A 57,671-nucleotide genomic window follows, 5' to 3' on the forward strand; every position below is an offset into this window, starting at 1 on the left:
GGCTAGTGTGCCCGGAGACCTCTAACTATGGATGGATCAATTTTACGGGGAGTCGGCACTGCCACAGGTGGTGTTGTCCCGTCTGGGCCAGATCAAGACAGGTGCGTGTGGGACGAACATCGTGCCGGCACGCATGGACTATGTCGATTCGCTACAGCATCTTTAGTTGAGATGGACTTGTCTATTGAATACGTATGCGCGGATGAGCTCTGAGTCTGCTACGCCGCTACGCTTGTGCCCTTGATGGGCGTCTTTTCTGCCGCCCCCATTGGCCCGGGAGGGGCGTATATGTCGCAGACACCATGGTGGCGCGGGGCGGTCATCTATCAGATTTATCCGCGTAGTTTTCTTGATTCCAATGGGGATGGCGTAGGCGATCTGCCGGGCATCATTGCCAAGCTCGACTACATCGCCGGGCTGGGCGTGGATGCGATCTGGATTTCGCCGTTTTTCAAGTCGCCGATGGCCGATTTCGGCTATGACATCGCAGACTATCGCGCGGTGGACCCGTTGTTCGGGTCGTTGGCCGATTTCGATCGCCTGCTCGAAAAGGCACATGGCCTTGGGTTGAAGGTGATGATCGATCAGGTGCTGAGCCATACCTCGATCGCGCATGTGTGGTTTCAGGAGAGCCGACAGGATCGGAGCAACCCGAAGGCTGATTGGTACGTGTGGGCCGATCCGCGCGAGGATGGAACGCCGCCGAACAACTGGCTGTCGTTGTTTGGTGGGGTCGCATGGCAGTGGGAGCCGCGGCGTGAGCAGTACTACCTGCACAACTTTCTGGTGGACCAGCCCGATCTCAATTTCCATAACGCCGAGGTGCAGCAGGCCACGCTCGATAACGTGCGCTTTTGGCTCGATCGCGGCGTGGATGGGTTCCGCCTGGATGCGATCAATTTTTGCTTTCACGACGCGCAACTGCGCGATAACCCGGCCAAGCCGGCAGACAAGCGGGTGGGGCGCGGCTTTAGCGCGGACAATCCGTACGCCTACCAGTACCACTACTTCAACAACACGCAGCCGGAAAATTTGCCGTTTCTAGAGCGGCTGCGCGGGCTGTTGGACAGCTACCCGGGTGCGGTGAGCCTGGGCGAGATTTCGTCGGAAGATTCGCTGGCGACCACCGCCGAATACACCGCCAAGGGCCGCTTGCATATGGGCTACAGCTTCGAGCTGCTGGTGCAGGATTACAGCGCTGCCTACATCCGCGACACCGTGAGCCGGCTCGAAGCCACCATGTTGGAGGGCTGGCCATGCTGGGCCATTTCCAATCACGACGTAGTGCGCGCGGTAACGCGCTGGGGTGGCGCGCATGCGACGCCGGCGTTCGCGCGGATGGTGGTGGCGCTGCTGTGTTCGTTGCGTGGCTCGATTTGCTTGTATCAGGGCGAAGAGCTCGGGCTCAGTGAGGCAGAGGTGGCGTTCGAGGACCTGCAGGATCCGTATGGGATTACCTTCTGGCCGACCTTCAAGGGCCGCGATGGTTGCCGTACGCCGATGCCGTGGACCGACGCGCCATCTGCCGGATTCACCAGCGGCAAGCCGTGGCTTCCGTTGGGCGAGGCGCATCGCGCCCATGCGGTGAGTGTGCAGCAGGACGATCCGTTGTCGGTGTTGAGTGCGGTGCGTGCGTTTCTGGCTTGGCGCAAAACGATGCCGTCGCTGCGGGAGGGAACGATTACGTTCTACGACACGGCGGAGCCTGTGCTGATGTTCCGCCGCGAACATGTCGGCCAGGTAATGCTGTTGGCGTTCAATCTGTCCGCCGATCCTGCCGACCTGGCTTTGCCTGCAGGCGAGTGGGAGCAGGTCGATGTACCTGGTGTCGAGCTTGGGGCGATGGAGGGCGGACACCTAAGGCTGGCCGGGCATGCGGTCGTTGCTGCTGTCGGTCGTGGCTGAGTAAGCGCAGCTGAAACCTCTCGGCTTGGAGCAGCTATCAAAGCTACTGCACAGCCGCCAGGCGGGCGCGGCCGGTGCTCGGAATCGGCATGTACCGACGTACATTCCGGTTCCTCCGCACCGTCTGCACCCACCTGACGACTGCTCGCTACGTTTTGTTAGCCGCTCTTAGGCTTGAGAGGGTTTTGCAAGCGGGGCGACATTCTCTGCGATGCCGCTCTGTTTTTGTTGCACGCCGATCGTCTTGCGCGCTGGTAGGTCGGTCGATAATCGCTGCCGTGGCATTCCATCTCATTGTTGAGTGGCAGGCGTCATCAGGAATGGCTAGGTTTCTGAAGCGGCTTCCGATCCGTCAGCTGGCTTTGCTCGCGCGGTGTTATGGCCGGCGGCGACTCGGTACGGTTCTTCCTTAAAAACACGTTGCTGCCTTTGTGAGCGTGGTGCAAAGCGTATGTGTGCGGCGCGCGGTATGAAGCCGGTCTTATGCCGGGTGACTTTCGGTGTGTGGATTGTGCAGGTGTGTATGCGCTGCAAGTTGGCTTGCACGATTTCATGACGTTGATTTCGTTGCGAAGACTTTCAAAGAAAGACTCGCCGGTTTGATCTCCGCGGGTCTTTTTATGCGGGGCCGAAATAGAAATGTCGTTTCGGCGTGACACGTTTGATTGTCCGATCGTTGCTTGTTTCGTCAAAAGCAATGTCAATCGTGAGCGCTACTTTGCGATCTGCGGCGAAGTGGCTGTCCCATACCCTCACCCCAACCCCTCTCCCGGTGGGAGAGGGGCTTGTATTGCTGCGGCTTGTGATCGCTGCAGCTTGCGCTGTGTCGTTCGTCTTCCAATGCGGCCGGCGGATCTGGGCTGCGATACTCAGCCCAGATCGCGCTGGCGCTTCAGGCGCTTGGTCCCACGCACGTGATGCCAGCCACTCAGAACTTGTAGTTCACACCCAGCACGAAGGTGCGGCCCCATTCGATGTATTCCAGCGGGCGGTCCTTGGTTTCGGCGTAGGTGCGGTACGGCGAGTTGCTGAGGTTGCTGGCCTGCAGTAGCAGGGTCAGGCCGGCCAGACTGCTGGTGTCGGCAAAGTTGTAGCTGATCTGCGCGTCGGTGATGTTTTCGCCGACCACGTAGCGCAGTGTGCGGTTGCCGTTGAAGTTGCCGATCTCGCCGATGAAGTCCGAACGCCGGCGTTGGCTCACGCGTGCCTCGAAGCCCTTGTGCTCGTAATAGGCGGTGAGGTTGTACACGCGCTTGGAGAGGCCGGGCAGGCTGATGGCGCCGTCGCCCACGCTAGAGGCGCTTTCCGGGTCGCGGATCTGCACGTCGCTGTCGTTGAAGGTGGCGCTGGCCTGGATGCCGAAGCCTTCCAGCGGGGCGAACACCAGGTCCAGCGGCAGCGAGGCGGTGAGTTCCAGCCCGCGCAGGGTGCCGCCCTTGCCGTTGAACGGGGCGCTGAAGGTGCCGGTGGTCAGCACCGGTGCAGAGCCGGGCGGTGGCACGTAGCCGGCCACCAGTGCGGAGAAGTCGTAGTTGTCGCGGCTCTGGGTGTAGATGTAGCTCTTGAGGTCCTTGTAGAAGAAGGCGGCCGCTACATAGGCGCGGTCGGCGAAGTACTTCTCGTAGGAGATATCCAGCGCGTTGGCGCGCCACGGGTCGAGCATCGGGTTGCCGCCGCTGGCACCGGGCCGGCCGGTGGAGGTGTCGACGCCGAATTCCAGCGACGCACGCAGTTGGTCCACGCGCGGGCGGGCGACCTGCTTGGCCAATGCGAAGCGCAAGGTCTGCTCATACGGGAACTGGAACGCCAGGTTTAGGCTGGGCAGCCAGTCGCGGTAGGTCTTGCCGTCATCGATGGGCCGCACTTCGCTGCCGACCGGCTGCGAGGCATCCCAGTAATTGGCCTGCGAGGATTGATCGGCGCTCTGCAGCTGCACGCCGATATTGCCGCGCACGCCGACCACGCCCCACTCGGTGTCCAGGTTGGCGCGCAGCCAGGCGGTGGTGATCTTTTCTTCGACCGTCCAGGCCTTGGAGACCAGGAACGATGCGTCATCGCTGGGGTTGAACAGCATGTAGCGCGAGACCGCGGCCGGCACGTTCCAGGCGGGCAGGGCGCCGATGCCGGCAAAACCCAGATTGACCGGGGCGTACTGCAGGTCGGCAGCCACGGTGGCTTCGCCTTGCGCGCCGAGCGTGATGTTGCCTTCGGGCTGGGTCTTCTGCTTTTCGCGGTGCGCGTAGTTCACGCCCACGTCCAGATCGGAGAACCAGCTCAGTGCTTCGGGCATCGGGAAGCTGGCCTGCAGGCGCGCGCCCTTGAGCACGTCTTCCACCCGCGGCACCTTGCCGTAGCCGGAGCCATAGATGGTGTTGGTCAGGAACAGCGCATCGGGGTTGGAATAATTCAGGCCCGGGCTGAGTTGCGAGAAGCCATTGCCGTTCACCGCCACGCCAACGGTGTCCAGCTGCGGCATCGGCGCGAGCTGGAGATTGTTCTCCAGATTCAGTTCGTCGCGGGTGGCCTTGGAGTAGTTGAGATCGGCGACGATCTTGACCGCGCCCGCGGTGATCTCGTTGTTCCAGCCGAATGCGTCGATCTTGTCTTCGCGCTTGTTGTACATGCCGCGCACCAGCGGGTACACGCCGCTGGCGTTACCGCCGAGAAACGTGTTGCGGTCGTTGACACGCACTTCGGTGATGTTCAGGCCCGGCGTGTAACCGCCGTTGTAGTTGCTGAGGTTGAGCTCGAACTGATTGGCGGTATCGATCTGCTCGGCTTCGGTGTGGAAGGCATCCAGGGTGCTGGTCCAGGCGTTGGACGGGCGGTACTGCAGGGTCGCCATCACGCCATCGCGCTTCTGGTTGCCGGTGCGGCGCAACGCCTTGATGCCGTCGGAGAAATACACGCCGTCTGCGACGCCCGGGCGCTGCCGCTGGGCATTGACTTGCTGCCAAGGCTCGTACAGGCCGACCTGGTTTTCCTGGATCGGCATGTCGGTATGCGCGTAGCCGATGGTCAGGCCGATGGTGCGGTCGGCGAACTGGTCGATGTAGCTGACGTTGAAGCGGTTGCCGTACGGGTCCACGTTGGCGGCCTTGCCCATCGAATTGCGCTGGTAACGGCCACCGATGGCGATCACGCGCTCGTTGTAGCTGAGCGGGCGGGCGGTCTGCATGTCCACGGTACCCGACAGGCCCTGGCCAACCAGACCGGCGTCAGGCGTCTTGTACACGGTGACGCCGCTGACCAGTTCGGACGGGTATTGGTCGAACTCCACGCTGCGGTTGTCGCCGGTGCTGACCACTTCCCGGCCGTTGAGCAGGGTGGTGGAGAAATCCGGCGACAGGCCACGCACGCTGATCACCTGAGCGCGGCCGGCGACGCGCTGCGCGGCCAGGCCAGGCAGGCGCGCCAGTGATTCGGCAATGCTCACATCGGGCAGGCGGCCGATGTCTTCGGCCGAGATGGCTTCCACGATCGAGGTGGAATCACGCTTGACCGAAATGGCGCCTTCGATCGCGCGGCGCAGGCCGGTGACCTGCACCTTGTCCAATTCGGTCACTGCACCGGCGTTCTGCTCGGTGCTGGCGGGTGCGTCTGACGGGGCTGCCGTTTGTGCGGCGGCCAACGTCGGTGCCATGGCAACTGCCATGGCGATACTCAGCGCGGTGCGCTTGTGGTTCAACATTTTCCCCTCCCAGGTACATGTTGTTCTTCGGTGTTTTGATCCGGCAATTGCCTGGATGTGCTGCATCGCGCGCCAGGACGGCGATCACGCACTACGCGACTGCAACGTATGGTAGACACCGCGCTTGCACGCAAACGCGGCCTGCATACGTATTCAACGGCGATTATGCTGATGAAATCGATTCCACTGATGCGTCATCGAGTGACGAGTGCTTGCGCTGCGCTGCAGCGAAGGCTGCAGGTTGCAAACGCCGGCCAGCAAGGCACTTGGTGCAACCGATGGCAGCACTGCGCAGGCAAGGCACGCCCGCGCAGCAGCTGCATCAGCGTGCTGACTCCATCGGCAGGAAGCGAATCGCCTGGCCACCACCGGGTGCCAGCCGCAGTTCCAGCGTGTCGATGCTGCTGACTTGGCGTTCCTCGCGGATAAAGGCGAACGGGCTGTGCACGTAGTCGGCGTCATCGCCATCGCGGTAGATCTGCGCGCGATAGCGCACGCCCGGTTCCAGAAACCCCAGTGGCACCTGCAACAGGCGGCCATGTTCGTCGGTGATGCTGCCCAGGAACCAGTCGCGGCTATGCCGGTCCTTGCGCGCAATGGTGACGTAGTCGCCCACCTCGCCATTCAACGCGCGGGTCTGGTCCCAGTCCACGGCCACATCCTCAATGAAACGGAACGCATCGCGGTGCTGCAGATAATGCTCGGGCAGATCGGCCGCCATCTGGATCGGGCTGTAGAGCGTCACGTACAAAGCCAGCTGGCGTGCCAGCGTGCTGGGAATCGCCTGGCCATTGCGGCCTTTGAGGCTGACGATGCCGGGCGTGTAATCCATGGGCCCGGCGAGCAGGCGAGTGAACACCAGGTTCACTTCGTGTTCGGGTGGATTGGGTGGCTGGCCCCAGGCGTTGTATTCCATGCCACGCGCGCCTTCGCGCGAGATCCAGTTGGGATAGGTGCGGCGCAGGCCGGTGTCCTTGATCGGTTCGTGCGCATTGACTGCAAGGTGGCGCTCGGCCGCCTCCTGCACCACGTGCAGGTGATGGCGCGCCATCCACTGACCGTCGTGCCATTCGCGCAATGGCGTGCCACCGGCCGGATTGCGCCGCTCCACCTGGCCGTCGTCGCAGACATAGCCGGTCTTGACCGAATCCACGCCGAAACGGGCGTACAGATCCATCGCTTCGGCAATCTGATCTTCGTAATGGTCCACCGCACACCCCGTTTCATGATGGCCGATCAGATGCACGCCCTTGCCGGCGGCGTAGTGGCTCAACGCTGGCAGGTCGAAATCTGGCGTTGCTCTGGTGAAATCGAAGCTGCCGCCATTGCCAAACCACTCGCCGTCCCAGCCGGGATTCCAGCCTTCCACCAGCACACCGCGAAAGCCGTGTGCGGCGGCGAAGTCGATGTAGCGTTTGGTGGTGGCGGTAGTGGCCGCATGTTTCGGGCCGGTGGCCCAGGTCTGCTGGTTGAGATGCATCGACCACCACACGCCGACATATTTGGACGGTTTGACCCAGCTGACATCGCCCAGGGCGTTTGGTTCGTTGAGGTTGAGAATGAGGTTTGATTCGACCAGGCCGGTGGCCTGATCGGCAATCTGCAGTGTGCGCCATGGGGTATCGAAGGGCAGGGTGCGGCGCACCTTCCAGCCCTCGGCGGCGGGCGAGAGGTGGGCACGCAGCCGCTGCCCTTCGGTGCGGCGCAACCACATGCCGGCGTAGTCCACCAACGCGGCTTCGTGCAGCGCCACGTGCAGCCCGTTACGGCTGCGCAGCGTGAGCGGCGTATGCGCCAGCGCCACTTCGTTCAGTGGCGTGCGCTGATACAGGTATTCGTAGTGGATGGGCTCGCCGGCGGGAGTCCACCACGCCTCGGAAGGCTGCGCAATGGCGAACTCGGTGACTTCTTCGTCGATGATGGCTTCGCGCAGTCCGGCTTGCGCCGGGAAGTGATAGCGCAGGCCGAGCCCGTCGTCGTACACACGCACGATCACATCGAAGCGCCGTTGCGCGCCCTCGCGCTCGCCAAGGCTCACACGCAATTCGTTGTAGTGATTGCGCACCAGCCGGGTCTCGCCCCAGGGTTGTTCCCAGGTGTCATCGTGGCTGCTGCGCGCCTGCGACAGCACCTGCAGGCCGCGATCCAGGCGCCCATCGCGCAGCTGAAATCCCAGCCGCGAGCGCTCTACCACTGCTTCGCCCAGCCGCTGCACACGGTAGTATGGCGTGCCGCCATCCACTTCCACGGTCACCTGCAAAATCTTGCCGGGCGAGGCGACGTCGATCGCATCCTCGGCCTGGGCAGTGGCAGCGGCGCCGCCTAGTGTGGCGATCACCAACAGGCGCGCGATCCACGCGGCACCCAATGTCGAGCGTGCTCGACACGAAGACAGCGGCATATCCCCTCCCAAGGTCACCGTTGCACAAGCGCCGACTATGCCGCGCCGTTGCGTGCAGGCGTTGTGCTGCATGCGGCGTGTGGCCATGAATACGTATGCAGGGGTGCGGAACCGTGGAGTGCGGCACTACCATGTTGCCCACGGTACCTGGGAGGGGCCGCGGCCGTGGCAGGCACTGCCACGCATCACAACGCGTGCAACGAGGGAGGGAGGCCGACGGCGCAAGCTGTCTCGCCGCTTCGATGCTGAAGATGATCTGCATGGCAGCGACGCTGGGCGTCGCCGCAAGTTCGCCGGTAGCGGCCGATGAACTGGAGTTTCAAGGACGCCGGGCGCAAGCACAGGCTTTGGACGATGGTGGCTTTTTGTTGCGCTGGCCGCAGGGCGAACGCCGCATTCCTGCACAACCGATGCGCACCGGCACCGCCAGCCCGGTGTTCGATGGGTTGTTCGCGCTGGCGCAACAGGAACTGGCCGACGACCGCGTGGAGGCGATCCGCGATCCCGCTTTCAATCACGGCAAGCCGGTGGCCTGCGCGTGCTTTGAAACCGGCGAGCGCTGGCCGTATGTGTGGACGCGCGATGTGAGCTTTGCCGCCGATCTCGCGCTGGCGCGGCTGGAACCGGAGCGCACCCGCACCTCGCTGCGATTCAAGCTGTCGCAGGCGCGCGATGGACGCACGCCGGGCCTGTTTGTTGCGCAGGACACCGGCTCCGGTGGCAGTTGGCCGATCAGCAGCGACCGCGTGGTGTGGTTTCTGGCCGCACGCGGCTTGCTCGATGATCGCGCGTTTGCCGACGAAGTCTGGGCCGCGTTGCAAGCCACCGTGGCACAGGACCGCGATGCGGTCTTCGATGCCGATCTGGGTCTGTATCGCGGCGAAACCTCGTTCCTGGACTGGCGCGAGCAGACCTATCCTGCATGGACGCGCGAGGATGTGCGCTTCATCGCCGAATCCTTCGCGCTGTCCACCAACGTGCTGCATTACCAGGCCCTGCGCCTGGCCGAGCAGCTGGCGCGGCAGCGTGGCGATGCGCGCGCCAGCGAATATGAGCGCTGGGCCGCGCAACTACGGCAGGCCATCGATACACGTTTCTGGGACGCAACACAGCAGCAGTACGTCAGCTATCTTGGCAGTGCGGCGCACCCGGTGCGCTACGCCAAGGTGGACATGCTGGGGCTGTCGCTGGGCGTGCTGGCCGATGTATTTCCCCCCGAGCGCGCGCGTGAGGCGATGCGCCGCTATCCGGCCGTGGCCGGTGGCACGCCCGTGGTGTGGCCGCAGGAACGCATGCAGCCGATCTATCACAACCGTGCGGTGTGGCCGTTTGTCAGTGCCTATGCGCTGCGCGCCGCACGCACGCTCGACAACGCGCCGCGGATTGCACTCGAACTGGAATCGCTGATGCGCGGAAGCGCGTTGGCCGGTTCCAATATGGAAAACTACGAGATGCAGTCGCTCGCCGTGCATGTGGAGGAGGGACCACGCAGCGGCCCGGTGGTCAATTCGCCACGGCAGCTGTGGTCGGTGGCCGGGTACCTGTCGGCGGTGCTGGAAGGTGTATTCGGCGTTGCCGCCGATGGCAGTGTGACGCCCAAGCTGCCGCGTTCGCTGGTGCCGCTATTGTTCGGCGACCGCACCCAGATCGTGCTTGAACAGGGGGCGCGGCGCTACGTGTTGGTACGCCCCGAAGGCCGCGATGCTGACAGCGATCTGCTGGTAGCCGGGCGCATCGAACATCAAGGGCAGACCACGCGTGTGCAACTGGTTGGCCGTGCCGCGGAGATGCAGGCACCACCGCGACCCGCCCAGGTATTCGCGCCGGAAATGCCGCCTGCGCCGCATGTTCAACCGCATGGCGATGGCCTGCGCGTTGCCATTCCCACTGGCACCACGCTGTATCTGGATGGCCGCGCGGTAGAGGCCAGCACACGGTTTGACCTGAGCGACGACGGCCTGCTGCACGACCTCAGCCTGACCCGTCGCGCTGACGGTCTGGAGTCACTGCATAGCCCCACGGTCACCGTTGGCCCGATGCAGGCGCTGCCCGGCGCTGCGGCGTGGACGTGGCAACCCGCACGTGCCGGGCGTCACCGCATCGCACTGCGGTATCGCAATGACAACGGCCCGATCAATACCGGCGTCACCGCGGCGGTGAAACGGCTGCGGCTGGAGTGCCCGGGCCATCCGCCGCAGACCCGCACCATCGTGATGCCGCACAGCGTGGGTGAGCAGGTGTCCGCGCACGTGGTGTTCGATATGCCGGCACTGCAGCGCTGTACGCTGCGTCTGGAGGAAGGCTTCAACATGAGCGCACTTGCGCATTTTGCCGCGTACAACGGCGGGCGCGGCGGTGAGGATGGTGTGCGGAATCAAGCCACGGTGAGCGCCTTGTTGGTCGGGCCGGTCGCCGCGGTGGGGGCGGTGCCATGAAGGCCAAGCCAACGCTGAGTTTCTGGCAGATCTGGAACATGTGTTTTGGATTCCTCGGCATCCAGTTCGGCTTTGCGCTGCAAAACGCCAATGCCAGCCGCATCTTCCAGACGCTGGGCGCGCAGGTCGACGATGTGCCCGGGCTGTGGATTGCCGCGCCGCTGACCGGGCTGATCGTGCAGCCCATCATTGGCTATCTCTCCGACCGCACCTGGACCGGCTGGGGCCGCCGCCGGCCGTACTTCATGATCGGTGCGGTGTTCACCACGCTGGCGTTGCTGGTGATGCCCAACGCGCCGGTGCTGTGGATCGCAGCCGGCACGCTGTGGGTGCTGGATGCGTCCATCAACATCTCGATGGAGCCATTCCGCGCCTTGGTCGGTGACCAACTGCCGGCCGAGCAACGCCCTAGCGGCTACGCGATGCAGAGCTTTTTCATTGGCGTCGGCGCGATCGTGGCGAGCTTTCTGCCCTGGCTGCTGACGCGCTGGGGCGTGGACAACACTGCACCTGCCGGCGAGCTGCCCGACAGCGTGCGCTACGCGTTCTATCTAGGTGCGGCGGTGTTGTTCCTGTCGATCGGCTGGACGGTGCTGCGCACGCGCGAATACAGCCCAGGTGAGCTGGCGGCATTTGAACCGGCGCCGGCACCGGGCGCCGCGCAACTGGCCGCCACCGATCAACCCAGGCTGCAGGCCAGCATGCTGTGGTGTCTGGGCGGGTTGCTGCTGGCCGCTGCCATCGCCTGGCAGCACGGCGATCGCATGTTGTACGTGCTGGCGGGCCTGTGCGTCGCGTACGGCGCACTGCTGGCGTTGGCGCGCGTGCTGCCGCGTGGCGGCATGTTGGTGGCGATCATGCACGATCTGCGCCACATGCCGCAGACGATGCGGCGCCTGGCCTGGGTGCAGTTCTTTTCGTGGTTTGCGCTGTTTGCGATGTGGATCTACACCACCGCGGCAGTGACGCAGGTGCATTTCGGCGCGGGCGATACCGTGTCGGCCGCCTACAACGACGGGGCGAACTGGGTGGGTGTGTTGTTCGGCGCCTACAACGGCTTTGCCGCGCTCGCCGCCATCGTCATCCCGCTGATGGTGCGTGCGATCGGGCTGCGCTGGAGCCACCTGTGCAACCTGTGGCTGGGTGCGGCGGGGTTGTTGTCGATGCTGTTCATCCGCGACCCGCACTGGCTGCTGTTGTCGATGCTGGGCGTCGGTTTTGCCTGGGCCTCGATCCTGTCCTTGCCCTATGCGCTGCTCTCCGACAGCGTACCCGTCGCCAAGATGGGCGTGTACATGGGCATCTTCAATTTCTTTATCGTGATTCCGCAATTGGTTGCCGCCAGCGCCCTGGGCTTCCTGCTCCGCGTGTGGTTGGGCGGGCAACCGATCTACGCGCTGGCGATCGGCGGCTTAAGCCTGATCGTGGCCGGTGTGTGCGTGGTGCGGGTCCCCGTCGCCCAGGGAGGGCAATGATGCGCAGCGTCTTGATGGCAGCCATGCTGCTTTGGTCGGGAGCAGCCTGCGCTGCGCCTGCACCCGGTGATTACTACGGCACCCTGGAACCGTTCGCCGCCGATGCGGTGTATTTCGTGGTCACCGATCGCTTCGTCAACGGCGACACGGGCAACGATCATCGCGACCAGGGCGGCGCACATCGCAGCTTCGACGTGCCCACACCGTGCGACGGCGGCGTGGGCGACAACATCGGTTACCTCGGCGGCGACTTCAAGGGCATCGTCGATCATGCCGGCTACATTCGCGGCCTCGGCTTTGGCGCGGTGTGGATCACCCCGATCGTCGACAACCCGGACGAAGCGTTCACCGGTGGCAAGCCCATCACCTGCGAGAGCACGCTCAGCGATCACGGCAAGACCGGTTATCACGGCTATTGGGGCGTCAATTTTTACAGGCTCGACGAACATCTCCCCAGCCCTGGCCTGGATTTCGCCGGCTTTGCCCGCGCCATGCACGCCAATGACCTGAAGGTGGTGCTGGATATCGTCGGCAACCACGGCTCGCCCGCCTACAGCATGCCGGTGGCGCAGCCCGGGTTTGGCAAGCTCTACGACGCACAGGGCCGCATGGTTGCCGATCATCAGAACCTCGCACCCGCACAGCTAGACCCGGCGCACAACCCGTTGCACGCCTTCTACAACACCGGCGGCGGCCTGGCGGAATTGTCGGACCTCAACGAAAACAACCCGGCCGTGCTGGACTATCTGGCTGGCGCCTACCTGCAATGGATGGAGCAGGGCGCCGATGCGTTTCGCATCGACACCATCGGCTGGATGCCAGACCGCTTCTGGCATGCCTTCGTGGCGCGGATCCGCGAGAAACGCCCTGGCTTTTTCATGTTTGGCGAAGCCTTCGATTACGACCCGGCCAAGATCGCCGGCCACACCTGGGCGCGCAACGCCGGCGTCAGCGTGCTGGACTTTCCGCTCAAACAGCAGCTATCCGCCGTGTTCGGCCACACCCAGGCCGGCTTCGAACAACTCGCCACGCCGCTGTATCTGCGCAAAGGCCCGTACGCCAACCCGTACGAGTTGATGAGCTTCTACGACAACCACGACATGGCGCGCCTGGATGCCAGCGATACCGGCTTCATCGATGCGCACAATTGGTTGTTCACCGCGCGCGGCATTCCGGTGATCTATTACGGCTCGGAAACCGGCTTCATGCGCGGGCGCGCCGAACACGCGGGTAATCGCAATTATTTTGGCGAAGAGCGCGTCCGCAACGCACCGCAGAGCCCGATCTTCGGCCCGCTGCAGCGCATCGCGACCTTGCGGCGTAATACCCTGGCCCTGCAGCGCGGCGTGCAGGTGGATCTGCAGTTGCGCGGCAACCAGGCTGCGTTCCTGCGCGTTTACCAGCATGCGGGCATGACGCAGACCGCGTTGGTCTTGCTCAACAAGGGCGACGCGGCGGCGGATATTGCGGTGTCCCGCTTGCTGCAGCCCGGCAGCTGGCGCGACGCCTTCAATGGCGAGCAGGTGCAGGTGCAAGGTCGCTTGACGCTGCAGGTGCCGGCGCATGGCGTACGCGTGCTGCTGTCGGATGCGCCGGTGACCGACGCCGCGCTACGCAAGCAGCTGGACGCGCAGATAGCAGACCAGGCCGCGCGCGATGCACGCAACAAGTAGGAGCGCGCCAGCGCGCGATGCGGCGTTATCGGTGACGCCTCATCGCGCACAAGTGCGCTCCTACAACGCAGTGAGTCGGCCGCGTTAGAACGTCAGCACGCCGCGAGCAACAACCAACGGCGATTCATCCGATCGCCAGCAATGCATGCTCCAACGATTCCCGATTCCCGATTCCCGAATCCCGAATCCCGAATCCCGAATCTCAGCGCGTCGCGTTTCCGCTCGCCGCTTTCCCGAGCAGCCCATCGCTGGACTCCGCAGCCGTCGACGGGTTCCACCCCAGCGGCGGCTGCAAGCCACTGCTGGTCGACGACTCGCGCACCGCCAGCCGAACTGGAATCGTGCGGCTCTGTGCAACGTCTCCACGAATCAGTGCCACCAGGCTTTCGACCAACAGGGCGCCGGCCTGCTTGGTGTCCTGTTGCACGGTCGATAGCGCTGGCGCCACCGAGGCAGCCAGGGCGATATCGTCGAAGCCACTGACGGCCACGTCCTGCGGCACGCGCAGCCCGCGTTCGCGCAGTGCCCGCATCGCGCCGATCGCAATCAAATCGCTGGCCGCGCACACCGCGTCGAATGCCTGCCCGCTGTCGAGTAGCGCCAGGCACGCGGTGTAACCGGACAGCTCGGTGGTGATCGCATCGAACTGCAGCGCGGCATCCGCCGCCACACCCTGTAACGCCAACGCTGCGACATGTCCGCGATAACGTTCCTCGAACTCGGGGTAATGGTTGGAGGCGTGGCCGAGAAATGCGATCCGCCGGCAGCCCTGCGCGAGCAGGTGCTCGGTGATGTCCAGCCCGCCCTGATAGTTATCGCTGCCGATCGAAATGCCCGGCTGGCCCGGCAGCGCCGCGCCCCAGCGTACGAAGTGGGTGCCTTGTTCGACCAGCAGCTGCAGCCGCTGGCGTGATTCCTGATAATCGCCGTAGCCGAGCAGGATGATGCCGTCGGCCTTGTTGCTGTCTTCGTAATCGGCCTGCCAATCCTTGGACAGCTGCTGGAACGACACCAGCAAGTCGTAGCCCTGCAGCGCGCAGGCACGGGTGATCGAGCCCAGCATCGAGTGGAAGAACGGGTTGATCAACGAGTCATCGGCGGTGGGATCTTCGAAGAACAGTAACGCCAGTGTGCCGGCGTTGCGCAGCCGCAGCGAGGAGGCGTTCTTGTCGACCTTGTAGTTCAGCTCGCGGGCAATCCGCAGGATCCGCTGACGGGTGTCCTCGTTCACCATCGGGCTGCCGCGCAGGGCGCGCGAAACGGTCGGTTGCGAGACGCCGGCCAGGTAGGCGATATCCAGCGAGGTGGCTTTACCCTTGATGGTCATGATCGGCAACGGCAGGACAAGTGGCCGGCATCATGCCATGCGCCCGCCGGGCCCGTGCTGCCACGCGCATCGGCCCGCTGATTGGTTTACCATTCGCCCTAGACACCCTTGCGAGAAGGTGGCCCGCGCCCCGCGCCGGCCGAGCGTGCGACATGAGCACTAGCCCTGCCCACCGCTGATCCCGACCGGCGCCAGACCGCAAGGCGCCCACGCGGCGCTTTTTTTGCGCCTGACTTCTTCGCCTGACCCTTTCGAGCCTGTCCCCGCGTGGACGGATCTCTCACTGCAGCAGCCACCGGCTGCGGCCAGACCAGACCCTATCGTTGCCCATGATCACTATTACGCTTCCCGACGGCAGCCGCCGCGAATTCGATGCTCCCGTGTCCGTCATGCAGGTCGCCCAGTCGATCGGCGCCGGCCTGGCCAAGGCCACCATCGCCGGCCAGGTGGATGGCCAGCTGGTCGACGCCAGCGATCTCATCGAACATGACGCCAGCCTGCGCATCATCACCGCCAAGGACGCCGAAGGCGTGGAGATCATCCGCCACTCCTGCGCCCACTTGGTCGGCCATGCGGTTAAGCAGCTGTACCCGGACGTCAAGATGGTGATCGGCCCGGTGATTGCCGAAGGCTTCTATTACGACATCTACAGCGAGCGCCCGTTCACTCCGGAAGACATGGCGGCGATCGAGCAACGCATGCAGCAACTGATCGCGCAGGACTACGACGTGATCAAGAAGGTCACCCCGCGCGCCGAGGTGATTGAGGTGTTCGCCCAGCGCGGTGAGGAGTACAAGCTGCGCCTGATCGAGGACATGTCCGACGACATCACCGCGATGGGCCTGTACTACCACCAGGAATACGTGGACATGTGCCGCGGCCCGCACGTGCCCAACACGCGCTTCCTCAAGGCGTTCAAGCTGACCCGCATCTCCGGCGCCTACTGGCGTGGCGATGCCAAGAACGAGCAGCTGCAGCGCATCTACGGCACCGCCTGGGCCGACAAGAAGCAGCTCGACGCCTACATCCTGCGTATGGAAGAAGCCGACAAGCGCGACCACCGCAAGATCGGCAAGGCGCAGGACCTGTTCCACCTGCAGGAAGAGGCCCCCGGCCTGGTGTTCTGGCACCCGAAGGGCTGGTCGCTATGGCAGGTGGTCGAGCAATACATGCGCAAGGTCTACCGCGACAGCGGCTATGGCGAGGTGCGTTGCCCGCAGATCCTGGACGTGTCGCTGTGGCAGAAATCCGGCCACTGGGACAACTACCAGGACGCGATGTTCTTCACTGAATCGGAGAAGCGCACCTACGCAGTCAAGCCGATGAACTGCCCCGGCCACGTGCAGGTGTTCAATCAGGGTCTGCACAGCTACCGCGACCTGCCGATCCGCTACGGCGAGTTCGGCGCCTGCCACCGCAACGAGCCGTCCGGCGCGCTGCACGGCATCTTGCGCGTGCGCGGCTTCACCCAGGACGACGGGCACGTGTTCTGCCTGGAATCGCAGATCGAAGCCGAAGTCACCGCCTTCCATCAGCAGGCGCTGGCGGTCTACACCGCTTTCGGTTTCGACGACATCCAGATCAAGATCGCGCTGCGCCCGGAAAAGCGCCTCGGCGACGATGCGACCTGGGACAAGGCCGAGGCCGCGCTGCGCAGCGCGCTGGGCGTGTGCGGCGTGGAGTGGCAGGAGCTACCGGGCGAGGGCGCCTTCTACGGCCCGAAGATCGAGTACCACCTCAAGGATGCGATCGGCCGTACCTGGCAGCTGGGCACGATGCAGGTCGACTTCATGATGCCCGGCCGCCTCGGCGCCGAGTACGTGGACGAGCACAGCCAGAAGAAGCATCCGGTCATGCTGCACCGGGCGATCGTCGGTTCGATGGAGCGTTTCATCGGCATTTTGATCGAGCACCACGCCGGCGCGTTCCCGGCCTGGCTGGCTCCGGTCCAGGTCGTTGTCGCCAACATCACCGACGCTCAGGCTGAATATGTGGACTCGGTTCGGAAAACCCTTGCAAATCAAGGCTTCCGTGTCAGCGCCGATTTGCGTAACGAGAAGATCGGTTATAAGATTCGCGAGCATACGCTGCAACGCGTGCCATATTTGCTCGTGGTTGGTGACCGCGAGAAGGAAAATGGCGCGGTCGCCGTGCGGACGCGTTCGGGAGAGGACCTCGGAACCATGACGGTTTCGGCCTTCATCGAACGCCTGCAGGCAGAGCAGGCAGCGTGAGCCAACCCCGGCCGGTCTGGATGATCCGGATGCGCCGGTTCGATTCCCCTGGGAGATTGCAATATCAGTACCCCTGACAACAAACAGAACCGCAAGAACCAAGAAATCCGTGTACCGCGCGTTCGCGTGATCGGTAGTGACGGTGAGATGGTCGGCGTGTTGTCGCGCGACGAAGCGCTCGCCAAGGCCGAGGAAGAAGGCCTGGATCTGGTCGAAATCCAGCCGCAGGCCGATCCGCCGGTCTGCAAGATCATGGATTTCGGCAAGTTCAAGTTCGAGCAGCAGAAAAAGGCCAACGAGGCCAAGAAGAAGACCAAGCAGGTCGAGATCAAGGAACTCAAGTTCCGTCCGGTCACGGACGAGGGCGACTACCAGATCAAGCTGCGCAACATGCGCCGTTTCCTGGAAGAGGGTGACAAGGTCAAGGTCAATATCCGTTTCCGTGGCCGCGAAATGAGCCACCAGGAACTGGGCCGCGAGATGGCGGCACGGATCGAAGCCGATCTTGGCGAAGACATCGTCATCGAGTCCCGCCCGCGCCTGGAAGGGCGGCAGATGGTCATGATGATCGCGCCCAAGAAGAAGATCTGATCCTGCGCCGCGGCGGGCCCGAGAGGGTCCGCCCGGGCGGCGACAGCGACGATTTGCAAGAATTCCCGGCAACGGGCATACTGCGCGGCCCGGTTTTGCCGGGGAGCTGTGCAAGCAGTACCAGGACCTGTCCTGATCGTGTTCGATCAAGGGCTTACAAGCAGGCAAGGGCAAGGATGGAAAGCGTGGCCACAAGGCTGCCGCCCGTGTCAGTGACAAAACACCATCAAGGACATAGCAATGCCCAAGATCAAGACCAACCGGGCGGCGGCCAAGCGTTTCCGCAAGACCGCCTCCGGCAAGTACAAGTGCGGCCACGCAAACCGTAGCCACATCCTCACGAAGAAAGCGACCAAGCGGAAGCGCAACCTGCGGCAGACGAATCACGTCCGTGCCGAGGACGCTGGCCGTCTTGACCGTATGCTTCCCTACCTCTGAGGACTGACCCATGGCACGAGTAAAGCGTGGCGTACAGGCGCGTCGCCGCCACAAGAAAATTCTGACCCTTGCAAAGGGTTACTACAACGCACGCCGCAAGGTGTTCCGCGTTGCCAAGCAGGCCGTCATCAAGGCACAGCAGTACGCCTACATCGGCCGCAAGCAGAAGAAGCGTAATTTCCGTTCGCTGTGGATCACCCGCATCAATGCGGCTGCCCGCATCAACGGCTTGAGCTACAGCCGTTTCATGAATGGCATGCTCAAGGCTGGTATTACCCTGGACCGTAAGGTGCTGGCTGATATCGCCGTGCACGACGCCGCCGGCTTTGCCGCGCTGGCCGAGAAAGCAAAGGGCGCGCTGGCAGCGTAAATGCAGGTCCCTCTGCAGGCCTCGCACCTGTGTGCGGACGCTTGAAGAGAGAGTCCACAGCAGCAACCCGCACCATGTGGGTTGTTGAAGAGGGCAGATCACCGCAAGTCATCGCATCTCCGTGTGCAGGGCTTCGGTGAGGGAAACGCAGATATGCAGGGGGAAGGGCGCGAGTCCTTCCCCTTTTGCGTTTCAGGGAGCGGCCACCGCAGCAACGCGCGGTGCGGCTCCCAGGTGTGCAAGGCGGCCCGGTGCAGTCCGGGAGTTCGTTCGGCTGAGCAGGTGAGGCACGAGTGCAATGAGTGAGATTCAATCCCTGACCGCGCAGGCGTTGGCCGATGTTGCTGCCGCGCAGACGCCGGACCAGCTGGAAACGCTGCGCGTCGCGCTGCTGGGCAAGAACGGCAGCATCACCGCCCAGCTCAAGCAGCTCGGTACGTTGCCGGCCGACCAGCGCAAGGCGGCTGGTGAGGCGATCAACCTGGCGCGCGATGCGCTGACCACGGCGCTGGCCGAGCGCAAACAGGTGCTCGAAACCGCAGCGCTGGATGCCCGTCTGGAAGGGGAGCGCATCGATGTGACGCTGCCCGGTCGACGCGGTGAGCGCGGCGGTCTGCATCCGGTGACGCGGACCCTGGAGCGCATCGTCGAGATCTTTGCGCGGCTGGGTTACGAGTTGTCCGACGGCCCGGAGATCGAGGACGACTGGCACAACTTCGAAGCGTTGAACTTCCCGCCGCATCATCCGGCGCGTGCCATGCACGACACGTTCTACTTCGGCGAAGGCCGCCTGCTGCGCACGCATACCTCCGGTGTGCAGGTGCGTTACATGGATGCCGCCGTGGCCAGCAAGAGTGGCCCGCCGCTGCGCATGATTGCGGCCGGCAAGGTGTATCGCTCCGATTCGGATCAGACCCACTCGCCGATGTTCCATCAGGTCGAAGGCCTGCTGGTGGACGAGCATTCCAACTTCGCCGATCTCAAGGGCACCTTGTCCGAGTTCGTGCGTGCGTTCTTCGAGCGCGATTTCGAAATGCGTTTCCGGCCCAGCTATTTCCCGTTCGTTGAGCCTGGTGCGGAAGTGGATATCGCCTGGCAGCAGCCCGATGGCAGCACCCGGTGGCTGGAAGTGCTTGGCTGCGGCATGGTGCACCCGAACGTGTTGCGCAGCGTCGGCATCGATCCGGAGCGCTACACCGGCTTCGCCTTCGGCCTGGGCGTCGAGCGCTTTGCGATGCTGCGCTATGGCGTCAACGACCTGCGTGCCTTCTTCGAAAACGACGTGCGGTTTCTCAGGCAGTTTGCCTGACGGCGGAGATTGGGGATTCGGGATTGGGGATTCGCGACAGCGTCCTCATCCCGCCCCCCGGCAACTGTTTTTTCGAATCTCAAATCCCGATTCCCGACTCCCGGCTACTAATGAAATTCTCAGAAAATTGGCTACGCAGCCACGTTCCGATCCAGGCGAGCCGCGAGGAGCTTGCCGCGACGCTGACGGCCATTGGCCTGGAAGTCGAAGCGGTCACGCCGCTGGGTGATGCGCTGGGCCAGGTGGTGGTGGCGCGGATCATCGCGGCGGTGCGCCATCCGGAGGCCGATCGCCTGCAGGTGTGCAGCGTCGACGCGGGGCAGGGCGAGTTGCTGCAGATCGTCTGCGGTGCGCCCAATGCGCGCGCTGGCCTGGTCGCGCCACTGGCCCTGGTCGGTGCGCAGATCGGCGAGCTGACCATCAAGGCGGCCAAGCTGCGCGGCGTGGCGTCCAATGGCATGTTGTGCTCGGCCAAGGAGCTTGGCCTGGACAGCGATGCCTCGGGCCTGTTCGAACTTCCTGACGATGCGCCGGTGGGCCAGGCCCTGGCCGAGTATCTCGGTTTGCCCGATGCCAGCATTGAAATCAAGCTCACCCCCAACCGCGCCGACTGCTTCAGCGTGCGCGGTATCGCCTTCGACGTGGCGGCTGCCTGCGCTAGCGAAGTCGTCGCCTTTGATGCGGCTGCCGTGGCGCCGGTATCCACGCGCACGCTCGCGGTCGAGCTCAATGCCGGCAGCGAGGCGCCGCGCTATTGCGGGCGGGTGATCGAGGGCATCGATCCTGCGGCGACCACACCGGTGTGGATGGCCGAGCGCCTGCGCCGCAGCGGCGTGCGCCCGGTGTCGCTGCTGGTGGATATCACCCAGTATGTGATGCTGGAGCTCGGCCAGCCGATGCATGCCTTCGACCTGGACACCCTGCATGGGCCGGTTGGCGTGCGGCGCTCGCGTGCTGGCGAGCAACTGGCATTGCTCGATGGCCGTGAGGTCACGCTGGACGACAGCTTCCTCACCATCACCGACGCAGATCGCCCGGTGGCACTGGCCGGCTTGATGGGCGGGCTGGATACGCGCGTCACCGACGCCACGCGCAATGTGTTTCTGGAGTCGGCATATTTCGAACCTGCCGCGATCATGGGCCGCGGCCGCAAACTCGGCCTGCACACCGATGCCGGCCATCGTTTCGAGCGTGGCGTGGATCCGGCGCTGGCACCGCAGGCGATCGAAGTCGCGACGCGCTTGGTGCTGGAGCTGGCCGGCGGCGTGCCCGGGCCGGTGGTGGACGCCGCGCTGCCGCAGCATCTGCCGCAACCGGCGTCGATTCTGTTGCGGCGTGCGCGCATCGCGCGCGTGCTCGGTATCCAGATCGACGATGCGGACGTGGTGCGGATCCTGACCGCGTTGGGCATGCACGTCGAGGCGGTTGCAGACGGCTGGCAAGTGACGGCGCCGAGCCGCCGCTTCGACATCGCGATCGAAGAGGACCTGATCGAAGAGCTGGCGCGCATCCATGGCTACGACCGTGTGCCGACCACCTTGCCCGGTGGCGCCAGCCGCATCGCCATGCCCAGCGAAACGCAGCTGGACGAGCTCAGCGTGCGCCGCCAGCTGGTGGCGCGCGAGTTGCAGGAAACCATCAACTACGCCTTCGTCGATGCCGCATTGCTGGAGCGCTGGCAACTGACCGATGGCGTGGTGCCGCTGGTCAATCCGCTGAGCGCCGAGCTTGCGGTGATGCGCCCACGGTTGTTGCCTGGCCTGGTGGCCACACTGGGGCGTAATGTTGCGCGGCAGGTTGGGCGGGTGCGCTTGTTCGAACTGGGCAAGGTGTTCTCCGCTGCAGGTCCTGGCGATGCGCCGGTCGAGTCGCAGCAGGTGGCTGCGGCTGTCTGCGGCGATGCACTGGCGCTGCAATGGGGTGAGCCTGCGCGCAAGGTCGATTTCCACGATCTGAAGGGCGATTTGCTGGCCCTGGCTGCAGCCAGCGCCGCGGCGCTGGAATTCCAGCCGTCCACGCAGCCATTCGGTCACCCGGGCCGGTCCGCCGACATCTATCGCGATGGGGTATGCATTGGCTGGATCGGCCAGGTGCACCCGCGCCTGGCCAAGTCCCTGGACATCGACGTGGACGTCATCGCGTTCGAGCTGCAGCTTGCGCCGCTGGTGAAGCGGGCGCTGCCACGTGCTGGCGAGCTGTCGCGTTACCCCTCGGTGCGTCGCGACCTGGCCTTCCTGGTGCCCGATGCGGTGAGCTGGGCGGCGCTGTCTGCAAGCGTGCGCACCAGCGTCGGCCCGTTGCTGCGCGAGGTGCAGTTGTTCGACCGGTATGTGGGTCAAGGGGTCGAGCCAGGTTTCAAGAGTCTGGCTATGGGCTTGATTTTGCAGGATAACTCGCGCACTCTCACCGACCGGGACGTGGATGCGGTCGTCGCCGATGTGGTGGCCGTGATCGAGCGCGAACATCGCGCCCGGATCCGGGGTTGAGGCGGTAACAGGGGATTGGCATGGCATTGACGAAAGCGGAGATGGCCGAGCGTCTGTTCGACGAAGTCGGCCTGAACAAGCGTGAGGCGAAGGAATTCGTCGACGCGTTTTTCGATGTGCTGCGCGATGCACTGGAGCAGGGCCGTCAGGTGAAGTTGTCGGGCTTCGGCAACTTCGATCTGCGGCGCAAGAACCAACGGCCCGGTCGCAATCCCAAGACCGGTGAGGAAATTCCGATCTCGGCCAGGACGGTGGTGACCTTCCGTCCCGGCCAGAAACTCAAGGAACGGGTGGAGGCTTATGCTGGATCCGGGCAGTAATCGCGAGCTACCGCCGATTCCGGCCAAGCGCTACTTCACCATCGGTGAGGTAAGCGAGCTATGCGACGTCAAGCCGCACGTGCTGCGCTATTGGGAAACCGAATTTCCGAGCCTGGAGCCAGTCAAGCGGCGCGGCAACCGGCGCTACTACCAGCGGCACGATGTGCTGATGGTGCGGCAAATTCGCGGCCTGCTGTACGAGCAGGGCTACACCATCGGTGGCGCGCGTCTGCGTCTTGAAGGGGATGGCGCCAAGAGCGAGTCAGCGCTGAGCAATCAGATCATCAAGCAGGTGCGCATGGAGCTTGAAGAAGTCCTGCAGCTGCTGCGACGCTAGGAAAGCGCCGCATAAAGCCGCTATAATCGCAGGCCGCCTCAGGGCGGGACGCAACATCTTCGGGGTATAGCGCAGCCTGGTAGCGCACTAGTCTGGGGGACTAGTGGTCGTCGGTTCGAATCCGGCTACCCCGACCAAACAACAGGCCCATGTCGCAAGACGTGGGCCTTTTTGTTGCGTCGCAACATGTCAGTTCGATGGCATTCCAGGCTATGCCACTATGCGCAACGGCATATTGCAAGGCAGCATATGCAAGTCCTGTGCGCAATTATTTTGCGGTTCAGGCTGCTACAGGTCGAGATCGGTAGGCGGCCGTAAGTGCCCGGAAACGCTAGAGTTCGTATGCTGGGAATGACGACCCGGGTCACGTTCTCTTAACGTCGAGGCGACGAACTTGAATCAATAGGCCAACGCCGTCAAAAAAATGGCGTGTTGTGCCTTGCGATGTGTTCGTTCTATGCCATAGTGCACTGCAACACGCGATTCAACGTTGGTCCCGTCACGTGTCGGGATGCAACTTCCTGTCGTACGTTCGTGCTGGCGCCTGAGCCGGTTGAATGCTGCGCGAGGTCCTGTCCCACCCAACAGAGGCAGCCAGCTACACGCATGAAGAAACTGATCGGACGACTCTGCCAAGGCCTCAGCCTGGCTCTGCTCTGCTCGATGTCGCTGGGCGCTTGCAGCACCGGCCCGGAGATGGCGTCTTCGCTGCCGCATCCGGACCCGCTGGCAATGTCCACGGTGCAGCCCGAATACCGTCTTGCACCGGGCGATCTGTTGCTGGTGAAGGTGTTTCAGATCGACGATCTGGAGCGGCAGGTCCGCATCGACCAGAACGGTCACATCTCATTGCCGTTGATTGGCGACGTCAAGGCCGCCGGTCTGGGGGTCGGTGAACTGGAAAAGCTGGTCGCTGATCGGTATCGCGCAGGCTACCTGCAGCAGCCGCAGATTTCGGTATTCGTACAGGAGTCCAACGGGCGCCGCGTCACGGTCACTGGTGCAGTGGACGAGCCGGGCATCTACCCGGTGATCGGCGCCAACCTCACCTTGCAGCAGGCGATCGCGCAGGCCAAGGGTGTCAGCACGGTGGCAAGCCGCGGCAACGTGATCGTGTTCCGCATGGTCAACGGGCAAAAAATGATTGCGCGGTTCGACCTGACCGAGATCGAGAAGGGGGCCAATCCGGATCCTGAGATTTATGGCGGCGACATTGTCGTGGTGTATCGCTCGGATGCGCGCGTGTGGTTGCGCACCATGCTGGAACTGACCCCCTTGGTGATGGTGTGGCGCGCTTACCGATGAGTATGAATTCCGACAATCGTTCCTCTTCGTCGCAGCGTCATGGTCATCTGGAACTGGCAGATGTCGGCTTGATGGACTACTGGCGCGCCCTGGTCTCGCAGCTCTGGCTGATCATTCTGATCGCCGTCGGCGCGCTGCTGCTGGCATTCGGCATCACGATGTTGATGCCCGAGAAGTACCGCGCCACCAGCACGCTGCAGATCGAGCGTGACTCGCTCAATGTGGTGAACGTCGACAACCTGATGCCGGTGGAATCGCCGCAGGATCGCGATTTCTACCAGACCCAGTACCAGTTGCTGCAGAGCCGTTCGCTGGCGCGTGCGGTGATCCGGGAAGCCAAGCTCGATCAGGAGCCGGCGTTCAAGGAACAGGTGGACGAGGCGCTGGCCAAGGCCGCTGAAAAGAATCCCGAGGCGGGCAAGTCGCTCGATTCGCGGCAGGCGATCGTCGAGCGCAGCCTCACCGATACGTTGCTCGCCGGGCTGGTAGTCGAGCCGATCCTCAACTCGCGCCTGGTGTACGTCAATTACGATTCGCCGGACCCGGTACTGGCCGCCAAGATCGCCAATACGTACCCGAAGGTGTTCATCGTCAGCACCCAGGAACGCCGCATGAAGGCGTCCTCGTTTGCGACACAGTTTCTGGCCGAGCGCCTGAAGCAGTTGCGCGAGAAGGTCGAAGACTCTGAAAAGGATCTGGTCTCGTATTCGACCGAAGAGCAGATCGTGTCGGTTGGCGACGACAAGCCCTCGCTGCCTGCGCAGAACCTGACCGATCTCAATGCGTTGCTGGCATCCGCACAGGACTCCCGGATCAAGGCCGAGTCCGCTTGGCGGCAGGCTTCCAGTGGCGATGGCATGTCATTGCCGCAGGTGTTGAGCAGTCCACTGATTCAGAGCCTGCGCAGCGAGCAGGTGCGTCTGACCAGCGAGTACCAGCAGAAACTGTCGACCTTCAAGCCGGATTACCCGGAGATGCAGCGCCTCAAGGCACAGATCGAAGAGTCGCGTCGTCAGATCAATGGCGAGGTCATCAATATCCGCCAGTCGTTGAAGGCGACCTACGACGCCTCCGTGCATCAGGAGCAGCTGCTCAACGACCGCATCGCCGGTCTGCGGACCAACGAGCTGGATCTGCAGAGCCGCAGCATCCGCTACAACATGCTCAAGCGCGACGTCGACACCAACCGCCAGCTCTACGATGCGCTCCTGCAGCGCTACAAGGAAATCGGCGTGGCGAGCAACGTGGGCGCCAACAACGTGACCATCGTCGATACCGCAGACGTGCCTACGTCTAAGACTTCGCCGAAACTCAAATTGAACCTCGCGTTGGGCCTGATCTTTGGCGTATTCCTGGGCGTGGCTGTGGCTCTGGTTCGCTACTTCCTGCGTGGTCCTGCTCCGGAGTCGCGGTTGAACTGACATCGTGATGTTGCAAAACGATGGTTAATTGAAGTGACAACTGATTCAGCGTGGAAAAGGTGGGATCCCGTAAGGTGCGGGCTCCCTCGTTTGAAGGTTTGTCTCTGTTGAAACAAAGGGCTGTCGTGCGATCTGGGGTCGGTAGGTATTACCGCGGTGATCGGACGACAGGATGATTGAAAGCTCGCGTGCGATTCGTATGTTCCCCCGCATGCGCCGTATCGAGTTTGGAGGACATCCCCATGCTTTTGGCAGACTTGAGTAGCGCGACTTACACGACATCCTCGCCGCGATTGTTGTCCAAATATTCGGCAGCCGCCGACCTGGTTCTGCGCGTGTTCGACCTGACCATGGTCGTTGCGTCCGGACTGATCGCATACCGCATCGTTTTCGGTACCTGGGTACCCGCAGCGCCTTATCGGGTCGCGATCGCAACAACTTTGTTGTACTCGGTCATCTGCTTTGCGTTATTCCCGCTGTATCGCAGCTGGCGCGGCCGTGGGTTGCTGAGTGAGCTGATGGTGCTGGGTGGCGCATTCGGCGGTGTGTTTGCGCTGTTCGCGGTGCATGCCCTGATCGTGCAGGTGGGCGAGCAGGTGTCGCGTGGCTGGATTGGCCTGTGGTTCGTCGGCGGCCTGGTGTCGCTGGTGGCCGCACGCACCTTGCTGCGTGGCTTCCTCAATCATCTGCGTACGCAGGGTGTGGATGTCCAGCGCGTGGTGGTGGTCGGTCTGCGTCATCCAGTGATGAAGATCAGTCATTACCTGAGCCGTAACCCGTGGGTCGGCATGAACTTGGTGGGCTACTTCCGCACGCCGTACGATCTGGCAGTGACCGAGCAGCGCCAGGGCCTGCCGTGCCTGGGTGATCCTGATGAGCTGATCGAGTACCTGAAGAACAACCAGGTGGAGCAGGTGTGGATCTCGTTGCCGCTCGGCGAGCGCGACCACATCAAGCAGCTGCTGCAGCGTCTGGATCGCTACCCGATTAACGTGAAGCTGGTGCCCGACCTGTTCGACTTCGGCCTGTTGAACCAGTCCGCCGAGCAGATCGGCAGTGTGCCGGTGATCAACCTGCGTCAGGGTGGCGTGGATCGTGATAACTACTTCGTGGTCGCCAAGGCGCTGCAGGACAAGATCCTGGCGGTGATTGCGCTGATGGGCCTGTGGCCGCTGATGCTGGCCATTGCGGTAGGCGTGAAGATGAGCTCGCCCGGCCCGGTGTTCTTCCGCCAGCGCCGCCACGGCCTCGGTGGCCGCGAGTTCTACATGTTCAAGTTCCGCTCGATGCGGGTGCATGACGATCATGGCACCACGATCCAGCAGGCGACCAAGAACGACACGCGGATCACGCGCTTCGGCAGCTTCCTGCGCCGCAGTAGCCTGGACGAGCTGCCGCAGATCTTCAATGTCTTGGGTGGCAGCATGTCGATCGTGGGCCCGCGCCCGCACGCCGCGCAGCACAACACGCACTATGAAAAGCTGATCAACCATTACATGCAGCGTCACTACGTCAAGCCGGGGATCACCGGTTGGGCGCAGGTCAATGGTTTCCGCGGCGAGACCCCGGAGCTGCGGACGATGAAGAAGCGTATCCAGTACGACCTTGACTACATCCGTCGCTGGTCGCTGTGGCTGGATATCCGCATCATCGTGCTGACGGCCGTGCGCGTGCTCGGACAGAAGACCGCGTACTGATGACGGTGGGGAGTGTGCGACCTGGCGCACCTTGCGCCGCGGGCGGCTGCATCGCAGCCGCCTTTCTCTCGCGGGCGCTGACATGCTGATTCAAATGAGCGAGCAGACGCGGGTGCGTTGGCACAACGCGCTGATCGAGCTGACCCTGCTGACCGGCGTGGGCTACAACCTGCTGCTGGCGTTGATCAACGCCAATGTGTTCATCGTGCGTCCCGTGGTGACGTATGCGGTGGAGTTTCTGGTCTACGCCGCCTGCTTCCTGCTCGGACTGGGCTCGATGAGCCGCCAGCGCATTGCGATGATCGTCGGTGGGCTGGGGTTGATCGTCACGCTCATGTTCGTCCGGTTCCTGGTCAACTGGCAGATTGACCCGAAATTTTTCCGCGACGCGTTGGTGGTGTTCGCGTTCGTCGTGCTGGGGTCGGCGTACACCGGCTCGCTGCCGAAGCTGTTCTTGCGCATGACGATCATCGTGTCGTTGGTCGCCGCGTTCGAATTGGCGATGCCTACCGTCTACGGCGACCTGGTGAACCCAAAGAGCTTCTTCGTCAACGCACGCGGGATGAGCGCCGAAGGTTTCTGGAACCAGGACAGCAACCTGTTCGTCAGCGCCACCCGGCCGGGCGAGCGTAACTTCCTGCCGGGCTCGAATTTGCCGCGTGCGTCGTCGTGGTTCATCGAGCCAGTGACGATGGGCAACTACATCTGCTTCTTCACTGCGATTGTGCTGACGTTCTGGCGCTGGATGCGACCGGCGGTCTTGATGTTGTCCATCGGGCTGATCGGCTTCATGATCGTGGCGTCCGACGGCCGACTGGCAGCGGGCACGTGTGTCTTGATGGTGCTGCTGTCGCCCTTGTTGAAACGGCTGGACCAACGATTGGCGTTCCTGCTGTTCTTGCTGGTGATCGCGTCCGCCTGGTTGTTGGTCTGGATAACGGGGATCACGGCCTACCAGGACACCACGATGGGGCGCATTTTCTTCACCGTGAACTCGATGAACAATCTGTCGTTCGAGTCGTGGATGGGCCTGGATTTCGCGCAGGCGTACCGGTATTTCGACAGCGGTATTTCTTACTTCATTGCTTCGCAGTCGATTGTCGGCGTGCTGGCGTTCCTGCTGTCTTACTCCTTCCTGTTGTTGATGCCCAGCAAGGAAGGGCAGTTGTTCAAGAACCTGGCGATGTTTGCGTTCGCGCTGAGCTTGCTGGTGTCAAACGGCTACTTCTCCATCAAGACGTCGGCCTTGTGGTGGTTTGTGTGCGGCTGCATGTGGCACATGGTGCCGGCTGGTGCCTCGATGCTGCGTACACGGGTGACGCAGCCGTCTACTCCGGATGATCCTGAACTGGCATTGCCTGTGGGGAGCGTGCGATGAGCGTGGCGGCATCGGCAGTGACGTCGTCGGAGACGTCGACGGGACCAGCAGAAGACGTGGCAGTGCGACGGATCCGCGACCCGCGCATCGATGCCACCAAAGCAATTGCGATCCTGCTGGTGGTGCTATGCCATGCCAAAGGCGTGCCTTATTGGCTCACCGTGTTTGCTTACAGCTTCCACGTGCCGTTGTTCTTCATGGTGTCTGGGTGGCTGGCGTCCGGTTTCGCATCGCAGAAAAATAGCCTGACGCAGACCGTTGCTAAACAGGCACGCAGTTTGCTGCCGCCCTACCTGGTGTTTTATCTGTTGGGGTATGTGTATTGGCTGCTGACACGCAACATTGGCGAGAAAGCTGCACGCTGGGGTAACCATCCCTGGTGGGAGCCAATCACCGCCATGTTCACCGGTGTTGGGCCAGATCTGTATGTGTTGCCGCCGTTATGGTTTCTGCTAGTCATGCTGGTGACGGTGCTTGCCTACACGTTGCTCAGGCGTGTGATGTCGCCGCCGGTCATCGTGCTGATCTCGCTGGTGGTGGCGTGGGCGTGGATGGCCTGGTTCCCATCGCAACGCAGCCGCCTGTTCTTCGGTCTGGACGTGCTGCCGGTATCGCTGTTTTTCTATGCAATCGGTGCACTTTTGGTGCATCTGTCGGCACGCCTGCCGAAATCCATCGTAGGCAGTGCACTCGCGATGTTGGTGCTGGCGTTTTCGGTTGCATGGATTGCGCAGACCAACGGGCGGATCGATATCAACATGCTCGAATTTGGCCGCAACCATGCGCTGTTTCTCGCCGGTGCGTTGTTGGGCTCGCTGATGGTGATCTGCGCCGCGCCGCTGGTGCAGCATTGGGCGTGGATCCAATGGGTGGGGCGTAACACGCTGCTGATCTTATGTCTGCATATGCTGGTGTTCTTCGTGCTCTCGGGTGTGGCTTCGGTGGCGGGTGGATTCCCCGGTGGGCGCCCAGGCGCTGGTTGGGCGATCTTCGTGACCATCATTGCATTGCTGGTGTGTGTCCCGGCGCGTTGGGTGCTGATACGCGTCGCGCCATGGGCGCTTGGCTTGCCTGCACAGCCGCGCGCCAAAGTGGCATCGCCGTCCTATTCCTGACTCGGAGAGCCGTTCGCAATGAAAGTCGTGCATGTGGTCCGCCAGTTCCATCCGTCTATCGGGGGGATGGAGGAAGTCGTGCTGAACGTGGCACGTCAGCATCAGGCCAACAGTGCCGACACGGTTGAGATCGTGACGTTGGATCGTGTGTTCACCGATCCCTCTGCGCAACTGGCGCAGCACGAGGTCCATCAGGGGTTGCCGATCACTCGCATTGGCTATCGTGGTTCATCGCGGTACCCGATCGCGCCGTCGGTGCTGGGGGCGATCCGTTCGGCGGACGTGGTGCATCTGCATGGCATTGATTTTTTCTACGACTACCTGGCGTTGACCAAGCCGCTGCACGGCAAGCCGATGGTGGTCTCGACGCATGGCGGGTTTTTCCATACCGCCTATGCGTCGCGCATGAAGCAGATCTGGTTTCAGACGCTGACGCGTACTTCTGCGCTGGCCTATGCGCGTGTGATCGCCACTAGCGAGAATGACGGCGACCTGTTCGCCAAGGTGGTTGCGCCGTCGCGCTTGCGGGTAATCGAGAACGGTGTCGACGTCGAGAAGTATGCAGGGCAGGGCGCTCGATCGCCCGGGCGGACCATGCTGTATTTCGGGCGTTGGTCGGTCAACAAGGGCCTGATCGAAACGCTTGAATTGCTGCAGGCTGCGCTCACGCGTGATCCGCAGTGGCGCTTGATCATCGCCGGGCGCGAGTACGATTTGAATGAGGCGGATCTGCGCAAGGCCATCGCCGAGCGCGGTTTGCAGGACAAGGTGCAGCTGAGCATGTCGCCATCGCAGCAGCAGTTGTGCGCGTTGATGCAACAGGCGCAGTTCTTCGTGTGCCTGTCGCGGCATGAGGGATTTGGGATTGCGGCGGTGGAAGCGATGAGCGCGGGGTTGATCCCGATTCTCAGCGACATTCCTCCGTTCGTGCGGCTTGCCACCGAGTCCGGCCAGGGTGTGATCGTCAATCGTGACAGGATTCAGGCCGCGGCCGACAGCGTGCAAGCATTGGCGCTGCAGGCCGATGCGGACTTCGATGCGCGGCGCACGGCGACCATGGCGTATGTGGCGCGCTACGACTGGCGTCACGTGGTGGGGCGTTATATCGACGAGTACCACGCGGCGCTGGGAACACCACGTACGCAGGAGGCCGTGCGATGAGCGCGTCTGCTTCTCTGCCAGTGACGCGCGCTGCTGCGGCGCCCCGGATCACGGTGCTGTTTTCCACCGAAAAGCCGAACGCCAACACCAACCCGTATCTCACCCAGCTTTACGATGCGCTGCCTGACGCGGTGCAGCCGCGCTTCTTTTCGATGCGCGATGCGTTATTGTCGCGCTACGACGTGCTGCATCTGCACTGGCCGGAATATCTGCTGCGCCATCCCAGCAAGATGGGCACGCTGGCCAAGCAGGCCTGCGCAGCCTTGCTGCTGATGAAGTTACAGCTGACCGGTACGCCGGTGGTGCGCACCTTGCACAACCTGGCGCCGCATGAAGACCGCGGCTGGCGCGAGCGCGCGCTGCTGCGCTGGATCGATCAGCTCACGCGGCGCTGGATCCGCATCAATGCCACCACGCCGGTACGGCCGCCGTTCACCGACACCATCCTGCACGGCCATTACCGCGACTGGTTCGCGACGATGGAGCAGGGCACCAAGGTGCCTGGTCGGCTGCTGCATTTCGGATTGATCCGGCCGTACAAGGGCGTTGAGGTGTTGCTCGACGTCATGCGCGATGTGCAAGATCCGCGCCTGAGCCTGCGCATCGTCGGCAACCCGGCGACGCCGCAGATGCGCACGCTGGTCGAAACCGCCTGTGCGCAGGATGCACGTATCAGTGCACTGCTGGCCTATGTCGAAGAGCCGGTGCTCGCGCGCGAAGTCAGTGCCTGCGAACTGGTGGTACTGCCATACAAGCAGATGCACAACTCCGGCACCTTGCTTCTGGCGTTGTCGCTGGCGCGGCCCGTGCTGGCGCCGTGGAGCGAATCGAACGCCGCGATCGCCGAAGAAGTGGGGCCGGGCTGGGTGTTCCTGTACGAAGGTGAATTCGATGCGGCGTTGTTGAGCGGCATGCTTGATCAGGTGCGCGCCGCGCCGCGTGGCCCGGCGCCGGATCTTTCGCAACGTGATTGGCCACGGATCGGGCAATTGCACTATCGCACCTACCTGGAAGCGCTCGGCAAGGATGGAGACGCCGCGCTGTGACCGCAGAGACATCGACCATGACCTCCCCAACACCGCCGCCGCGCAGCCTCGGGTCGCGTGCCGCCGGCGGCGCCGCCGTGACCATGATCGGGCAGTCGGCCAAGATGATCGTGCAGTTCGGCGGCATCGTGCTGCTGGCACGTTTGTTGACGCCGTACGACTATGGCTTGATGGCCATGGTGACGGCGATTGTGGGTGTGGCGGAAATCTTGCGGGATTTCGGCCTGTCATCGGCGGCGATCCAGGCCAAGCATGTCAGCCGCGAGCAGCGCGATAACCTGTTCTGGATCAACAGTGGCATCGGGTTGGTGCTGTCGGTGGTGGTCTATGCAGCCGCCCAATGGATTGCCGATTTCTACCACGAGCCGGTGCTGGTCACCATTTCGCAAGCGCTCGCGGTGACTTTCCTGCTCAATGGCATGACCACGCAGTACCGGGCACATCTGAGCCGTGGACTGCAGTTCGGCCAGGTGGCGCTGAGCGATGTGGGCGCGCAGGTGCTAGGGCTGGTGGCCGGTGTCGCGGCGGCACTGCTGGGTTGGGGTTATTGGGCGCTGGTCTTGCAGCAAGTGGTGCAGGCGCTGGTAAATCTGGTGATCGCTGTCGCCTGTGCACGCTGGTTGCCGCGCGGCTATCGCAAGGATGCGCCGATGCGCACCTTTTTGAGCTTCGGGTGGAACCTGATGGCGGCGCAGTTGCTGGGCTACGCCAGCCGCAATATCGGCCAGGTGATCATTGGGGCACGGACCGGTGCCGACGCGCTGGGCCTGTACAACCGCGCGTTTCAGCTGCTGATGATGCCGTTGAATCAGATCAATGCGCCTGCGACCAGTGTGGCGTTGCCGGTGTTGTCGCAATTGCAGGACGAGCGCGAGCGTTTCGACGCGTTTTTGTTGCGCGGACAGACGGTGATGGTGCATCTGATCGTGGCGCTGTTCGCATTCGCCTGCGCACTTGCGTTGCCGTTGATCGTGCTGGTCCTGGGTGAACAATGGCGCGAAGCGGTTCCGTTGTTTCAGGTGCTCACCATCGGGGGCATCTTCCAGGCGGTTGCCTATGCGGCGTACTGGGTTTTTCTGGCCAAGGGACTGATGCGCCAGCAGTTGGTGTACTCGCTGGTTGGTCGCGTGCTGCTGATTGCCTGCATCCTGGTCGGTTCGGTCTGGGGCGTGATGGGAGTGGCGGTCGGCTACTCACTCGGCCTGCTGCTGCTATGGCCGTTGTCACTGGTGTGGATTGGCAAGATTTCCAATGCACCAGCGCTGCGCTTGTTCAACAACGGCTTGCGCGCGATCGTGGGCTATGGTCTGGCCGGTGTTGCGGCGTACTACGCAGCGCAGTGGATTGGCGGGCCGTTGTGGAAGCAGCTGCTGGCTGGCAGCGGTGCGATGCTGGTGGGCTGCGTGTTGGTGTTCCTGGTGTGGCCTGCCTTCCGTCGTGATGTGTTGTCGATCCTGGACATCCGCAAGTTGCTCGGCGAGGCCAAGCGCAAGCGATGATTTCCTCTGACCACCCCAGATTGTTATTGCAGTTCGGCAGTGTCCCTTCATTCCCACTACAAGGATTCGGCCCATGAGCGCTTCGTCTTCCGCCCCTGACACCGCCATTCGCCGGCCCTGCTATCTGGTGCTGTCCGCGCACGACTACCGGACCCCGCGCCGCGCCAATATCCATTTCATCACCGATCAGCTGGCCACCCGCGGCACCACGCGCTTCTTTTCGCTGCGTTACAGCAAGTTGTCGCGGATGAAGGGCGACATGCGCTTGCCGCTGGACGACACGGCCAACACCGTGGTTCACCACAAAGGCGTGGACTGCTATCTGTGGCGCACGCTGGTGCATCCGTTCAATACCCGCAAGTCCTGGCTGCGCCCGGTGGAGGACATGATGTTCCGCTGGTATGCGGCGCATCCGCCCGCCACATTAGTGCAATGGATCCGCGAGTCTGACGTCATCGTGTTCGAAAGCGGGATCGCGGTGGCTTTCATCGAGCTCGCCAAGCGCCTCAATCCGCAGGCCAAGCTGGTCTACCGCGCTTCCGATGGGCTGAGCACCATCAACGTAGCTTCCTTCATCGAACGTGAGTTCGACCGCGTGGCGCCGCAGCTGGATGTGATCGCCCTGGTCTCGCCGGCAATGGCAACCGAGATCGCCAGCCGCGACAACGTCTATCACGTGGGGCATGGCGTGGATCACAACCTGGACCAGCTGGGTGACCCGTCACCGTACGGCGAGGGGATTCATGCAGTCGCCGTGGGATCGATGCTGTTCGATCCCGAGTTTTTCGTGGTTGCCAGCAAGGCGTTTCCGCAGGTGACCTTCCATGTCATCGGTTCGGGAATGGGGCGCCATCCCGGCTATGGTGACAACGTGGTGGTCTACGGCGAGATGAAGCACGCAGAGACCATTGGCTACATCAAGCACGCCCGCTTCGGGATCGCGCCGTATGCGTCCGAGCAGGTGCCTGTGTACCTGGCTGATAGCTCGATGAAGTTATTGCAGTACGACTTCTTCGGGCTGCCCGCGGTGTGCCCGAACGCGGTGGTCGGGCCATATCAGTCCCGCTTTGGCTACACGCCGGGCAATGCCGAGTCGGTGATCGCGGCGATCAGCCTTGCGTTGGAGGCGCCGCGCGTGCGGTACCGTCAATGCTTGAACTGGTCCGACACCACCGATCGCGTGCTCGACCCCACGCCCTATCCCGAAACGCGTCTGTATCCCGCTGCCAATGCCAGCGCAGCAGCTCCCGCTGCCGCCGCCGCGTTGGCGCATTGATCGCCGCTCGATTTTTTGACTTCTTTGCAAAGGACCACCATGCCGAACCCGCTGCTGCACAAATGGATCGAACACACCGAGCGCAAGGCCCTGTACTGGTGGCAGCCCAAGAACGGCAGCGTGAACATGGGCGATCACCTGTCCAAGGTGATCGTGTCCAGCGTGCTCGGCCTGCGTGACAAGACCCTGATCGAGAAGCGTGATCTGTCCAAGAAGCTCATCGCGATCGGTTCGGTGCTGCATTTCGCCAACACCGGCGATACCGTGTGGGGTAGTGGCATCAACGGCAAGATCCCGGCCGAACGCAATACCTTCGGTGCGTTGGATGTGCGCGCGGTGCGTGGCCCCAAGACACGCGGGTTTCTGATGGCGCGCGGCATTGCCGTGCCGGAAGTGTATGGCGACCCTGGGCTGCTGATGCCCAAGTTTTTCCCCGCCGACGCCCTCGGCCCGGTCACCAAGCGTCCGTTCGCGATCGTGCCGCACTTCAACGAGCCGGTTGAGAAGTACAGCGCCTACGCCGAGCATCTGGTGTTCCCCAACGTCAAGCCGGCCACCTTCATGAGTGCGCTGCTGGGTGCGGAATTTGTCATCAGCAGTTCGCTGCATGGCCTGATCCTTGCCGAAGCCTATGGCATACCGGCGGTGTATCTGGACTGGGGCAACGGCGAAGATCGTTTCAAGTACGACGACTACTACCACGGCACCGGGCGCATGCAATGGCATGCCGGCCACAGCGTGGAAGAATGCATGGAACTGGGCGGTAACGGCAGTTTCGATCTTGAACGCTTGCAGGCAGGATTGCTGGCTGCGTTCCCTTACGATTTGTGGTGAAACGACAATGCATGGCCAGCCAGCAGGTGTGGAGACGGCAACGGTGAGTCCAGCGACACCTGCGCAAGGGGTGGTGATTCCGCTGGGCGGCTTCCCGGTGTTGTCGACCACGCAGGAAGCCTTCGCGCTGGATCTGTTCCATGCGCTGGCCGCGCACCAACCGCGCCGAGTGTTCTTCGCCAATACCAATTTCATCGTGCAGTGCCAGGCACTGCGCGCGCGCATGCAGGCGCCGGCAGTGCGCATCGTCAACGATGGGATCGGCATGGATCTGGCGGCGCGCCTGATCCATGGCCGCCGATTCGCCGGCAATCTCAACGGCACCGACCTGATTCCGTACCTCTGCCGCGAGGCCGCGCAGCCGCTCAAGTTCTTTCTGCTTGGCGGCCGCCCGGGTGTGGGCAAGACCGCCGCAGCGACCTTGACCGGAACGCTGGGCCAGCAGGTCGTTGGCATGTGCGATGGGTATGGCGAATTTGCGGCGGCGGGCGAGGGCCTTGCCGAGCGCATCAATCGCTCCGGCGCCGACGTGCTGTTGGTGGCCTTCGGCAACCCGCTGCAGGAGCGGTGGATCCTGGACCACAGCGAGGCCTTGCAGGTGCCGCTGGTGTTCGGCGTGGGCGCTTTGCTGGATTTTCTCTCCGGCACTGCCAAGCGCGCGCCCAACTGGGTGCGCCGTTTGCATATGGAATGGATGTACCGGCTGCTCAACGAGCCGCGCCGGTTGCTCAAGCGCTACAGCTGGGATCTGCTGGTGTTCTTCCGCACCTGCCTGCGTGCGGGCAAACAGCTGGCGTGATGCACGGCGGCGGCGTGTGGCTTAGCATGCGGGCATGCATCCAACCGCCGCCGCGCTGATTCGAACATTGGACCTTGCCCCGCATCCGGAGGGCGGCCACTACCGACGCGTCTACGCGTCGACACGCCAGGTGCTGGATGACAGCGGTGCGCCGCCGCGTCCGGCGCTGACCGCCATCCGCTTCCTGTTGTGCGCAGGCGAAGCCAGTTGCTGGCATCGGGTGGATGCCGAGGAGTGCTGGCACTGGCAGCAAGGTGCGCCGCTGGAGTTGCTGATCTTCGACGAAGCAAGCGGGCAGTTGCGGCGCGAAGTGCTGGACGCCGCAGAGCGTGGCGATGCCATGCACGTGGTGCCGTCCGGCTGCTGGCAGGCGGCGCGCTCGCTGGGGGACTTCACCCTGGTGGGCTGCACGGTTTCGCCAGGGTTTGTCTGGGAAGGATTCGCGCTGCTCGAAGACGGCTCGCCGCTGGCGGCGCAGCTGGCCGCGTTGGTTGCCGAAGGCGCCGCGCCAGAGCCGCCAACGCTTCCCTAACGCGTGCGGGCCCGCGTTCGCGTAGTGTCCGCGTTCCAACCGGGAGGCGGTACGTGATGCAGCGCAGGGGGGCGGTGTGGGGGGCAGGAATCGTGGTGGTGTCGTTGTTGGCACCGATGCTGGCGTGTGCCGTCGAGGCGGCTGTGCAGGCGCCGGCAGCGCCGCCAACGGTGGTCGATCTGGAAGCCATGGTGGTGCGCGGGCAGCAACCCGGCCCCGGCCTGTGGAAGGTCAGCAAGGGCGACCACGTGCTGTGGATCCTGGGCACATTGTCACCGTTGCCGAAGGACCTGGAATGGCAAGCGACCGAGGTCGAAACCATCATCGGCCAATCGCAGCAGGTGCTGATGGCGCCGATGGTGCAGGTGGATGCCGACGTTGGCATGTTCGGCAAATTGGCCCTGGTGCCTGCCGCGATGAAGGCGATGAAGAACGAAGACGGGCGTGAGCTGCGCGATGTGCTGCCGCCTGAGTTGTATGCGCGCTGGACTGTCGCCAAGGCGCGTTACATGGGGCGCGACCGTGGCGTGGAGCGCAAGCGGCCGATGCTGGCTGCCGGCGAGCTGTATCAGTCTGCGCTCAAACGCTCTGGCCTGGCCCGCTCGCCGGTGATCTGGTCGGTGGTGGAGCGCGCTGCCAAACGTGCCGGCATCAAGCCGACCTCGACCACGCTGGAATACAAGATCGACAACCCGCGCCAGGCGATCAAGGATTTCCGCGCGGGCGGCATGGACGACACTGCCTGCTTCCGCAGCATCCTGGTGACTGTCGAACGCGACCTGCCCACGATGGTGGAACGTGCCAATGCCTGGTCGGTAGGCGACATCGAAACGCTGCGCCAGTTGCCGCGTGCCGACCCGCAAGCCGCGTGCATGGGGGCGATGGCCAGCACCGGCGTGGCCAAGAAGCGCGGCATCAACGATCTGGAAGGCCGGCTGCGCCAGCATTGGCTGGAGATCGCCACGCAGGCACTGCAGCGCAACCGCAGCACCTTTGCGGTGTTGCCGATCAGCCGGCTGACCGCCTCCGATGGCTATGCCGCGCGCTTGCGTGCGCTGGGCTATGAGGTCGAGGCGCCCTGAGTGCGGGGCGGGGGCGCGTGATTCGCGCGGTCTGATATGCGCTTGGACCGGTGTATCGAATGCATGCTGCATGCGATGCCGAAAGAAGAGGGCGGCCCGCGGGGTCAGTGCGGACCCGGATTCGAATGTCAGCGCGAAAACCGCAGCGCGCCCAACATGTACCCTGGCTCGCCACGCATGCGCGCGCGAGGCCAGGTGCGCGATGCCAGTCTCGACTCGCACGAACTGCCGCCATCCCCATCCCATCGCTACGGATGGCGCTGTGCTCGCCGTGCAAGCCAGCGGCAACTGCGCCACCCCTGCGCAGGCAGCTGGGTCTGCCTGGCCGGCCACGGTATGCTGCGCGCCTTCACCAATGAGGCGGATCTGTTGAACGCATTGCCGCTGCGCATCCTGGGCACCGGGTGCCACGTTCCCGCCACGGAAGTGACGTCGCAAGAACTGGACGCACGCTGGCAGTTGCCGCCGGGAACCACGTTCGCGCGGCTGGGCGTCGCCACGCGCCACTATGCGGGCGAGGGCGAAACGGCCTCGTCCATGGGCGCAGCCGCCGCGCGAGCGGCATTGGCTAGCGCTGGTATCGACAGCGGCGAGATCGACTGCCTGATCTCCGCCTGCAGCGTGATGGAGCAGCCGATCCCGTGCCAGGCCGTGCTGATCCAGCGTGCCCTGGGGCTGGGTGACTCTGGCATCCCGGCATTCGATGTCAACGCCACCTGCCTGAGTTTTCTGGTCGCATTGGACATGGCCGCAAACGCGCTGGCCCTGGGCCGCTATCGCCGCGTGCTCATCGTCTCCAGCGAAGTGGCGTCGGGCGGGCTGGATGCGGCGGTGCCATCGACCGCCGGCTTGTTCGGCGATGGCGCTGCCGCCGTGGTGGTGGGGCGCAGCGCGCCGGACGGAGACTCGGCGCTGCTGTCCAGCCGCCTGGCCAGCTACGGCAGCGGTGCCGAGCTGTGCCGCATCCGCGGTGGCGGCAGCCGCTATCCGCGTGGCGAAGACACCACGCCCGAAGCCACGCGGGTCTTCACCATGGATGGGCGCGGTGCGTATCGCTTTGCGGCGCGCCACCTGCCCGTGTTCTGGGAGCAGCTGCTGCGCGACGCCGGCGCCGAGACCACCGCACTGCGCTGCCTGATCCCGCACCAGGCCTCCGGTGGCGGCCTGGATCATGTGGTGCAGGCGCTCGGCCTGCGCCCGGAGCAGGTGGTGCGCATCCTGCACGCACATGGCAACCAGGTGGCGGCATCGCTGCCGCACGCGCTGCATCAGGCCATGGTCACGCAGCAGCTGCAGCGCGGCGAACTATTCGCGATGCTCGGCACCGGTGCCGGTCTGTCGATCGGCGGCATGGTGTTGAGGTACTGATGGCGACGCGGGTCTCGGTCGAGTTGTTGCGCATCGGGCATTGCCGCCACTGCGAACGTATGGTGCGCGCGGACGGGCATTGGCATGCGGTGGAATTCCCCGCGTTGAGTGTGCTGATCCGGCATCCGCAACGCGGGGCGCTGCTGTATGACACCGGCTATGCAGCGCATTTCTTCCGTGCCACCGATCCGTTGCCGGAGCGGCTGTATCGCTGGACCACGCCGGTGACCTTGCCAGCGCAGGAGCGTCTGCAGGCGCAGCTGGCGCGCCGTGATCTGGCGCTCGACGACATTGGCTGGTGCCTGATCTCACATTTCCACGCCGACCATGTCGCCGGTCTGCGCGATCTGCCTACTGCGCGCTTCGTCTGCCTGCACGCCGACTATGCACAGCTGCGCGCGGCCTCGCGCCTGGGCGGCCTGCAGCGTGCACTGCTGCCGCAACTGCTGCCAGACGACTTCGCGCAGCGCGTGCAGTTTGCCGAGCAGGCGCCGCAGCGCGCACTCGGTGGTGCGTGGAAGGGCCTGGGCGTGGGCTACGACCTGTTCGCCGATGGCAGCGTGATGGCGGTGGCGTTGCCCGGGCATGTGCCCGGGCAGATGGGGCTGTGGTTGCGCGACCAGCACGATCGCGAGGTGTTGCTGTGCGCCGACGCGGTGTGGTCGTCGGCCACCTTTGCAAGCTTGGCGTGGCCGGCCTGGCCCACGCGCCTGCTGATGCACGACTGGTCCGCGTTCCAACGCACCGTGCGCGTGCTGCATAACTTGGTGCAGGCGCATCCGGAGCTGGCGATCCTGCCATCGCATTGCCAGCCCAGTCTGGACCGTTATCAACCGGAGTGGCGATGAGCCTGCGTATTCTTGTCACCGGCGCATCGGGCTTTGTGGGCGGCGCCTTTCTGCGGCGCTTTCAGGGCCAGCCAGGGTTGGACATCCACGGCATTGGCCGCCGCGCCTGCGCGTTGCCCAACTACCATCGCATCGACCTGAGCCAGCCGTTTACGCTCGACTGGCAGCCGGATGTGGTGATTCATGCGGCGGCACTGGCGTCTCCCTGGGGCACCCGCGCGCAATTCGAGCTGCACAATGTGCAAGCCACCGCGAATGTCATCGACTTCTGTGCCCGCAACGGCAATCCGCGTCTGCTGTACGTGTCATCGAGCTCGGTGTTCTACCGCGAAGAGCATCAGTACGGGCTCAGCGAGGACAGTCCGATCGGGCCGCGCTTCGTCAACACCTACGCGCAGACCAAATACCTCGGCGAGACGCTGCTGGACGGGTACGCGGGCCAGAAGAGCATCTTGCGTCCGCGCGCGGTATTCGGCCCCGGCGACACCGTGCTGTTTCCGCGTGTGATTGCTGCCGCACGCAAAGGAGCGTTGCCGCGGTTTGTCGGCCAGAGCCAGCCGGTGATCGGCGATCTGATCTACATCGATGCGCTCTGCGACTACCTGTACCGCGCCGCCGTCGCGCCGCAGCTGCAACCGTCCTACAACCTCACCAATGCGCAGCCGGTCGATCTGCAGCAGCTGCTGCTGGATGTTCTGGCGCGCCTGCAGTTGCCGTTGCCACAGCGGCAGGTGCGCATCGGCACCGCGTTGCGGATGGCCAGTGTGGTGGAGGGCGCCTACCGGTTGCTGCGCTTGCGTGGCGAGCCGCCGATCACGCGCTTCGGCGTGGGTGTGTTTGCGTACTCCAAGACCTTCGACCCGCGCCGCACGCTGGCCGACCTGGGCACGCCCAGCGTTGGTCTGGACGAAGGCATCGACGCCTTCGTGCGTTGGCAGGCAGCGCAGTGGGTGTAACCACGCTGCTGCTGGCCTTGGCCTATGTCGCCGTGCTGATGCTGCGTGCGCTGGGTGCGTTGTGGATTGTGCAGCGCCGCGCCGCAGTGCAGGTGCCAGCGGGAACGCAGACGGAGGTGGCGATCCTGCAACCCATCCTCGGCGGCGATGCGCATCTGCAGCAGGTGTTGGCTGCTAACCTGCAGGCGCTGCCGCACGCCCAGTTCGTGTGGTTGCTGGATGCCGACGACACGGCGGGCAACGCTGCTGCAGCAACCCTGGTCGCACAGCATCCTGGCGTGCGGATCGCACGCATCACAGTGCCGCCCGCACCGCCCGGCATCAATCCCAAGGCGTGGAAGCTGCACCACGCACTGCCGCAAGTACAGGCATCCATCACCTTGATCCTGGACGACGATGCGCAGTTAAGCAGCGCTGCGCTGGCGCTCTTGCTGCACGACCTGGCGCACGCCGATCTGGTGACCGCGCTGCCGTACTACCAGGACGGGAGCACGTTGGCAGGGCGGCTGCTGGCGCAGTTCGTCAACAACAATGCCGCGCTCACGTATCTGGGGTGGCTGCCATGGGCGGCGCCTCTCACGATCAATGGCATGTGCTATGCCGGTCGCACGCAGCAACTGCAGGCCTGGGGCGGATTTGCGCCATTGTTGGACCAGCTGACCGACGATCTGGCCTTCGCCGCCCATGTGCGTGCGCAAGGGGGGCGGCTCTGGCAGTCCACCGCGCCGGTGGCGATGCGCACTGCGTTGCCCGATCTGGCGAGCTACGTGCGGCAGATGCATCGCTGGATGTTGTTCGCGCTGTTGTTGCTGCGCCGCCAGCGCCCGGCCGTGAAGCTGGCGATCGGCGCGCTGCACGGGTTGCCACCGTGGTTGTTGATCGCCACGCTGCTCTCGGCCTGCCTGCAACACGGAGCGCTGTCGTTTGCAGCGGTCGCCGGCCTGCTCACTGTGCGGGGCGCGATGCTGTGCCTGCTGCAATGGCGCACCACCGGCGCGAGCCGGCACCGGCCACTGCTGTCGCTGGCGGCCGAGTGCCTGCAGCCATTGCACCTGCTGCATGCGGCGCTAGTGCGCACGATCCGTTGGCGTACCCGTCGCTACCGCGTGCTGCCGGATGGGCGGTTTCGTGCGCGGTGAGCCGCTGCTGCAGATCGCCTTCCTCACCGGGCAAAGCGATGCAGGGCGTTGCGCGCTGAGCGAGGAGCAGCACCTGTTTCTGCAGCAATTGCGCGGGCACGACAGGCGCCTGTTGGACTGCAACTATCCCTATCGCGCGGATGGCGCTGCGCATCGGCGCGTGCCGCTTTGGCGGGCGAGTGCGGCCAACGTACGGCAGTATCTGGCCGCGCGCAGTGGCCCGGTGGCGCCGCCTGAGCGCGCAGCAGTCATCACGCAACTGGAGCCAGTGCCGCTCACGCTGCTGCTGGTCGGCAGCTGCGGCCTGCAGCTATTGGCGGCGTTGCACCTGCCGGCGCCACTGCGCGCGCGCGTTGCGGTGTTCGCCTACGGGCCGGTTGCGAATGCGTTGGCACCGTTCGAGCGGCAATGCATCGTGCAGGGGCGCCGCGACTGGATCTCGCGCGCGCTGTATCGCGGGCCGGTGGACATGCAGCCAGCGTGCGGGCACATGGACTATCTGCGCGACAGCACGGTGCTCGCGGCCTGCCAGGCGTTCGCGAGCGAAGTGGAGCAGGCCGCGCGGCGAGGGCAGACATGCGCATCGATCTGATCGCACCGCCGTACAGCGGGCACCTGCATCCGATTCTGGCAATCGCGCGCCAACTGGCGGCACAGCACGACGTGCGCGTGATCAGTACGCCTGCGGCAATGGCGCGCATCGCAGCGTGCGGCCTGCACGGCATCAGCGTGCTGGATGCGCAGGCCGACCAGCTGCTGGCGCAGATCGCCAATCCGCCGCATGCGGTCGGCCACAATCCGTTGCGGCTGCGCCGCCAATTGCACGCAGCATTGGGCCTGATGGTGCGGCTGGGTGAGGCCCTGCAACAGCACTACCGCGGACGCAGGCCGGAGCTGGTGATTGCCGACTTCACCGTGCCCAGCGCCGGGTTGGCGGCGCAGGCCATGGGCATTGCCTGGTGGACCAGCCTGCCGTCTCCTTGCGTGCTGGAAACCGCCGATGGTCCGCCAGCGTATTTCGGCGGCCTGTTGCCCGCGACTGGCAGGCCGCAACGGATCTGGCACGCCATCGCGCGCCGTTTGACGCGTGGCTTCAAGCGCACCCTGCATCGCTGTTATCGGCAGCAGATGCGTGCGGCCGGGTTGCCGGCGTTGTACCGCGCGGATGGCAGCGAGGCGGTGTATTCGCCGCACTGCGTGCTCGCGCTGGGCCTGCCGTCGTTTGAATTTGCGCGGCGTTGGCCTGCCGCAGTGCGCTTCGTCGGGCCGCAGTTGTGCACGCCGCCCAATGACGTGCCGCCGCCCAGGTTCATCGGCGGGCGCCGCCACGTCCTGGTGACGTTGGGCACGCATCTACAATGGGTCAAGCAACGCGTCGACGCGGACCTGCGAGCCTTGGCGCCGCAGTTCCCGGACGTGGTGTTCCATTTCAGTGCGGGCGATACCGCGCTGCCGCCGCAGCCAGCGCAGGGCAATTATCACTGCCTGCCGTATGTCGATTACGCACAGCATCTGCACCGCTACGCGTTGGTGGTGCACCACGGTGGCGCCGGCATTCTGTACGCGTGCCTGGCGGCGGGCCTGCCATCGATCGTCTACCCGCTGGACTACGACCAGTTCGACCACGCGGCACGGTTGCAGGTAGCCGGTGCCGCCTGGTGGTTGCGCGATCTGGGCGGCTTGCCTGCGTTATTGCAGCAAGCGTTGAACGGCGACGCCGTGTTGCCAGGCGTGAACCGGCTGCAGGCGCAATTGCGGGAGATCAATGCGCAGGCACCGCTGCTGCAGTTGGTGGAAGCCTTTGCGTGCAACGGGAAAGTGCCCACGCTTTAGCATGGTGGTGAATACCAAAGCAGTGCTGCACGATTCGAGATCGAGGACGCGGCGCTTACAGAGCACTCGCGTCAGTTGCCAATTGGCTTACGTGCGCCCGTCGCAACTAGGTACTGCTTGCTGCATCTGGTAACCAGCGGTCAGGCCTGCAACATCGGATCGCATTGCTAGCCACTCAGTGCATCAAACGCGCGGTATGGCCAAAGAGGACTCAGCCGGTGGTTGCCAACGACGCCACTCAATAAGCAAGCCTCAGCCTGCGCTACGTCATGCAACACAGCAGGCCTCAGCCTGCGCTACTCACGCCATACAGCACAGCAGGCCTCAGCCTGTCGCTGCATTCAACGCTTGCTGGCCCTTGGCCATCAGCTGCGGCCAGCGCTTGAGCACGGCGGCGCGGATGCCGGCCTGGTCGATACCGGCTTCTGCGAGCAGGTCTTCGCGGCTGGCGTGGTGCTGGAAGCTGTCCGGCAGGCCCAGATGCAGCATCGGCATCAGCACGCCTTCGGCATTGAGCAGCTCGGAGACGCCCGAGCCTGCGCCGCCGGCCACCACGTTGTCTTCGATGCTGACAAAACCTTCGTGGCTCTTGGCCAGCTCCAGCAGCATCGCCTTGTCGAGCGGTTTGACGAAACGCATGTTCACCACTGTCAGGCCTAACTCGCGGCCGACCGCTTCAGCGGCATCCACGGTGGCGCCGAAGCCGAGCAGTGCGATGCGTGCGCCGCTGTGACGTAGCTGCGCCTTGCCGATCGGCAGGGTGGTCAAGGAAGCATCCAGTGCGGTGCCGGGGCCGGTGCCACGCGGATAGCGCACCGCTGCCGGGCCCTCATAGCGCAGGCCGGTGGTGAGCATCTGGCGGCACTCGGCCTCATCGGCGGGCGCCATCACCACCATGTGCGGTACGCAGCGCAGGAAGCTCAGGTCCAGGTTGCCAGCGTGGGTGGCGCCGTCGGGGCCGACCACGCCGCCGCGATCGATCGCGAACAGCACGTCCAGTTTCTGCACCGCCACGTCGTGCACCAGCTGGTCGTAACCGCGCTGCAGGAAGGTCGAATAAATTGCCACCACCGGCTTGGCGCCTTGCGTTGCCATGCCAGCGGCCAGGGTGACCGCGTGTTGCTCGGCAATCGCCACGTCGAAATAGCGCTGCGGATATTCCTTGCTGAAGCGCACCAGGCCGGAGCCTTCGCGCATCGCCGGGGTGATCACCAGCATCTTGGGATCGGCCGCCGCCATGTCGCACACCCAGTCGCTGAAGACATCGGTGTAGGTCGGCTTCTTGGCGCCGGCCTTGGCCACCAGACCCTTGCTCGGGTCGAACGGGCCGACCGCGTGGTAACCAATCTGGTCGCCTTCGGCGAGCTCGTAGCCCTTGCCCTTGGTGGTGATCACGTGCAGCAGCTGCGGACCCTTCAAGGTCTTCAAGGTCTTCAGCGCGCCGACCAGGCTGGGCAGGTCGTGGCCATCGATCGGGCCGGTGTAGTGGAAGCCCATTTCCTCGAACAACGTGGACGGCACGAACATGCCTTTCCAGTGTTCTTCCCAGCGGCGCACGAAGCGTGCGGTGGGGTTGTTCTTCTTGTCGCCGAGGATCTTCTTGCCGCCCTCGCGGATCGCGTTGAGCGTGCGGCTGCCGCTGGCACGGCCGAGCATCTTGGTCAGCCCGCCCACTGCCTCGGAGATCGACATGCGGTTGTCGTTGAGGATCACCAGCAGGTTGGGTTCCGGGTCCATGCCGCCGGCGTGGTTGAGCGCCTCGTAGACCATGCCGGCGGTCATCGCACCATCGCCGATCACCGCCACCACCTTGCGGTCGTCGCCGTTGCGCTGCGCGGCGATCGCCATGCCCAGCGCGGCGGAGATCGAGGTCGACGAATGCCCAACACCGAAGGTGTCGTACACGCTTTCCTCGCGCTTGGGGAACGGGGCCACGCCGTCCTTCTGCTTGACCGTGTGGATCTGGTCGCGGCGCCCGGTCAGGATCTTGTGCGGGTAGGTCTGATGACCCACGTCCCACACCAGTTGGTCGACCGGCGTCTGGTAGAGGTAATGCAGGGCGACGGTGAGTTCGATCACCCCCAGACCCGCGGCGAAATGGCCGCCGCTCTTGCCCACCGATTCGATCAGGTAGGCACGCAGTTCGTCGGCGACCGCGGTGAGGTCGGCCTCCTCGAAGGTACGCAGATCGTCGGGAGTCTGGATGCGCGACAGGCGCGGATAGCGGGTGGAGTCGATCATCATCGTGTCAATGTGCTGAAGCCATATTGTCCTCCCCATGCGAAGGCCCGGCAAGCAAACCGGTTCAGGTGTCAGCGGGAAGTGATGGCTGCAGCAGCCGTGATGCGCGCGTGGCGTGGCCGCACCGCATGCCTGCGACGAACTGTCGCAGTGGCATGCGGGCAAACGCGAGCGCAGTCTAGAGCGAGAGCTTGGAGCGCTTGGGCAGTTGCGCCCGCAAGAACGCCATCTGGTCGGACAGGATGTTGCGGTTGGACAGGATCAGATGCTCGATCCAGCTCGGCCGGTAGGGCACGGCCAGCAGCGGCATGTGCGCCTGCTGCGGTGTACGGTTGGCCTTGCGCGAGTTGCACTGGAAGCACGCGGTCACCACGTTTTCCCAGCTGTCGCGGCCGCCCTTGGATACCGGCATCACGTGGTCGCGGGTGAGGTGCGGGCGGCTGAAGTGCTGGCCGCAATACATGCACAACTGCGAGTCGCGTGCGAACAGGGCGGTGTTGGTGAGGGTGGGCGTGGGGTCGAGCGCGCGCGAGCGGGCGTGGCCGCGTGCCGCGATGATCGGATGCAGCTCCAGCACGCTGCGCTCGCCGGTGAGGCGCGAAACGCCGCCGTGGATCTGCATGCAGGGCTCGCCCAGCGTCCACGACACGGCATCGCGTGCATACAGGCAGGCGGCGTCTTGCCAGTTGATCCAGTCCAGCACACGGCCATGCGCGTCCAGGGAGAGCAGGCGCACGGTGGGCAAGGGCGGGAATGCGGCGACAGCGCTGCCCGTGACCGGGGCGGGGAAGCCTCCGGGGACGATCACATCACCTACGTGCGTGTCTGTCTCCATCGGGAAAACAGCTTATACCCGATCGTTGACAGTTTGTGTATCTGCGGGATCTTGCGCGGTTGTTCGACTGTGTTGGCGGCGGCGGTGTGTGTGCTGTGAAGCCATGGGTGGCCAGGACGATCCGGCGAATGGCCGCAGCGCCTACAGGCGGGCGCGGTAGACACGGGTGCCATCGACAACGGCGTCATGCATCGTAGGAGCGCACTTGTGCGCGAATGAGCGTTACCGATAAGGCTACGAAGCGTCACCGGGCAAGCTTCATCGCGCGCAAGCGCGCTCCTACGCGCTGCTGGTTTCTGATGCGTTGGCGCGTCCAGCCCGGTCCTGCGCTGGTTGCTGCAGGCGCTGGCCGAGCACGTCGGCGTCTTGCATCTCTCTAGAGGGTGCATCTCAAGAACACCAAACCCGCTCGCGCCCACGCTTTGCCAACGTCGGCCGCCTGCTGAGCTGGCGCGCTGGCCCGATCGGCCCAACGGCCTAACTAACGGTCGCGAGGCGCAAGCGGCACGCGAGCCACGCGAGCGATGCACATGCGCCTGCCATCGACGCACGTGTAGGAGCGCACTTGTGCGCGAAGGAGCGTTACCGAGAAGGCTTCGAAGCGTTGCCGGGAAAGCTCCATCGCGCGCAAGCGCGCTCCTACGTAGGGCTGGCGTCCGGGTAGTGCGCTTTCTTCAGCATTGCCAAGGGTGACTAGCCGCAAACGCTTGCACGCACCCGCACCAGCACCCGCACGACACGACACGACACGACAGCGACGCCCGCATCGGCACCCGACAAGCCCACTCTCACACCACATCGGTCACGCAAGGCAACATCGCAGCGACACGGCTGCTCACCCCTGCCCAAACAACTCCGCTTCCAGCGTCATCAAAGGGGCGGCGCCGCTGCGGATGGTGGCCGCGTGGGTGAGGGTGCGCGGCAGGATCCGGGCGAAGTAGAAGCGCGCGGTCTCGCGCTTGGCGCGCTTGAACTCCTCGCCGTGCGCGGAGGCGTCGGCGGCGGCCACGCTGCGTGCCCACCAATAGGCCAGCACCACGTAGCCCGAATAGAACAGGTAGTCGTAGCTGGCCGCGCCCAGTTCGTCCGGGTTGCGGGCGGCGCGGTCGAGCACGTCGCGGGTCAGCATCGCCCACTCGCTGGCCTTGTCGCGCAAGGGCTTGATGAACTCGGCCAGGGCCGCGTTGTCGGCATGCGTGTTGGCAAAGGTTTCCACATCGGCCAGGAACAGCTTGAGCCCGGCGGCCTGGCTGCTGGCGGTCTTGCGGCCGATCAGGTCCAGCGCCTGGATGCCGGTGGTGCCTTCGTAGATGGTGGTGATGCGCGCATCGCGGGCCAGCTGCTCCATGCCGTATTCGCGGATGTAGCCGTGGCCGCCGAAGCACTGCAGCGCGTGATAGGTGTTTTCCACCGACCACTCGGTCTGGCACGCCTTGGAGATCGGGGTGAGGAAGCTCACCAGCGTCTCGGCATCGGCGCGCTCCTGTTCGCTGCCGCCGCGGTGCGCCACATCGACAAGGCTGGCAGCATGCAGGGCCAGCAGGCGGCTGCCTTCGGTCAGCGCCTTGATGGTCAGCAGCATGCGGCGCACGTCCGGGTGCACGATGATCGGGTCGGCCGGCTTGTCGGGGAATTTCGCGCCGCTGAGCGCGCGCGATTGCAGCCGCTCGCGGGTGTAGCGCAACGCGTTTTGATACGCGCGCTCGGAGAGGCCAATGCCCTGCAACCCCACGCTCAGGCGCGCGGTATTCATCATCGTAAACATGGCCTGCAGGCCCTTGTGCGGCTGGCCGACCAGATAGCCCTGCGCGCCATCGAAATTCATCACGCAGGTCACCGAGCCCTTGATGCCCATCTTGTGTTCGATCGAGCCGCAGTGCAGGGCATTACGCTCGCCCACGGTGCCATCGCGGTCCACCTTGAACTTGGGCGTGACGAACAGCGAGATGCCCTTGGCGCCGGCCGGTGCGTCCGGCAGCTTGGCCAGCACCAGATGCACGATGTTGTCGGTGAGGTCATGCTCGCCGGCGGTGATGAAGATCTTGGTGCCGGTGATGGCGTAGCTGCCATCGGCGTTGGGCTCGGCACGGGTCTTGAGCAGGCCCAGGTCGGTGCCGCAATGCGGCTCGGTCAGGCACATGGTGCCGGTCCAGCGGCCATCGATCAGCGGCTTGAGGAACACCTCCTGCTGCCACGCCTCGCCGTGCTGGCGCAGCGCTTCCATCGCGCCATGCGAGAGCAGCGGGAAGTTGCCCCAGGCCAGGTTGGCGGCGTTGATCATCTCGCTCAGCGGCACGCCCAGCGTGTGCGGCATGCCCTGGCCGCCGAATTGCGGCTCGGCGGTGAGCCCGTTCCAGCCACCTTCGACGAACTGGTCGTAGGCCGCGCGGAAGCCGGGCGGGGTGGTCACCGCATGGGTGCTCTTGTCGAAGGCGCAGCCGATCTCGTCGCCAATGCTGTTGAGCGGGGCCAGGACCTGGGCGGTGAAGCGGCCGGCTTCTTCCAGCACGGCGTCGACGATGTCGGCACTGGCGTCGGTATAGCCGAGCCGGGCGAACAGTGCCTCGGCACCGAGCACGTCGTACAGGCCAAAGCGGAAGTCGGTCAACGGTGCGATGTAGCTGCTCATGCGGGATCCTTGAAGCGTGTGCGTGGAGGCGTGCGCGTCAGCGCAGCACGCCGTTGAGGCCCGGGGCCGGGCTGAGCGTGTTGCGCGAATCAACTGCGAACTCGCGTTGTTTTTTGTCCTGCGGGGTGGCCCACACCGTGCCCTTGAGCGTGTACGGCAGCGAACGGCCACCGGCCAGCACATCGGCAATGGTGATGCGGCCGAGCGAGGCGGGCTGCAGGCTCACGGTCACCACATCGGCGGTTTCCGGGCCGATCGAAATGCCCACTGCCTGGTCGAGTTTGCCGGCAACCCCATCGCCCATGCCGATCTCCAGCGCCACGCGTTCGAAGCGCATCGGAATGCTGCTGTAGTTCTGCAGGCGCAACTCCACCGACCAGCCACCGTCCGGGCGCACGGTCAGCTGCTGGATGCGGGCAGTCGGCTCGGAGACACGGCGAACCGCGCCGCCACCGCAGGCGCTCAACAGCAGGCCGCACGACAGCGTCACGATCAGGAGGCGAAAGGCACGGTGCATGAACTCGGTTCCTTGGCGGGTTGGTGCATTGCCAAGAATACTACGCAGTACGGTGCCCGCCGGGCGGGGGCCGCCCTCAGCGCAGTGGCGCCGCCACAATCAGGGGCGACAGGTCGTAGCCCATCTGCGTGGCGGTGGCCTTCAGCTGCTCGAACTGCGCGCGCGGCATCTCTGGCGAGCGCGACAGGATCCACAGGTACTTGCGGTCCGGCTCGCCGACCACCGCCCACTGGTAGTCGGGATCGAGCGCAATCACCCAGTAGTCCGCCCAGACCAGCGGGATCCACGACAGCCATTCCGGCGCGAAGCGCACCTGCAACTGCCCGGGGTGCCCGGCCACCGGGCGCGCCACGCCATCGGCCTGGGTCAGGCTGCCATCGGCAACGCGGCAGCCATTGCGCACCCCGATCAGGCCGTCGTCGCGCAAGGTGTAGCTGGCGGTGATATCGCTGCGGCACTTCTTCTGGAACGACACCGGCAGATGGGCGATCTCGTGCCACTGCCCGGCATAGCGCGAGATATCCAGCGCCGGCACGGCGCGCACCGGTTGCTGCGCAAGGGCAGCCAGCGGCAGCAGGGCGGCGAATGACAACAACAGGCGAGGCAGGCGCATGCGAATCTCCAAAGGACGCGCGCAGGCTAGGCCATCGGTGCCCCCGCTTGGCGTGAACCGGCGCAAGAAACCCGGCTGCGGCTCAGCCCGAACACGACCTGCGCGCGAACGCTTGCCGAAATCCCGCACGCTCGTTATGATGCGCCTCCTCGCAACGCAGGCATCGCGTCGCAGGCAGTGGCCGAGTAGCTCAGTTGGTAGAGCAGGGGATTGAAAATCCCCGTGTCGGCGGTTCGATTCCGTCCTCGGCCACCAGTTTTCATCCTTGCAGCGCGGGCATTCGCCCCTTCTAGTCGCTGCTGATATCAAGAATTTTGAATTTTACCTGCGCAGATTTGCACCAGGCGCGAAGGTTCACTCTTGCGTTGCATCTGGCGATGGCGTCCAGCGACCGATCCATTCCATTCGGTGCGACGTGATCGGGATGCAGGCCAAGCCACCGTGTTGCGCGGGCGCGACAGTGCAGAGAGTTCAACACGGCAGACCTGCACCGATTCGTCGGTCGGCGGCTGTCTTGGCGCACCGACTGCGCATTCTTTGGTGTCTATCTGGCTAACCGCGGCAGCGCTACTCGCCGTTGCGGGCGGGGCAGGATGCGGGCGAGCGACTGCCTGTGGTTTTCAGACGGCCCGCGTGCCGGATCATTTGTTCAATCCTGCAGCAGTCACGCCGCGCGCCAGTAGCTGGCGCCCGCCATCCTGCAGGTCGTCCGGTTGGATCACGAGCGGCACGTCCGGCAACACTCCGATCGACTGGGTGGCGTAGGGGCGGGTTCGGCTTGGGCGAAAGCCCTCGGTTGCAACACGGTCGATCAGTGCGGTTTCTTGCATTTCGCCAGCGCGTAGCGCGTGTGTGGGATCGAAGACGTAAAAGCTTTCACTCACCAGCGCGCGGTAACCGGTCTCGCCCAACGCGATGCCGTCACTCTTGGAATCACGACCGCCGCCAGCGCCGATGGTGCGCTCGCCGATGACGGTGGCGCCGTTGGCCCAGAGGTAGGTGGCGAGCAGCTCGCCAGCCGATCGAGTGCCCGCATCGACCAGGACGAGCAGCGGTTTTTGCGAGGCCACGGTGCCGCAGCTGGCGTCATCCGGAAGTGCTTCCAGGCGCACGATCCCCGCCTTGCCGGACGCGCTCATCTCATAGGTGTGCACCGGCTTGCGTCCGCTGATGGCCCAGGCCAGGCCGCGCACTTCGCGCGCAAACCCACCCATGTTTCCACGCAGGTCGATGAGCATGACGTCGGACTGTTTTGCGAGTGCATCGTAGCGACCGATTAGCTGCTTGGTGACCGCACAAAATCCCGCCAGCATCGGTGCATCGGTGTTGTTCGATTCGGGACTAGCCGTCTCTGCTGCCTCCGCTGCCGTGGTGAAGGTTGCGCTGTACTGCGGCGCAAACGCGCCCATGCGCAGGGTCCCGACCTTCGTGTTTCCAATCGTCACGATCTCCGGCAAGTCAGGCAGGTCGACCGAAGATGCGAGTGTCTTGGCAAGGTCCTGGGTCATCGGCTGGTAGTGCAGCGTGACTGTGCGCGGCGCGCGGTGCCGCGTTCGAACGTGCATCTCCAGTGTCTTGCCGAGGCCAGCAACCTCATGCGCCGCCGGCGTGCCCAGGGCAAGGCTCAGTGCCGCTTCCGCCTGGCGTGAGCGGTTGTTCCCGCCAAAGGTGAGGCGTGCTGCGTTTTTCAACCAGGCCTGTGTCGGTGCGTGATTGATGCGCAGGACTTCATCGCCCGGTGCAAGAGTGGTGATCCGGGCATCGAGCACGTGCCAGACGACCAGATGGCCGTCGCTGGAGGTGCGGAACAACACGCCCAGCGTCTCTGTCTTGCCCGCCTTGTCGCCTGTCAGCGCGACGTGCTGATCGGCAAGGCCGACCAGGCGCTGCGATAGCTCGCTGGCGGTCGCATCATGCGGCACCGTTGTGGCTGTTTTCCAGGCATCGGCACCGCCTTGCACGTCCTGCCGATAGGCGGCGCGGTACTGGTCGACGTAGAGCAATGAGGGGTACTCACGACGCAGTGACGTGTCGAGCCCTTGGGCAGAGACTGCCGTGCACAACGACCAGGCTGTGACTGCCACGCATGCGATGAGTCGTTTCATTGAGATCCAGTGATTGCAGCAGGTGCTGATGCCAAAGACGGTCGCGCTGCCGTGCGACGCACTGCTGCGCGCACCCTGGCAGCGCGATGGATGGATGATAAGGCCGAGTCCGCCTGGCGGTGAGGTGCCGTCCGGCATCGTGACTTTCGGCGCGCGCATGCGATCTGTACCTGCGATATCCAAGCTGGCAATCACCACTTGCGATATCCAAGCTGGCGATCGCCACTTGCCGCATGCGTGCTTCCGGTTACGGCTCCTACGCTGCCGGGCCGGGCGCCGCATCCTGCGTGTCGCGAAGAAAATCGATCAAGGCGCGCAGCGGGCCTGGGATCAACGTGCGGCTGGGGTAATACAGAAACGGGCCGGAGAAGGTCTGCCACCACGGTTGCAGGATGGGTTCCAGCGCGCCGGTGTCCAGGTGCGGGCGTAGCCAGTCTTCGAACAGGTGGATGACGCCACTGCCGGCGACCGCCGCATCCACTGCCAGGTCGATGCCGCCGCCCACCTGCACGATCAGCTGGCCGAGCGGGTCGATGCTGATCACTTCCGCAGCACGTTCGAATTCCCATGCCGGGATCGCGCCGCTGGCAAAGCGCCCGCGGATGCAGGTGTGCTGCAGCAGCTGTTTGGGGTGGTCGGGCCGGCCGTGGAGGTCCAGATACCGCGGCGCCGCTGCGGTGGCGATGCGCTGCACGCGTGGGCCGATCGGCACGGCGATCATGTCCGGTTGCAGGCGCTCTTCATAGCGAATGCCGGCGTCGCAGCCGGCCGCGATCATGTCCACGAAGCTTTCTTCGGTGGTGATCTCGACACGGATGTCGGGGTAGGCGGCCATGAAGGCGGGCAGGATTGCCGGCAGCACCAGCCGCGCGGCGCTCACCGGCACGTTGAGGCGCAGGTTGCCCATCGGCCGGCTGCGGAATTGGTTGACCGCGTCCATGGCCGATTCCAGCTCGCCCAGGGCAGGGGCCACGCGCGCAAGCAACAGCCGGCCGGCATCGGTGGGCACCACGCTGCGGGTGGTGCGATTGAACAGGCGCACGCCCAGGCGTTCTTCGAGCCGGCGGACGGCCTCGCTGAGGTTGGAAGCACTGACGCCACTGTGGCGCGCGCCCTCGCGAAAGCCCTGCGCCTGCGCGACAGCGATGAAGGCCTGCAGGTCTGCCAGATGGGTCGCCATTGTTCGAGGTCCTGCACAGCCTGTGTGCTTTGCCCCGGATTGTTGCACGCATCGGGCCTGCCTAGAGTGGCGTCACCCCAACGGAGACACGCCATGTTGACCACTTCATCCGCCTCTACCTATGCCCTCGGCGACCGCCAGGTGGGCCGCCTCGGCTACGGCAGCATGCAGCTCGCCGGCCCGCATGTGTTCGGGCCGCCCGCCGACCGCAACGCCGCCACTGCGGTGCTGCGCGAGGCGGTGGCGCTGGGCGTGACCCACCTGGATACCAGCGACTTCTATGGCCCGCACATCACCAACCAGATCATTCGCGAGGCGCTGCATCCGTATCCGCAGCAGCTGACCATCGCAACCAAAGTGGGTGCCAAGCGCGATGCGAGTGGCGCGTGGCTGCCGGCGATGGCGCCGGAAGCGCTCACCCAGGCCGTGCACGACAACCTGAAACACCTGGGTTTGGATGTGCTGGAGGTGGTCAACCTGCGCAGCATGCTGGACGTGCAACGCCCGGTGGAAGGGTCGCTGGAACCACAGCTCACCGCGCTGGCCGAGCTGCAGCAGCGCGGGCTGATCCGCCACATCGGCTTGAGCAATGTCACCGCGCAACAGGTCGAAGAAGGCCGGGCGCTGTGCCGCATTGTGTGCGTGCAGAACCATTACAACCTGGTCCATCGCACCGACGATGCACTGATCGACGCGCTGGCCCGTGAGGGCATCGCCTACGTGCCATTCTTCCCGCTGGGCGGCTTCTCGCCACTGCAGTCCGCGGCGCTGACCGAGGTCGCCGCGCAGCTGCAGGCGACCCCGCAACAGGTGGCCTTGGCGTGGTTGCTGCAGCGCTCGCCGAATGTGCTGGTGATCCCGGGGACGTCATCGCTGGCGCATCTGCGCGAGAACATGGCGGCGGCAACGCTGCAACTGGATGACGCCGTGCTTGCGGTGCTGGAGGGGATTGGGCGGCAGTAAGGCGGGGCGACTTGGGTGGCAGCGGCGCGTGTGGTGGCGATGCGCGCGCTGTCTGCTGCCTCGCAGGGAGCTGTGATGTTCTGGCGGACGCGGCGGACTGGTGCCTGCAGTGACTGTGTGTGTTTCCCAGCGGACGCTTCCCATCCTTGCTCGCGACGCATTGGCAAGGCTGTCTTGCGACGAATATATGAAACATATACGATTCGTATAAATCTCTTTGCAAGACAATCTCATGGGCATCGTCAACATCGACGACAGCTTGCACGACCAGCTGCGTCGGGCCTGCACGGTCACGCATCGGTCGATCAATGCGCAGGCCACGTTCTGGATCAGGATCGGCATGCTGTGCGAGATGCATCCGGACCGGTGTTTCCAGGACATCGTGGCCGATGAGCTCCGCGGCGCAGGCGTGCGATCGCCCGTGGTGGATGCGCGACGCACATGATCAAGCAGCCGTACGAACTGGCATTGATGGCCGACGCCGGTGCGCTGCTTGCGCAGGTGTTTGCGCGCTTGGATCAGTTGCCGATGCAGGGCAAGAGCACGCTGGAGATCAACGATTTTGTCGAGCGCATGATCGTGGACGAGTTGCAGGCGCGGCCTGCGAGCAAAGGGCAGTACGGGTTTGAGTTCGTGCTCAATGCCTCGATCGACGATGTGGTCTGCCACGGCGTGCCGTCGGCGGAGGATGTGCTGCGCAGTGGGCAGATCGTCAATCTGGACATCACGCTGGAAAAGAACGGCTTCATTGCCGATTCGAGCACCACGTACCTGATTGGCGAGGTGTCGTACGCGGCACGTCGCCTGGTCAAGGCAACGTATCAGGCCATGTGGAAAGGCATTGCCGCGGTACGCCCCGGTGCGCGCGTTGGCGATATCGGGCACGCGATCGCGCGGCATGCGCGTGAGCAGGGCTACAGCGTGGTCAGGGAATACTGCGGGCACGGCATTGGCCGCGAAATGCACGAGGAGCCGCAAATCCTGCATGACAGCCATGCCAACACCGGCCCGGAGCTGCAGGAGGGCATGGTGTTCACCATCGAGCCGATGCTCAACCAGGGCAAGCCAGCGGTGCGCGCGGAGGCCGACGTGTGGCCGGTGCATACGCGCGATGGCCTGTTGTCCGCACAGTTCGAGCACACCGTGGCAGTCACGCGCACCGGCGTGCAGGTGTTGACGCTGCGGCCGAATGAAGTGCCGCGTTGCGTGCTGGGCTAAGAGCAGCGATCAAAACGACTGCGCAGCCGCCATGCGGGCGCAGCCTGTGCTCGGAATCGGGATGTCTCCCCGTACAGGCCGGTTCCTTCGCGCCGTCCGCACCCGCCTCACGATCGCTCGCTACGTTTTGTTAGCCGCGCTAAAGCCTGGTTGCTGGCGCTGGCCGTAGTGCGGCGCACGCCTGGCCTTCCACGACCAGGCCGCGATCCAGGTGGTGGAAGGGCTGCATCCGGTGGTGGATACGCTATGGCTGATCCATCGCGCCGAATGGCCGTTGTCTGCGCGCGCGCAACAGGTGGTTGCCTGCATGCACGCAGTGTTCGCGCAGCAGGTGCCCACCACGCAGCACCGCAGCGATGCGCAATCGCGCCGAAGCAGAAAGCGCTGAGGCAGCTGGGCCCGCTTGCGCCTACAGCAGCGACACGCAGTGCAGCTGCGTCTCCAGATATTTGCGCAGGATGCGGTAGCAATCGCGGTCGAACGCGCCGGGTGTCGCCTGCAAACGGCGTGCGCCCGCCAACGAGGTGGCGCTGCCCAGATAGTGCCAATCGCGCAGCACATGGAACTGGGTGCGTTGCGCGCCTTGCTCCTTCAGCGCGATGGCGCCGGGAAATGGCCACGCCGCCTGTTCCAGATGCTGCAGCACGCTGCGTAGCCGTTCTTCGTGCGCGTCCAAGGGCTCGGCACCATGGCAGGCGCCGCTGCAGCGTTTCAGCATGGCGCGGAAACAGGGCCGGCCTGCTTGCAGCCGCTCCAGTCCCAGCAAGCCGTAACAAAGACGATGCTGGTCGGCGAGGCGGCGCAACGTTTCCTTGGCCGCACGCGGGCTGGAATACAGCCCGTACAACCAGGGCGCTGCCGCCGGATCGATCTCGCCGGAATGTTCGATCGACACCTCGCCGCGATACAGCCGGATCGAAAACTGGCGGGGGATCCGGCGCAGCTTCTGGTTGTACAGCGGGCGCAGGGTCTTGATCAGCTGCGACTCCAGCAGTTGTGCGCCGATGTCACCGGCCATTTCGATCACCTGGATGCTGCGCGTCTGACGCAGCAGCGAGGCTTCGGCCGCGTTACGGAAATGGTCCATGA

General features: G+C 64.3%; 45 protein-coding genes, 2 tRNA genes and 2 other RNA genes (1 of these 49 running past the window's edge). 38 read left to right on the plus strand and 11 right to left on the minus strand.

Translation table 11 applies throughout. From position 1 onward, the window contains the following. Positions 1-288 precede the first annotated feature (288 nt). Together QRM89_RS07015 and QRM89_RS07020 are read left to right on the plus strand one after the other, a co-directional pair. Positions 289-1,905, plus strand: a complete 1,617-nt coding sequence (locus QRM89_RS07015) for an alpha-glucosidase (RefSeq protein ID WP_285447641.1) — start codon at positions 289-291, stop codon at positions 1,903-1,905. Between the two features lie 89 nt (positions 1,906-1,994). Next, a non-coding RNA gene (locus QRM89_RS07020) (sX9 sRNA) lies at positions 1,995-2,069 on the plus strand. Between the two features lie 764 nt (positions 2,070-2,833). On the opposite strand, the gene QRM89_RS07025 is transcribed toward QRM89_RS07020, so the two are convergent. Both QRM89_RS07025 and QRM89_RS07030 read right to left on the minus strand, forming a co-directional pair. Beyond that, entirely contained in the window at positions 2,834-5,596 is a 2,763-nt protein-coding gene (locus QRM89_RS07025) for a TonB-dependent receptor (RefSeq protein WP_285447642.1), read from the minus strand. Positions 5,597-5,918: 322 nt separating this feature from the next. Next, positions 5,919-7,997 carry a glycoside hydrolase family 97 protein gene (locus QRM89_RS07030; protein ID WP_285447643.1) on the minus strand — a complete coding sequence of 693 codons (2,079 nt, stop codon included), beginning with the start codon at positions 7,995-7,997 and terminating at the stop codon, positions 5,919-5,921. 242 nt (positions 7,998-8,239) lie between these two features. On the opposite strand from QRM89_RS07030, the gene QRM89_RS07035 reads away from it, so the two are divergent. Genes QRM89_RS07035 through QRM89_RS07045 form a run of 3 tightly spaced genes read left to right on the plus strand, consistent with a single transcriptional unit; the run spans position 8,240 to position 13,580 of the window. Beyond that, positions 8,240-10,432 carry a Six-hairpin glycosidase-like protein gene (locus tag QRM89_RS07035; protein WP_285447644.1) on the plus strand — a complete coding sequence of 731 codons (2,193 nt, stop codon included), beginning with the start codon at positions 8,240-8,242 and terminating at the stop codon, positions 10,430-10,432. Next, the gene (locus QRM89_RS07040) at positions 10,429-11,907 is read left to right on the plus strand and encodes an MFS transporter (RefSeq protein WP_285447645.1); all 1,479 of its coding nucleotides are present in this window, start codon (positions 10,429-10,431) and stop codon (positions 11,905-11,907) included. The genes QRM89_RS07035 and QRM89_RS07040 overlap by 4 nt, the downstream gene beginning before the upstream one ends. After that, positions 11,907-13,580: an alpha-amylase family glycosyl hydrolase gene (locus QRM89_RS07045; RefSeq protein ID WP_285447646.1), complete on the plus strand. Its 1,674-nt coding sequence runs from the start codon at positions 11,907-11,909 to the stop codon at positions 13,578-13,580. The genes QRM89_RS07040 and QRM89_RS07045 overlap by 1 nt, the downstream gene beginning before the upstream one ends. Positions 13,581-13,782: 202 nt before the next feature. On the opposite strand, the gene QRM89_RS07050 is transcribed toward QRM89_RS07045, so the two are convergent. After that, a complete protein-coding gene (locus QRM89_RS07050) occupies positions 13,783-14,907 on the minus strand; it encodes a LacI family DNA-binding transcriptional regulator (protein ID WP_285447647.1) in 1,125 nt (374 codons plus the stop codon). A 329-nt stretch (positions 14,908-15,236) separates the two neighbouring features. On the opposite strand from QRM89_RS07050, the gene thrS reads away from it, so the two are divergent. The 28 genes from thrS (at position 15,237) to QRM89_RS07190 (ending at position 44,281) form a co-directional block, all read left to right on the plus strand. Continuing rightward, positions 15,237-17,141, plus strand: a complete 1,905-nt coding sequence (thrS, locus tag QRM89_RS07055; RefSeq protein ID WP_016944299.1) for a threonine--tRNA ligase — start codon at positions 15,237-15,239, stop codon at positions 17,139-17,141. A gap of 63 nt (positions 17,142-17,204) precedes the next feature. Beyond that, on the plus strand, positions 17,205-17,732 hold the full coding sequence (gene infC / locus QRM89_RS07060) for a translation initiation factor IF-3 (protein WP_074052463.1): 528 nt from the start codon (positions 17,205-17,207) through the stop codon (positions 17,730-17,732). Positions 17,733-17,972: 240 nt separating this feature from the next. Next, positions 17,973-18,170 (plus strand): 50S ribosomal protein L35, encoded by a 198-nt coding sequence (gene rpmI / locus QRM89_RS07065; RefSeq protein ID WP_002811096.1) that lies wholly within the window; start codon positions 17,973-17,975, stop codon positions 18,168-18,170. Between the two features lie 10 nt (positions 18,171-18,180). After that, positions 18,181-18,540: a 50S ribosomal protein L20 gene (gene rplT, locus QRM89_RS07070; RefSeq protein WP_011037598.1), complete on the plus strand. Its 360-nt coding sequence runs from the start codon at positions 18,181-18,183 to the stop codon at positions 18,538-18,540. A 298-nt stretch (positions 18,541-18,838) separates the two neighbouring features. After that, a complete protein-coding gene (gene pheS, locus QRM89_RS07075) occupies positions 18,839-19,849 on the plus strand; it encodes a phenylalanine--tRNA ligase subunit alpha (RefSeq protein WP_285447648.1) in 1,011 nt (336 codons plus the stop codon). A gap of 110 nt (positions 19,850-19,959) precedes the next feature. Further along, the gene (gene pheT / locus QRM89_RS07080) at positions 19,960-22,335 is read left to right on the plus strand and encodes a phenylalanine--tRNA ligase subunit beta (RefSeq protein ID WP_285447649.1); all 2,376 of its coding nucleotides are present in this window, start codon (positions 19,960-19,962) and stop codon (positions 22,333-22,335) included. 20 nt (positions 22,336-22,355) lie between these two features. Continuing rightward, the gene (locus tag QRM89_RS07085) at positions 22,356-22,655 is read left to right on the plus strand and encodes an integration host factor subunit alpha (RefSeq protein WP_002811076.1); all 300 of its coding nucleotides are present in this window, start codon (positions 22,356-22,358) and stop codon (positions 22,653-22,655) included. Further along, positions 22,636-22,992: a MerR family transcriptional regulator gene (locus QRM89_RS07090; protein ID WP_005995911.1), complete on the plus strand. Its 357-nt coding sequence runs from the start codon at positions 22,636-22,638 to the stop codon at positions 22,990-22,992. The genes QRM89_RS07085 and QRM89_RS07090 overlap by 20 nt, the downstream gene beginning before the upstream one ends. A 60-nt stretch (positions 22,993-23,052) precedes the next feature. Next, positions 23,053-23,129, plus strand: a tRNA-Pro gene (locus QRM89_RS07095). Between the two features lie 469 nt (positions 23,130-23,598). Beyond that, on the plus strand, positions 23,599-24,297 hold the full coding sequence (locus tag QRM89_RS07100) for a polysaccharide biosynthesis/export family protein (protein ID WP_029216900.1): 699 nt from the start codon (positions 23,599-23,601) through the stop codon (positions 24,295-24,297). Beyond that, positions 24,279-25,718 (plus strand): GumC family protein, encoded by a 1,440-nt coding sequence (locus tag QRM89_RS07105; protein ID WP_029628930.1) that lies wholly within the window; start codon positions 24,279-24,281, stop codon positions 25,716-25,718. Before QRM89_RS07100 ends, QRM89_RS07105 begins: the two co-directional genes overlap by 19 nt. A 242-nt stretch (positions 25,719-25,960) precedes the next feature. Next, positions 25,961-27,415: an undecaprenyl-phosphate glucose phosphotransferase gene (locus QRM89_RS07110; protein WP_040941103.1), complete on the plus strand. Its 1,455-nt coding sequence runs from the start codon at positions 25,961-25,963 to the stop codon at positions 27,413-27,415. 94 nt (positions 27,416-27,509) lie between these two features. Then, positions 27,510-28,793: a polysaccharide biosynthesis protein GumE gene (locus tag QRM89_RS07115; RefSeq protein ID WP_285447650.1), complete on the plus strand. Its 1,284-nt coding sequence runs from the start codon at positions 27,510-27,512 to the stop codon at positions 28,791-28,793. Then, positions 28,790-29,908: an acyltransferase family protein gene (locus tag QRM89_RS07120; protein WP_285447651.1), complete on the plus strand. Its 1,119-nt coding sequence runs from the start codon at positions 28,790-28,792 to the stop codon at positions 29,906-29,908. The genes QRM89_RS07115 and QRM89_RS07120 overlap by 4 nt, the downstream gene beginning before the upstream one ends. A gap of 18 nt (positions 29,909-29,926) precedes the next feature. Beyond that, the gene (locus QRM89_RS07125; RefSeq protein ID WP_115540544.1) at positions 29,927-31,069 is read left to right on the plus strand and encodes a glycosyltransferase family 4 protein; all 1,143 of its coding nucleotides are present in this window, start codon (positions 29,927-29,929) and stop codon (positions 31,067-31,069) included. Next, positions 31,066-32,115, plus strand: a complete 1,050-nt coding sequence (locus QRM89_RS07130; RefSeq protein WP_285447652.1) for a glycosyltransferase — start codon at positions 31,066-31,068, stop codon at positions 32,113-32,115. The genes QRM89_RS07125 and QRM89_RS07130 overlap by 4 nt, the downstream gene beginning before the upstream one ends. A gap of 17 nt (positions 32,116-32,132) precedes the next feature. Then, positions 32,133-33,614 carry a lipopolysaccharide biosynthesis protein gene (locus QRM89_RS07135; RefSeq protein ID WP_042598478.1) on the plus strand — a complete coding sequence of 494 codons (1,482 nt, stop codon included), beginning with the start codon at positions 32,133-32,135 and terminating at the stop codon, positions 33,612-33,614. Between the two features lie 73 nt (positions 33,615-33,687). After that, positions 33,688-34,890 carry a glycosyltransferase gene (locus QRM89_RS07140; protein WP_103701181.1) on the plus strand — a complete coding sequence of 401 codons (1,203 nt, stop codon included), beginning with the start codon at positions 33,688-33,690 and terminating at the stop codon, positions 34,888-34,890. Between the two features lie 39 nt (positions 34,891-34,929). Continuing rightward, positions 34,930-35,724, plus strand: coding sequence for a polysaccharide pyruvyl transferase family protein (locus QRM89_RS07145; RefSeq protein ID WP_103701180.1), 795 nt, complete (start codon positions 34,930-34,932; stop codon positions 35,722-35,724). Positions 35,725-35,731: 7 nt separating this feature from the next. After that, entirely contained in the window at positions 35,732-36,523 is a 792-nt protein-coding gene (locus QRM89_RS07150) for a WecB/TagA/CpsF family glycosyltransferase (protein ID WP_011037584.1), read from the plus strand. Between the two features lie 34 nt (positions 36,524-36,557). Then, positions 36,558-37,055 carry a cupin domain-containing protein gene (locus QRM89_RS07155; RefSeq protein WP_285447653.1) on the plus strand — a complete coding sequence of 166 codons (498 nt, stop codon included), beginning with the start codon at positions 36,558-36,560 and terminating at the stop codon, positions 37,053-37,055. 56 nt (positions 37,056-37,111) lie between these two features. Beyond that, complete coding sequence (locus tag QRM89_RS07160; RefSeq protein ID WP_285447692.1) at positions 37,112-38,137, plus strand: TraB/GumN family protein; 1,026 nt, start codon at positions 37,112-37,114, stop codon at positions 38,135-38,137. Between the two features lie 336 nt (positions 38,138-38,473). Continuing rightward, positions 38,474-39,505, plus strand: a complete 1,032-nt coding sequence (locus QRM89_RS07165; RefSeq protein ID WP_285447654.1) for a 3-oxoacyl-[acyl-carrier-protein] synthase III C-terminal domain-containing protein — start codon at positions 38,474-38,476, stop codon at positions 39,503-39,505. Then, a complete protein-coding gene (locus QRM89_RS07170) occupies positions 39,505-40,353 on the plus strand; it encodes an MBL fold metallo-hydrolase (protein ID WP_285447655.1) in 849 nt (282 codons plus the stop codon). The genes QRM89_RS07165 and QRM89_RS07170 overlap by 1 nt, the downstream gene beginning before the upstream one ends. Beyond that, entirely contained in the window at positions 40,350-41,309 is a 960-nt protein-coding gene (locus QRM89_RS07175) for an NAD(P)-dependent oxidoreductase (protein WP_100665854.1), read from the plus strand. The genes QRM89_RS07170 and QRM89_RS07175 overlap by 4 nt, the downstream gene beginning before the upstream one ends. Next, positions 41,300-42,448, plus strand: a complete 1,149-nt coding sequence (locus QRM89_RS07180) for a glycosyltransferase (RefSeq protein ID WP_285447656.1) — start codon at positions 41,300-41,302, stop codon at positions 42,446-42,448. The genes QRM89_RS07175 and QRM89_RS07180 overlap by 10 nt, the downstream gene beginning before the upstream one ends. Beyond that, positions 42,426-43,040, plus strand: a complete 615-nt coding sequence (locus QRM89_RS07185; RefSeq protein WP_285447657.1) for a hypothetical protein — start codon at positions 42,426-42,428, stop codon at positions 43,038-43,040. Before QRM89_RS07180 ends, QRM89_RS07185 begins: the two co-directional genes overlap by 23 nt. After that, on the plus strand, positions 43,025-44,281 hold the full coding sequence (locus tag QRM89_RS07190; RefSeq protein WP_285447658.1) for a glycosyltransferase: 1,257 nt from the start codon (positions 43,025-43,027) through the stop codon (positions 44,279-44,281). The genes QRM89_RS07185 and QRM89_RS07190 overlap by 16 nt, the downstream gene beginning before the upstream one ends. A 324-nt stretch (positions 44,282-44,605) precedes the next feature. Here QRM89_RS07190 and dxs read toward each other — a convergent pair whose 3' ends face one another. The 5 genes from dxs to QRM89_RS07215 all read right to left on the minus strand — a co-directional run bounded on the left by dxs (position 44,606) and on the right by QRM89_RS07215 (position 51,116). After that, positions 44,606-46,522, minus strand: coding sequence for a 1-deoxy-D-xylulose-5-phosphate synthase (gene dxs / locus QRM89_RS07195; RefSeq protein ID WP_285447693.1), 1,917 nt, complete (start codon positions 46,520-46,522; stop codon positions 44,606-44,608). A gap of 178 nt (positions 46,523-46,700) precedes the next feature. After that, positions 46,701-47,357: an HNH endonuclease gene (locus QRM89_RS07200; RefSeq protein WP_042598499.1), complete on the minus strand. Its 657-nt coding sequence runs from the start codon at positions 47,355-47,357 to the stop codon at positions 46,701-46,703. 835 nt (positions 47,358-48,192) lie between these two features. Continuing rightward, positions 48,193-49,986 carry an acyl-CoA dehydrogenase C-terminal domain-containing protein gene (locus tag QRM89_RS07205; protein ID WP_285447659.1) on the minus strand — a complete coding sequence of 598 codons (1,794 nt, stop codon included), beginning with the start codon at positions 49,984-49,986 and terminating at the stop codon, positions 48,193-48,195. 37 nt (positions 49,987-50,023) lie between these two features. Then, positions 50,024-50,503: an LEA type 2 family protein gene (locus QRM89_RS07210; protein WP_012438035.1), complete on the minus strand. Its 480-nt coding sequence runs from the start codon at positions 50,501-50,503 to the stop codon at positions 50,024-50,026. A 76-nt stretch (positions 50,504-50,579) separates the two neighbouring features. Next, positions 50,580-51,116 (minus strand): lipocalin family protein, encoded by a 537-nt coding sequence (locus tag QRM89_RS07215; protein WP_011037571.1) that lies wholly within the window; start codon positions 51,114-51,116, stop codon positions 50,580-50,582. 179 nt (positions 51,117-51,295) lie between these two features. Between QRM89_RS07215 and QRM89_RS07220 the strand changes: the two genes are divergently transcribed. Continuing rightward, positions 51,296-51,371 (plus strand) — tRNA-Phe (locus tag QRM89_RS07220). Between the two features lie 386 nt (positions 51,372-51,757). Here QRM89_RS07220 and QRM89_RS07225 read toward each other — a convergent pair. Both QRM89_RS07225 and QRM89_RS07230 read right to left on the minus strand, forming a co-directional pair. After that, entirely contained in the window at positions 51,758-53,380 is a 1,623-nt protein-coding gene (locus QRM89_RS07225; RefSeq protein ID WP_285447660.1) for a S41 family peptidase, read from the minus strand. Between the two features lie 97 nt (positions 53,381-53,477). Beyond that, positions 53,478-54,380, minus strand: coding sequence for a LysR family transcriptional regulator (locus QRM89_RS07230; RefSeq protein ID WP_202863842.1), 903 nt, complete (start codon positions 54,378-54,380; stop codon positions 53,478-53,480). Positions 54,381-54,494: 114 nt separating this feature from the next. Here QRM89_RS07230 and QRM89_RS07235 point away from each other — a divergent pair, with 114 nt between their 5' ends. The 4 genes from QRM89_RS07235 to QRM89_RS07250 all read left to right on the plus strand — a co-directional run bounded on the left by QRM89_RS07235 (position 54,495) and on the right by QRM89_RS07250 (position 56,718). Continuing rightward, positions 54,495-55,364 carry an aldo/keto reductase family oxidoreductase gene (locus tag QRM89_RS07235; RefSeq protein ID WP_285447661.1) on the plus strand — a complete coding sequence of 290 codons (870 nt, stop codon included), beginning with the start codon at positions 54,495-54,497 and terminating at the stop codon, positions 55,362-55,364. A 232-nt stretch (positions 55,365-55,596) separates the two neighbouring features. Continuing rightward, positions 55,597-55,809: a ParD-like family protein gene (locus QRM89_RS07240; RefSeq protein ID WP_115530619.1), complete on the plus strand. Its 213-nt coding sequence runs from the start codon at positions 55,597-55,599 to the stop codon at positions 55,807-55,809. Continuing rightward, on the plus strand, positions 55,806-56,582 hold the full coding sequence (gene map / locus QRM89_RS07245) for a type I methionyl aminopeptidase (protein WP_285447662.1): 777 nt from the start codon (positions 55,806-55,808) through the stop codon (positions 56,580-56,582). Before QRM89_RS07240 ends, map begins: the two co-directional genes overlap by 4 nt. A gap of 61 nt (positions 56,583-56,643) precedes the next feature. After that, positions 56,644-56,718: non-coding RNA, sX9 sRNA (locus QRM89_RS07250), on the plus strand. A 273-nt stretch (positions 56,719-56,991) separates the two neighbouring features. Here the strand turns inward: QRM89_RS07250 and cho are convergent. Further along, positions 56,992-57,671, minus strand: partial view of an excinuclease Cho gene (gene cho, locus QRM89_RS07255; protein ID WP_225042071.1) — the 3' portion only. 178 nt of this gene lie beyond the right edge of the window; only the last 680 of its 858 coding nucleotides appear in the window; its start codon lies beyond the right edge, outside the window; the stop codon is at positions 56,992-56,994.

Origin of the sequence: Xanthomonas sp. LMC-A-07 (genome assembly GCF_030208825.1) — a bacterium.
Classification (GTDB): Bacteria; Pseudomonadota; Gammaproteobacteria; order Xanthomonadales; family Xanthomonadaceae; genus Xanthomonas; species Xanthomonas campestris.

Coding starts and splice junctions, on each gene's coding strand:
- thrS (WP_016944299.1), top strand. CDS start 15,237: ATGATCACTATTACGCTTCCCGACGGCAGCCGCCGCGAATTCGATGCT.
- QRM89_RS07035 (WP_285447644.1), top strand. CDS start 8,240: ATGCTGAAGATGATCTGCATGGCAGCGACGCTGGGCGTCGCCGCAAGT.
- rpmI (WP_002811096.1), top strand. CDS start 17,973: ATGCCCAAGATCAAGACCAACCGGGCGGCGGCCAAGCGTTTCCGCAAG.
- QRM89_RS07050 (WP_285447647.1), bottom strand. CDS start 14,907: ATGACCATCAAGGGTAAAGCCACCTCGCTGGATATCGCCTACCTGGCC.
- QRM89_RS07110 (WP_040941103.1), top strand. CDS start 25,961: ATGCTTTTGGCAGACTTGAGTAGCGCGACTTACACGACATCCTCGCCG.
- QRM89_RS07225 (WP_285447660.1), bottom strand. CDS start 53,380: ATGCGCGCGCCGAAAGTCACGATGCCGGACGGCACCTCACCGCCAGGC.
- QRM89_RS07165 (WP_285447654.1), top strand. CDS start 38,474: ATGCTGCGCGCCTTCACCAATGAGGCGGATCTGTTGAACGCATTGCCG.
- QRM89_RS07025 (WP_285447642.1), bottom strand. CDS start 5,596: ATGTTGAACCACAAGCGCACCGCGCTGAGTATCGCCATGGCAGTTGCC.
- QRM89_RS07170 (WP_285447655.1), top strand. CDS start 39,505: ATGGCGACGCGGGTCTCGGTCGAGTTGTTGCGCATCGGGCATTGCCGC.
- QRM89_RS07100 (WP_029216900.1), top strand. CDS start 23,599: ATGAAGAAACTGATCGGACGACTCTGCCAAGGCCTCAGCCTGGCTCTG.
- QRM89_RS07210 (WP_012438035.1), bottom strand. CDS start 50,503: ATGCACCGTGCCTTTCGCCTCCTGATCGTGACGCTGTCGTGCGGCCTG.
- QRM89_RS07215 (WP_011037571.1), bottom strand. CDS start 51,116: ATGCGCCTGCCTCGCCTGTTGTTGTCATTCGCCGCCCTGCTGCCGCTG.
- QRM89_RS07145 (WP_103701180.1), top strand. CDS start 34,930: ATGCCGAACCCGCTGCTGCACAAATGGATCGAACACACCGAGCGCAAG.
- QRM89_RS07185 (WP_285447657.1), top strand. CDS start 42,426: ATGGGCGGTTTCGTGCGCGGTGAGCCGCTGCTGCAGATCGCCTTCCTC.
- QRM89_RS07130 (WP_285447652.1), top strand. CDS start 31,066: ATGAGCGCGTCTGCTTCTCTGCCAGTGACGCGCGCTGCTGCGGCGCCC.
- QRM89_RS07015 (WP_285447641.1), top strand. CDS start 289: ATGTCGCAGACACCATGGTGGCGCGGGGCGGTCATCTATCAGATTTAT.
- pheS (WP_285447648.1), top strand. CDS start 18,839: ATGAGTGAGATTCAATCCCTGACCGCGCAGGCGTTGGCCGATGTTGCT.
- QRM89_RS07090 (WP_005995911.1), top strand. CDS start 22,636: ATGCTGGATCCGGGCAGTAATCGCGAGCTACCGCCGATTCCGGCCAAG.
- QRM89_RS07160 (WP_285447692.1), top strand. CDS start 37,112: ATGCAGCGCAGGGGGGCGGTGTGGGGGGCAGGAATCGTGGTGGTGTCG.
- QRM89_RS07190 (WP_285447658.1), top strand. CDS start 43,025: ATGCGCATCGATCTGATCGCACCGCCGTACAGCGGGCACCTGCATCCG.
- QRM89_RS07135 (WP_042598478.1), top strand. CDS start 32,133: ATGACCTCCCCAACACCGCCGCCGCGCAGCCTCGGGTCGCGTGCCGCC.
- pheT (WP_285447649.1), top strand. CDS start 19,960: ATGAAATTCTCAGAAAATTGGCTACGCAGCCACGTTCCGATCCAGGCG.
- QRM89_RS07085 (WP_002811076.1), top strand. CDS start 22,356: ATGGCATTGACGAAAGCGGAGATGGCCGAGCGTCTGTTCGACGAAGTC.
- QRM89_RS07045 (WP_285447646.1), top strand. CDS start 11,907: ATGCGCAGCGTCTTGATGGCAGCCATGCTGCTTTGGTCGGGAGCAGCC.
- QRM89_RS07240 (WP_115530619.1), top strand. CDS start 55,597: ATGGGCATCGTCAACATCGACGACAGCTTGCACGACCAGCTGCGTCGG.
- QRM89_RS07175 (WP_100665854.1), top strand. CDS start 40,350: ATGAGCCTGCGTATTCTTGTCACCGGCGCATCGGGCTTTGTGGGCGGC.
- QRM89_RS07030 (WP_285447643.1), bottom strand. CDS start 7,997: ATGCCGCTGTCTTCGTGTCGAGCACGCTCGACATTGGGTGCCGCGTGG.
- dxs (WP_285447693.1), bottom strand. CDS start 46,522: ATGATCGACTCCACCCGCTATCCGCGCCTGTCGCGCATCCAGACTCCC.
- QRM89_RS07040 (WP_285447645.1), top strand. CDS start 10,429: ATGAAGGCCAAGCCAACGCTGAGTTTCTGGCAGATCTGGAACATGTGT.
- QRM89_RS07125 (WP_115540544.1), top strand. CDS start 29,927: ATGAAAGTCGTGCATGTGGTCCGCCAGTTCCATCCGTCTATCGGGGGG.
- QRM89_RS07205 (WP_285447659.1), bottom strand. CDS start 49,986: ATGAGCAGCTACATCGCACCGTTGACCGACTTCCGCTTTGGCCTGTAC.
- QRM89_RS07200 (WP_042598499.1), bottom strand. CDS start 47,357: ATGGAGACAGACACGCACGTAGGTGATGTGATCGTCCCCGGAGGCTTC.
- QRM89_RS07120 (WP_285447651.1), top strand. CDS start 28,790: ATGAGCGTGGCGGCATCGGCAGTGACGTCGTCGGAGACGTCGACGGGA.
- QRM89_RS07150 (WP_011037584.1), top strand. CDS start 35,732: ATGCATGGCCAGCCAGCAGGTGTGGAGACGGCAACGGTGAGTCCAGCG.
- QRM89_RS07235 (WP_285447661.1), top strand. CDS start 54,495: ATGTTGACCACTTCATCCGCCTCTACCTATGCCCTCGGCGACCGCCAG.
- rplT (WP_011037598.1), top strand. CDS start 18,181: ATGGCACGAGTAAAGCGTGGCGTACAGGCGCGTCGCCGCCACAAGAAA.
- QRM89_RS07115 (WP_285447650.1), top strand. CDS start 27,510: ATGAGCGAGCAGACGCGGGTGCGTTGGCACAACGCGCTGATCGAGCTG.
- QRM89_RS07155 (WP_285447653.1), top strand. CDS start 36,558: ATGCATCCAACCGCCGCCGCGCTGATTCGAACATTGGACCTTGCCCCG.
- QRM89_RS07140 (WP_103701181.1), top strand. CDS start 33,688: ATGAGCGCTTCGTCTTCCGCCCCTGACACCGCCATTCGCCGGCCCTGC.
- map (WP_285447662.1), top strand. CDS start 55,806: ATGATCAAGCAGCCGTACGAACTGGCATTGATGGCCGACGCCGGTGCG.